52 protein-coding genes, 2 tRNA genes and 1 riboswitch (2 of these 55 running past the window's edge) are annotated in these 56,993 nt (G+C 70.3%); of the genes, 34 read left to right on the plus strand and 20 right to left on the minus strand.

All coding sequences use genetic code 11. The features are described 5' to 3' along the window. From AC067Z_RS22280 to nudC, 5 genes are all read left to right on the plus strand, one after another. A protein-coding gene (locus AC067Z_RS22280) for an ATP-dependent helicase (protein ID WP_478791317.1) crosses the window boundary here: on the plus strand, positions 1-1,756 show its 3' portion. 1,898 nt of this gene lie to the left of the window's left edge; 1,756 of the gene's 3,654 nt are visible here — the last part of the coding sequence; its start codon lies off the left edge, out of view; the stop codon is at positions 1,754-1,756. Between the two features lie 97 nt (positions 1,757-1,853). Further along, a complete protein-coding gene (locus AC067Z_RS22285; protein WP_478791318.1) occupies positions 1,854-2,810 on the plus strand; it encodes a hypothetical protein in 957 nt (318 codons plus the stop codon). 127 nt (positions 2,811-2,937) lie between these two features. Then, complete coding sequence (locus AC067Z_RS22290) at positions 2,938-6,405, plus strand: ATP-dependent helicase (protein ID WP_478791319.1); 3,468 nt, start codon at positions 2,938-2,940, stop codon at positions 6,403-6,405. A 10-nt stretch (positions 6,406-6,415) separates the two neighbouring features. After that, on the plus strand, positions 6,416-7,813 hold the full coding sequence (locus AC067Z_RS22295) for a dipeptidase (protein ID WP_478791320.1): 1,398 nt from the start codon (positions 6,416-6,418) through the stop codon (positions 7,811-7,813). 38 nt (positions 7,814-7,851) lie between these two features. Beyond that, positions 7,852-8,796 carry an NAD(+) diphosphatase gene (gene nudC / locus AC067Z_RS22300; RefSeq protein WP_478791321.1) on the plus strand — a complete coding sequence of 315 codons (945 nt, stop codon included), beginning with the start codon at positions 7,852-7,854 and terminating at the stop codon, positions 8,794-8,796. 91 nt (positions 8,797-8,887) lie between these two features. On the opposite strand, the gene AC067Z_RS22305 is transcribed toward nudC, so the two are convergent. Next, positions 8,888-9,145, minus strand: a complete 258-nt coding sequence (locus AC067Z_RS22305) for a glutaredoxin domain-containing protein (protein ID WP_478791322.1) — start codon at positions 9,143-9,145, stop codon at positions 8,888-8,890. A gap of 127 nt (positions 9,146-9,272) precedes the next feature. Here AC067Z_RS22305 and AC067Z_RS22310 point away from each other — a divergent pair, with 127 nt between their 5' ends. The 5 genes from AC067Z_RS22310 (at position 9,273) to AC067Z_RS22330 (ending at position 13,201) form a co-directional block, all read left to right on the plus strand. Continuing rightward, on the plus strand, positions 9,273-11,543 hold the full coding sequence (locus AC067Z_RS22310; RefSeq protein ID WP_478791323.1) for an ATP-dependent DNA helicase UvrD2: 2,271 nt from the start codon (positions 9,273-9,275) through the stop codon (positions 11,541-11,543). A gap of 163 nt (positions 11,544-11,706) precedes the next feature. Further along, positions 11,707-12,030, plus strand: coding sequence for a hypothetical protein (locus AC067Z_RS22315; protein WP_478791324.1), 324 nt, complete (start codon positions 11,707-11,709; stop codon positions 12,028-12,030). 170 nt (positions 12,031-12,200) lie between these two features. Next, a complete protein-coding gene (locus AC067Z_RS22320) occupies positions 12,201-12,569 on the plus strand; it encodes a WhiB family transcriptional regulator (RefSeq protein WP_478791325.1) in 369 nt (122 codons plus the stop codon). Further along, on the plus strand, positions 12,566-12,889 hold the full coding sequence (locus AC067Z_RS22325; RefSeq protein ID WP_478791326.1) for a hypothetical protein: 324 nt from the start codon (positions 12,566-12,568) through the stop codon (positions 12,887-12,889). The genes AC067Z_RS22320 and AC067Z_RS22325 overlap by 4 nt, the downstream gene beginning before the upstream one ends. A 96-nt stretch (positions 12,890-12,985) precedes the next feature. Then, positions 12,986-13,201 (plus strand): hypothetical protein, encoded by a 216-nt coding sequence (locus tag AC067Z_RS22330; RefSeq protein ID WP_478791327.1) that lies wholly within the window; start codon positions 12,986-12,988, stop codon positions 13,199-13,201. Positions 13,202-13,240: 39 nt separating this feature from the next. Here the strand turns inward: AC067Z_RS22330 and AC067Z_RS22335 are convergent, their stop codons facing one another. Together AC067Z_RS22335 and AC067Z_RS22340 are read right to left on the minus strand one after the other, a co-directional pair. Further along, positions 13,241-14,656 (minus strand): ABC1 kinase family protein, encoded by a 1,416-nt coding sequence (locus tag AC067Z_RS22335; RefSeq protein ID WP_478791328.1) that lies wholly within the window; start codon positions 14,654-14,656, stop codon positions 13,241-13,243. Continuing rightward, positions 14,649-15,869, minus strand: coding sequence for a ThiF family adenylyltransferase (locus tag AC067Z_RS22340; protein ID WP_478791329.1), 1,221 nt, complete (start codon positions 15,867-15,869; stop codon positions 14,649-14,651). The genes AC067Z_RS22335 and AC067Z_RS22340 overlap by 8 nt, the downstream gene beginning before the upstream one ends. 245 nt (positions 15,870-16,114) lie before the next feature. Here AC067Z_RS22340 and AC067Z_RS22345 point away from each other — a divergent pair, with 245 nt between their 5' ends. The 4 genes from AC067Z_RS22345 (at position 16,115) to AC067Z_RS22360 (ending at position 19,954) form a co-directional block, all read left to right on the plus strand. Next, positions 16,115-16,738: a M48 metallopeptidase family protein gene (locus AC067Z_RS22345; protein ID WP_478791330.1), complete on the plus strand. Its 624-nt coding sequence runs from the start codon at positions 16,115-16,117 to the stop codon at positions 16,736-16,738. Between the two features lie 133 nt (positions 16,739-16,871). Then, positions 16,872-18,485 carry a TerD family protein gene (locus AC067Z_RS22350; protein ID WP_478791331.1) on the plus strand — a complete coding sequence of 538 codons (1,614 nt, stop codon included), beginning with the start codon at positions 16,872-16,874 and terminating at the stop codon, positions 18,483-18,485. 13 nt (positions 18,486-18,498) lie between these two features. Then, on the plus strand, positions 18,499-19,179 hold the full coding sequence (locus tag AC067Z_RS22355) for an AIM24 family protein (RefSeq protein WP_478791332.1): 681 nt from the start codon (positions 18,499-18,501) through the stop codon (positions 19,177-19,179). Between the two features lie 19 nt (positions 19,180-19,198). Further along, positions 19,199-19,954 carry an AIM24 family protein gene (locus tag AC067Z_RS22360; protein ID WP_478791333.1) on the plus strand — a complete coding sequence of 252 codons (756 nt, stop codon included), beginning with the start codon at positions 19,199-19,201 and terminating at the stop codon, positions 19,952-19,954. A 102-nt stretch (positions 19,955-20,056) separates the two neighbouring features. Here the strand turns inward: AC067Z_RS22360 and AC067Z_RS22365 are convergent, their stop codons facing one another. Then, positions 20,057-20,587: an NUDIX hydrolase gene (locus AC067Z_RS22365; RefSeq protein WP_478791334.1), complete on the minus strand. Its 531-nt coding sequence runs from the start codon at positions 20,585-20,587 to the stop codon at positions 20,057-20,059. Then, positions 20,584-22,053, minus strand: coding sequence for a zinc-dependent metalloprotease (locus tag AC067Z_RS22370; protein WP_478791335.1), 1,470 nt, complete (start codon positions 22,051-22,053; stop codon positions 20,584-20,586). Before AC067Z_RS22370 ends, AC067Z_RS22365 begins: the two co-directional genes overlap by 4 nt. A gap of 216 nt (positions 22,054-22,269) precedes the next feature. On the opposite strand from AC067Z_RS22370, the gene AC067Z_RS22375 reads away from it, so the two are divergent. The 4 genes from AC067Z_RS22375 (at position 22,270) to AC067Z_RS22390 (ending at position 25,567) form a co-directional block, all read left to right on the plus strand. Further along, complete coding sequence (locus AC067Z_RS22375; protein ID WP_478791336.1) at positions 22,270-23,382, plus strand: SDR family oxidoreductase; 1,113 nt, start codon at positions 22,270-22,272, stop codon at positions 23,380-23,382. A gap of 121 nt (positions 23,383-23,503) precedes the next feature. After that, the gene (locus AC067Z_RS22380) at positions 23,504-23,962 is read left to right on the plus strand and encodes a molybdenum cofactor biosynthesis protein MoaE (RefSeq protein ID WP_478791337.1); all 459 of its coding nucleotides are present in this window, start codon (positions 23,504-23,506) and stop codon (positions 23,960-23,962) included. A gap of 252 nt (positions 23,963-24,214) precedes the next feature. After that, complete coding sequence (locus AC067Z_RS22385; RefSeq protein WP_478791338.1) at positions 24,215-24,391, plus strand: hypothetical protein; 177 nt, start codon at positions 24,215-24,217, stop codon at positions 24,389-24,391. Between the two features lie 84 nt (positions 24,392-24,475). After that, entirely contained in the window at positions 24,476-25,567 is a 1,092-nt protein-coding gene (locus AC067Z_RS22390) for a YlbL family protein (RefSeq protein WP_478791339.1), read from the plus strand. Positions 25,568-25,697: 130 nt separating this feature from the next. On the opposite strand, the gene AC067Z_RS22395 is transcribed toward AC067Z_RS22390, so the two are convergent. Continuing rightward, complete coding sequence (locus AC067Z_RS22395; RefSeq protein WP_478791340.1) at positions 25,698-26,267, minus strand: PPA1309 family protein; 570 nt, start codon at positions 26,265-26,267, stop codon at positions 25,698-25,700. A gap of 136 nt (positions 26,268-26,403) precedes the next feature. Between AC067Z_RS22395 and AC067Z_RS22400 the strand changes: the two genes are divergently transcribed. From AC067Z_RS22400 to AC067Z_RS22415, 4 genes are all read left to right on the plus strand, one after another. After that, entirely contained in the window at positions 26,404-29,280 is a 2,877-nt protein-coding gene (locus tag AC067Z_RS22400; RefSeq protein ID WP_478791458.1) for a UPF0182 family membrane protein, read from the plus strand. 41 nt (positions 29,281-29,321) lie between these two features. Beyond that, positions 29,322-29,395: transfer RNA gene (locus AC067Z_RS22405), tRNA-Met, on the plus strand. A 216-nt stretch (positions 29,396-29,611) separates the two neighbouring features. After that, complete coding sequence (locus AC067Z_RS22410; protein ID WP_478791341.1) at positions 29,612-31,603, plus strand: tetratricopeptide repeat protein; 1,992 nt, start codon at positions 29,612-29,614, stop codon at positions 31,601-31,603. A gap of 45 nt (positions 31,604-31,648) precedes the next feature. Beyond that, a tRNA-Met gene (locus tag AC067Z_RS22415) sits at positions 31,649-31,722 on the plus strand. Between the two features lie 192 nt (positions 31,723-31,914). On the opposite strand, the gene AC067Z_RS22420 is transcribed toward AC067Z_RS22415, so the two are convergent. Beyond that, entirely contained in the window at positions 31,915-32,331 is a 417-nt protein-coding gene (locus AC067Z_RS22420) for a Fur family transcriptional regulator (RefSeq protein ID WP_478791342.1), read from the minus strand. Between the two features lie 156 nt (positions 32,332-32,487). On the opposite strand from AC067Z_RS22420, the gene AC067Z_RS22425 reads away from it, so the two are divergent. After that, positions 32,488-33,954, plus strand: a complete 1,467-nt coding sequence (locus tag AC067Z_RS22425; RefSeq protein WP_478791343.1) for a catalase — start codon at positions 32,488-32,490, stop codon at positions 33,952-33,954. 101 nt (positions 33,955-34,055) lie between these two features. Here the strand turns inward: AC067Z_RS22425 and AC067Z_RS22430 are convergent, their stop codons facing one another. Both AC067Z_RS22430 and hisN read right to left on the minus strand, forming a co-directional pair. Beyond that, on the minus strand, positions 34,056-34,454 hold the full coding sequence (locus AC067Z_RS22430) for a CBS domain-containing protein (protein ID WP_478791344.1): 399 nt from the start codon (positions 34,452-34,454) through the stop codon (positions 34,056-34,058). A 182-nt stretch (positions 34,455-34,636) separates the two neighbouring features. Next, entirely contained in the window at positions 34,637-35,437 is an 801-nt protein-coding gene (gene hisN / locus AC067Z_RS22435; RefSeq protein ID WP_478791345.1) for a histidinol-phosphatase, read from the minus strand. A gap of 136 nt (positions 35,438-35,573) precedes the next feature. Here hisN and AC067Z_RS22440 point away from each other — a divergent pair, with 136 nt between their 5' ends. Next, the gene (locus AC067Z_RS22440) at positions 35,574-36,221 is read left to right on the plus strand and encodes a TetR/AcrR family transcriptional regulator (RefSeq protein WP_478791346.1); all 648 of its coding nucleotides are present in this window, start codon (positions 35,574-35,576) and stop codon (positions 36,219-36,221) included. On the opposite strand, the gene AC067Z_RS22445 is transcribed toward AC067Z_RS22440, so the two are convergent. The 4 genes from AC067Z_RS22445 to AC067Z_RS22460 form a co-directional block, all read right to left on the minus strand. Further along, positions 36,187-36,510, minus strand: a complete 324-nt coding sequence (locus AC067Z_RS22445; RefSeq protein ID WP_478791347.1) for a DMT family transporter — start codon at positions 36,508-36,510, stop codon at positions 36,187-36,189. The two genes, AC067Z_RS22440 and AC067Z_RS22445, sit on opposite strands and share 35 nt — an antisense overlap. Positions 36,511-36,604: 94 nt before the next feature. After that, positions 36,605-37,618: a ribosome small subunit-dependent GTPase A gene (gene rsgA, locus AC067Z_RS22450; protein WP_478791348.1), complete on the minus strand. Its 1,014-nt coding sequence runs from the start codon at positions 37,616-37,618 to the stop codon at positions 36,605-36,607. Positions 37,619-37,622: 4 nt separating this feature from the next. After that, a complete protein-coding gene (aroA, locus tag AC067Z_RS22455; RefSeq protein WP_478791349.1) occupies positions 37,623-38,960 on the minus strand; it encodes a 3-phosphoshikimate 1-carboxyvinyltransferase in 1,338 nt (445 codons plus the stop codon). A 40-nt stretch (positions 38,961-39,000) separates the two neighbouring features. After that, entirely contained in the window at positions 39,001-39,756 is a 756-nt protein-coding gene (locus AC067Z_RS22460; RefSeq protein ID WP_478791350.1) for a M50 family metallopeptidase, read from the minus strand. A gap of 50 nt (positions 39,757-39,806) precedes the next feature. Here AC067Z_RS22460 and AC067Z_RS22465 point away from each other — a divergent pair, with 50 nt between their 5' ends. The 7 genes from AC067Z_RS22465 to AC067Z_RS22495 all read left to right on the plus strand — a co-directional run bounded on the left by AC067Z_RS22465 (position 39,807) and on the right by AC067Z_RS22495 (position 46,552). Then, a complete protein-coding gene (locus tag AC067Z_RS22465; protein WP_478791351.1) occupies positions 39,807-40,622 on the plus strand; it encodes an SOS response-associated peptidase in 816 nt (271 codons plus the stop codon). Positions 40,623-40,684: 62 nt separating this feature from the next. Then, a complete protein-coding gene (locus tag AC067Z_RS22470) occupies positions 40,685-41,320 on the plus strand; it encodes an alpha/beta hydrolase family protein (RefSeq protein WP_478791352.1) in 636 nt (211 codons plus the stop codon). A gap of 248 nt (positions 41,321-41,568) precedes the next feature. Next, entirely contained in the window at positions 41,569-42,234 is a 666-nt protein-coding gene (locus tag AC067Z_RS22475) for a sigma-70 family RNA polymerase sigma factor (protein WP_478791353.1), read from the plus strand. Continuing rightward, positions 42,231-42,527, plus strand: coding sequence for a mycothiol system anti-sigma-R factor (rsrA, locus tag AC067Z_RS22480; RefSeq protein ID WP_478791354.1), 297 nt, complete (start codon positions 42,231-42,233; stop codon positions 42,525-42,527). Before AC067Z_RS22475 ends, rsrA begins: the two co-directional genes overlap by 4 nt. A 159-nt stretch (positions 42,528-42,686) precedes the next feature. Next, positions 42,687-44,069 (plus strand): HD-GYP domain-containing protein, encoded by a 1,383-nt coding sequence (locus tag AC067Z_RS22485; RefSeq protein WP_478791355.1) that lies wholly within the window; start codon positions 42,687-42,689, stop codon positions 44,067-44,069. Then, positions 44,066-45,436: an HD-GYP domain-containing protein gene (locus AC067Z_RS22490; protein WP_478791356.1), complete on the plus strand. Its 1,371-nt coding sequence runs from the start codon at positions 44,066-44,068 to the stop codon at positions 45,434-45,436. The genes AC067Z_RS22485 and AC067Z_RS22490 overlap by 4 nt, the downstream gene beginning before the upstream one ends. Positions 45,437-45,553: 117 nt before the next feature. Further along, on the plus strand, positions 45,554-46,552 hold the full coding sequence (locus tag AC067Z_RS22495; RefSeq protein ID WP_478791357.1) for a tetratricopeptide repeat protein: 999 nt from the start codon (positions 45,554-45,556) through the stop codon (positions 46,550-46,552). A 24-nt stretch (positions 46,553-46,576) separates the two neighbouring features. Here AC067Z_RS22495 and AC067Z_RS22500 read toward each other — a convergent pair whose 3' ends face one another. Beyond that, positions 46,577-46,885 carry a hypothetical protein gene (locus AC067Z_RS22500; protein WP_478791358.1) on the minus strand — a complete coding sequence of 103 codons (309 nt, stop codon included), beginning with the start codon at positions 46,883-46,885 and terminating at the stop codon, positions 46,577-46,579. A gap of 226 nt (positions 46,886-47,111) precedes the next feature. Here AC067Z_RS22500 and def point away from each other — a divergent pair, with 226 nt between their 5' ends. Both def and AC067Z_RS22510 read left to right on the plus strand, forming a co-directional pair. Next, positions 47,112-47,744, plus strand: a complete 633-nt coding sequence (def, locus tag AC067Z_RS22505; RefSeq protein ID WP_478791359.1) for a peptide deformylase — start codon at positions 47,112-47,114, stop codon at positions 47,742-47,744. A gap of 171 nt (positions 47,745-47,915) precedes the next feature. After that, positions 47,916-48,653, plus strand: coding sequence for a D-Ala-D-Ala carboxypeptidase family metallohydrolase (locus AC067Z_RS22510; RefSeq protein ID WP_478791360.1), 738 nt, complete (start codon positions 47,916-47,918; stop codon positions 48,651-48,653). A 64-nt stretch (positions 48,654-48,717) separates the two neighbouring features. Here the strand turns inward: AC067Z_RS22510 and AC067Z_RS22515 are convergent, their stop codons facing one another. From AC067Z_RS22515 to AC067Z_RS22540, 6 genes are all read right to left on the minus strand, one after another. Beyond that, positions 48,718-49,737: a ribonucleotide-diphosphate reductase subunit beta gene (locus tag AC067Z_RS22515; protein ID WP_478791361.1), complete on the minus strand. Its 1,020-nt coding sequence runs from the start codon at positions 49,735-49,737 to the stop codon at positions 48,718-48,720. Next, positions 49,737-52,094, minus strand: a complete 2,358-nt coding sequence (locus tag AC067Z_RS22520; protein WP_478791362.1) for a ribonucleoside-diphosphate reductase subunit alpha — start codon at positions 52,092-52,094, stop codon at positions 49,737-49,739. The genes AC067Z_RS22515 and AC067Z_RS22520 overlap by 1 nt, the downstream gene beginning before the upstream one ends. A gap of 138 nt (positions 52,095-52,232) precedes the next feature. After that, positions 52,233-52,358: riboswitch (cobalamin riboswitch) on the minus strand. A 53-nt stretch (positions 52,359-52,411) separates the two neighbouring features. Continuing rightward, positions 52,412-52,912, minus strand: a complete 501-nt coding sequence (locus tag AC067Z_RS22525) for a GNAT family N-acetyltransferase (RefSeq protein ID WP_478791363.1) — start codon at positions 52,910-52,912, stop codon at positions 52,412-52,414. Between the two features lie 83 nt (positions 52,913-52,995). Next, entirely contained in the window at positions 52,996-54,630 is a 1,635-nt protein-coding gene (mctP, locus tag AC067Z_RS22530) for a monocarboxylate uptake permease MctP (RefSeq protein WP_478791364.1), read from the minus strand. Further along, positions 54,627-54,908: a DUF3311 domain-containing protein gene (locus tag AC067Z_RS22535; RefSeq protein ID WP_478791365.1), complete on the minus strand. Its 282-nt coding sequence runs from the start codon at positions 54,906-54,908 to the stop codon at positions 54,627-54,629. The genes mctP and AC067Z_RS22535 overlap by 4 nt, the downstream gene beginning before the upstream one ends. A gap of 357 nt (positions 54,909-55,265) precedes the next feature. Beyond that, on the minus strand, positions 55,266-56,030 hold the full coding sequence (locus AC067Z_RS22540; protein ID WP_478791366.1) for a GntR family transcriptional regulator: 765 nt from the start codon (positions 56,028-56,030) through the stop codon (positions 55,266-55,268). A gap of 304 nt (positions 56,031-56,334) precedes the next feature. Here AC067Z_RS22540 and AC067Z_RS22545 point away from each other — a divergent pair, with 304 nt between their 5' ends. Then, a protein-coding gene (locus AC067Z_RS22545) for a sugar ABC transporter substrate-binding protein (protein ID WP_478791367.1) crosses the window boundary here: on the plus strand, positions 56,335-56,993 show its 5' portion. Its footprint extends 646 nt past the window's final position; 659 of the gene's 1,305 nt are visible here — the first part of the coding sequence; the start codon lies at positions 56,335-56,337; its stop codon lies beyond the right edge, outside the window.

Genomic DNA, 56,993 nt, shown 5'->3' on the forward strand with positions numbered 1-56,993 from the left:
GAACCGCGTGCCGCCGCCCTCCGACGTGCTCATCGCCCGCGCGCTCGCCGAGCCCGAGCGACTGGTCGCGCACGACCCGGCGTACGCCCGGGGCGCGCAGCGGCTCGGTGCCCTCCTGCGCAAGGCGCGCGAGCTCCTCGAAGGCGGCGGCACCGCCGAGGACGCGCTGTGGCTGCTGTGGGACGGCACGTCCTGGCCGCAGCGCCTGGAGCGCGCAGCGTTCCGGGGCGGGCCGGCCGGGCGCAACGCAGATCGCGACCTGGACGCCGTGTGCGCCCTGTTCGAGACCGCAGCTCGCGCGGAGGAGCGCACCGGCGGCCGGGGCGCGCTCAACTTCATCGAGGAGCTCGACGCCCAGGACATCGCCGCCGACACCCTCTCGCGGCGGCAGGTCCGCCCCGACGCCGTACGGCTCATGACCGCGCACCGCTCCAAGGGCCTGGAATGGAGCCTTGTCGTCGTCGCCGGCGTTCAGGAAGGGCTGTGGCCCGACCTGCGCCGCCGGGGCTCGCTGCTCGAGGCGGACCGCATCGGGCTGGACGGTCTCGCCGAGCCGCTGACCCCCGGCGCGCTTCTCACGGAGGAACGCCGCCTGTTCTACGTCGCCGCGACGCGCGCCCGCGACCGGCTCGTGGTCACCGCGGTCAAGGCCCCTGCCGACGACGGCGACCAGCCGTCCCGGTTCCTCACCGAACTGGGCGTGGAACCCCGGGATGTGACGGGCCGCCCCCGCCGCCCCCTGGCCGTCGCCCCGCTCGTCGCGGAGCTGCGTGCCACGACCGTGGACCCGGACGCCTCCCCGGAGCTGCGCGACGCCGCTGCCCGCCGCCTCGCCCGTCTCGCCGCGCTGACCGACGACGAGGGGCAGCCGCTCGTGCCGTCGGCGCATCCGTACCGCTGGTGGGGCATGCTCGACGCCACGCACAGCGCGAAGCCGCTGCGGGACCGCAATCAGCCGGTCGTTCTCTCCGGGAGCGCGCTGGACCAGCTCGCCAACACCTGTGCGCTCCAGTGGTTCCTGGGGCGCGAGGTGAAGGCGGATGCCCCGGCCACCGCGGCCCAGGGCTTCGGCAACGTCGTGCACGTGCTCGCCGACGAGGTGGCATCCGGCCGCAGCCCGGCCGACCTCGCCGTGCTGATGGAGCGTCTGGACTCCGTCTGGGACGCCCTCGTCTTCGACGCGCCCTGGAAGTCCCGCCAGGAGAAGGAGCACGCACGGGCGGCGCTCGAGCGGTTCCTGCGCTGGCATGTCACGGACCGCGGTGGCCGCGCCGCCGCGGCGACCGAGCACGACTTCGACGTGACGCTGGAGGCGGGGGAGTACGAGGTGCGCATCCGCGGCTCCATGGACCGTGTCGAGCAGGACGAGCAGGGCCGCGCCTACGTCGTCGACTTCAAGACCGGTAAGCAGTCGCCGACCAGGGACGAGGTCGCCCGCCATCCCCAGCTCGCCGTCTACCAGCTGGCGGTGCGCGAGGGCGCGGTCGACGAGGTCTTCGACGGCCGCCCCGAGCCAGGCGGTGCCGAACTCGTACAGCTGCGCCAGCCGGCCGCCAAGAAGGAGGGAGGCGACGCGCTGCCCAAGGTGCAGGCACAGGAGGCGCTCGCAGGGGAGTGGGTCGGTGATCTGCTCGCCACCGCGGCCGGTCGGGTGCTCGACGAACGCTTCACCCCTTCCACCGGCCAGCACTGCGGACACTGTGCGTTCAAGGCGTCGTGCAGCGCACAGCCGGAAGGCCGCCAAATAGTGGAATGATCGGCATTTTGCCGTAAATCACCATCGTTGCGTGCATCCAATGAGGGTCCACCGCAGTCGCATCGGCTGCGGCTGGCGGATCTTCGAGGAGTGATACATGGCGGCCAAGAGGAAGACCCCGGCCACGGCGGTGGTGTGCGCAAGTGTGGTCCTTGCACTCGCGGGCTGCTCCCACGACAGGGAGATCAAGGCCAAGGGTGCGGCGGGTGAAGGGCAGCAGCCCGCGGCCGCGAGGACCGGCGCGGCGGGCGATCCGTTCAAGGGCCTGAGCGCCGACCAGATCGCGGACAAGGCGCTGGCGGCGACGAAGCAGGCGACGTCGCTGCGGATGGCGGGGGCGATCGAGAGCGGCGGCTCACCGGTGTCGCTCGATCTCGCGATGACCGCCGAGGGGGACTGCACCGGCCGACTGGGCGTCAAGAACGGCCGCGCCGAGCTCCGCCGGGTCAGTAACGTCATGTACATGAAAGGGGACGACGCCTTCTGGCGCGCCTCCATGAGCGAGAGTGCCTCCGCCTCCCCGGGCGCCGGTGACGACACCGTCGTCGAGCTGCTGAAGGGCCGCTGGATCAAGATGCCCGACGACGCGGTCGAGGACATGCGTGGCCTGTGCGACCTCGACCGGATGCTCGCCGAACTGGACGAGAACAAGGCGGAGCGCACGGACATGACGCGGGGGAAGGACACCGAGATCGACGGAGTTCCGGCAGCGACTTTGGTGAAGAGGAAGGGCAAGCAGACGACGACCGTCCACGTCGCCGAGGAGGGCAAGCCGTACCTGCTGAGGGTCGTCAAGGCGGGCGGCGGCGAACCGGGCGCGATCGAACTCTCGGACCACAACAAACCGGTGAAGGTCCAGGCACCGCCCGCGGACGAGGTGTTCGACCTGGAGAAGCTGGCCGGTACGGCAGATCCCGGCGAGAGCACGGCGGGCATGGCAGCCGGCTCGGCGGGCGACGGAACCGACGCCGCCACGGAGTCGGGTACGGAAGCCGGAACCGAGTCCTCAGAGTCCGCCCGACCCGCCGACGGGGCGAACGGGTCGCCGCGGTGACCGGGTCCGTTCAGGACACCGGTTCCGGCCCCGGCGCGGACGGCGACACGAGCGGTTCCTGACCCGCACCGTCCGCCGGGGCCGAGGGGGGCCATCGCTGTCGGTGGTCCCCATTAGCCTCTCTGGGGTGACCGCACGCATCACCGACCCCGAGCAGCTCAAAGAGCTCCTCGGCATCCCCTTCACTCCGGAGCAGACGGCCTGCATCACCGCGCCGCCCGCCCCGCAGGTCATCGTGGCCGGAGCCGGTTCGGGGAAGACGACGGTCATGGCGGCACGGGTGGTGTGGCTCGTGGGCACCGGCCGGGTCGCCCCCGAGCAGGTCCTCGGTCTCACGTTCACCAACAAGGCGGCCGGCGAACTCGCCGAGCGAGTGCGCACCGCGCTCGTACGGGCGGGCGTGACGGATCCCGACGCCTTCGACCCGGGCAGTCCCTCCGGCGCCCCCGGCGGGGCGACGCCGCCGGGCGAGCCCAGGATCTCCACGTACCACGCGTTCGCCGGACAGCTGCTGACCGACCACGGCCTGCGCATAGGCCTCGAACCGACCGCGCGGCTGCTCGCCGACGCCACCCGCTACCAGCTCGCCGCGCGTGTGCTGCGCGAGGCGCCGGGGCCGTATCCCGCACTCACCCGGTCCTTCCCCTCCCTCGTCAGCGACCTCCTCGCCCTCGACGCCGAGCTCGCCGAGCACCTGGTGCGCCCCGAGCAGCTAGCGGCGTACGACGCTGAGCTCCTGCGCACCCTCGCGTCGGCGCGCCTGAGCAACGCCGATCTGCGCAAGGTCCCCGAGGCGGCCGCCGCCCGCCGGGAGCTGCTCGATCTGACCATCCGCTACCGCGCGGCGAAGCGGGAGCGCGATCTGCTCGACTTCGGCGACCAGATCGCGCTCTCCGCCGAGCTGGCACTCACCCGCCCCGAGGTCGGCTCGATCCTCAGGGACGAGTTCCGTGTCGTCCTGCTCGACGAGTACCAGGACACCTCCGTGGCCCAGCGCCTTCTGCTCTCGGGCCTGTTCGGGCATGGCACGGGCCATGCGGTCACCGCGGTCGGCGACCCGTGCCAGGCGATCTACGGATGGCGTGGCGCGTCCGTCGCCAATCTGGACGACTTCCCGCTCCACTTCCCGTTCTCCGACGGCACGCCCGCCACCCGCTTCTCGCTCAGCGAGAACCGCCGCAGCGGCGGCAGGCTGCTCCACCTCGCCAACGAGCTGGCGACCCCGCTGCGCGCCATGCACGAGGGCGTCGAGGCGCTCCGCCCCGCCCCAGGGGCGGAGCGCGACGGCAGCGTGCGCTGCGCCCTGCTGCCCACACACGCCGAGGAGATCGAGTGGCTCGCCGACTCGATCGCCCATCTGGTGCGCACGGGCAAGGAGCCCGGCGAGATCGCCGTCCTGTGCCGTACCGCCGGGGACTTCCCCGAGATCCAGGGCGCGCTGGTCGCCCGTGACATCCCGGTGGAAGTCGTCGGCCTCTCGGGCCTGCTGCATCTGCCCGAGGTCGCCGACCTGGTCGCGGTGTGCGAGGTGCTGCAGGACCCGGGCGCCAACGCCTCGCTCGTACGCCTCCTGACCGGCCCGCGCTGGCGCATCGGGGCCCGCGACCTGGCGCTGCTCGGACGCCGGGCACGGCTGCTGGTGCACCGCGCGGGCGGGGCGGACGACGATCCCGACCAGCGACTTGCCGCCGCGGTGGAGGGCATCGACCCGGCGGAGGTCGTCTCGCTGGCCGACGCACTGGACACGTTCCTGGAGCCGGGCGGCGGCGAGGACGACGGTCTGTCGTTCTCGGCCGACGCCAGGGTCCGGTTCGCCCGCCTCGCCGCCGAACTGCGTGACCTGCGGCGCTCGCTCGCCGACCCCCTGATGGACGTGCTGCACCGGGTGCTGTCCACCACAGGGCTCGAGGTCGAACTGTCCGCGTCCCCCCACGCCCTCGCCGCCCGCCGCCGCGAGACCCTCGCCAACTTCATGGACGTCGCCGCAGGCTTCGCCGCGCTCGACGGGGAGGCGACCCTGCTCGCCTTCCTCGGGTTCCTGCGGACGGCCGCGCAGTACGAAAAGGGTCTGGACAACGCCCTCCCGGGCGGCGAGAACACCGTCAAGGTCCTCACCGCGCACAAGTCCAAGGGCCTGGAATGGGATGTCGTCGCCGTCCCAGGTCTGGTCGCCAAGCACTTCCCCAACGACCAGGCACGCGAGGCCTGGACGTCCCAGTCGAAGGTGCTGCCGCATGCGCTGCGGGGCGACACCGACACCCTCCCGGACGTCGGGTCCTGGGACGCGAAGGGCCTCAGGTCCTTCAAGGAGTCGATGAAGGACCACCAGCACACGGAGGAACTGCGCCTCGGCTACGTGACCTTCACCCGCCCGCGCTCCCTCCTCCTCGGCTCCGCCCACTGGTGGGGCCCCAGCCAGAAGCGCCGCCGCGGACCGTCCGCGTTCCTCCAGGAGCTGTACGACCACTGCGTCCAGGGCCACGGCGAGATCGAGGTCTGGGCGGAGGAACCGGCGGAGGACGCGGAGAACCCGGCGCTGCACACCGCGACCGCCGATCTCGCGTGGCCGCTGCCTCTGGACGCGCTCTCCCTCACCCGCCGCCGGGCCGCCGCGGACACGGTCCTGGCACACCTGGCCTCGTTGACATCCGCGCCGCCGGAAGCGGAAGCGGATGTGGCAGCGAAACCGGAACCGGAGCCTGTCCCGGTGTCCTCGGACGACTGGGACTGGCCGACGGACCCCCCGCCGGACGAGGAGCCACCACCCCCCTTCGACGACCCCGGGCCCGCGACCCCGATCCCGTTTCCCCACCAGCAGACCGGCCCTGCCGAACCGCCGCCACCCGCGGAAGCGCCCGCGCCCCGCCGCGGAGCGGGGGACCTCACGCCCGAGGACGCGCGGACCATCGCTTCCTGGGACCGTGACCTCGACGCGCTCACCGGCGAGCTCCGCCGCACCCGCGCCGCCGTCCGCGACGTCCTGCTGCCACGCTCCCTCTCCGCCTCACAGCTGCTGCGTCTTGCCGCAGACCCCGACGGCTTCGCCCACGAACTCGCCCGCCCGATGCCCCGCGCGCCGCACCCGGCGGCGCGCCGCGGCACCCGCTTCCATGCCTGGGTGGAGTCGCGTTTCGAGGAGCTGCCGCTGCCCATGCTGGGGCCCGACGAGCTGCCCGGCGGCGCCGACGAGCACGACATCGCCGACGAGCAGGACCTCGCCGCGCTCAAGGAGGCGTTCGAGCGCACCGAGTTCGCCCGCCGCACCCCGTACCGCGTCGAGGCGGCCTTCCAGACCACCCTCGCGGGCCGCGTCGTCCGGGGCCGTATCGACGCCGTGTACCGGACGGGTGAGGAGACGTACGAGATCGTCGACTGGAAGACCGCCCGCCAGGGCACCGCCGACCCCCTCCAGCTCGCCGTCTATCGCGTCGCCTGGGCCGAGCAGCTGGGCCTACCGCTCGAAGCGGTGAGCGCCGCCTTCGTCTTCGTCCGCAGTGGGGAGACCGTCAGACCCGAGGCGCTGCCCGACCGTGCGGGGCTGGAGCGGATCCTGCTGGGTGGGACGGCCGACCGGCCGGGGACCGGTGCCCGTTAGGCTCGTGAGCATGAGCGACACCCCGGACAGCGCCGTCCGTACGTACATCGAGCAGCACCGCGCCGCTTTCGTCGACGACCTCGTCGCATGGCTGCGCATCCCGTCGGTTTCGGCGCAGCCCGAGCACGCCGACGACGTCCGGCGCAGCGCCGACTGGCTCGCGGCCGCACTCAAGGACACCGGCTTCCCCGTCACCGAGATCTGGCCGACGCCCGGCGCCCCCGCGGTCTTCGCCGAGTGGCCGTCCGGCGACACGCACGCGCCCACGGTGCTCGTCTACGGTCACCACGACGTCCAGCCCGCCACCCGCGAGGACGGCTGGCACACCGAACCCTTCGAGCCGAGCATCGTCAACGGCCGGCTCTACGCCAGGGGCGCGGCGGACGACAAGGGCCAGGTGTTCTTCCACACCCTGGGTGTCCGCGCCCATCTCGCCGCCGGCGGCCGCACCGCACCCGCCGTCAACCTCAAGCTGCTGATCGAGGGCGAGGAGGAGTCCGGCTCGCCGCACTTCCGCGCCCTCGTCGAGCAGCACGCGGACCGTCTCGCCGCCGACGTGGTGATCGTCTCCGACACCGGGATGTGGTCGGAGACAACGCCCACCGTCTGCACCGGGATGCGTGGCCTCGCCGACTGCGAGATCACGCTCCACGGTCCCGACCAGGACATCCACTCCGGTTCGTTCGGCGGCGCCGTCCCCAACCCGGCCACGGTCGCCGCCCGCCTCGTCGCCGCGCTGCACGACGAGGACGAGCACGTGACCGTGCCCGGCTTCTACGACGGGATCGTGCCGCTCACCGATGCCGAGCGCGAACTGTTCGCCGAACTCCCCTTCGACGAGGAGTCGTGGCTGCGCACCGCCAAATCCCACGGCACTCTGGGCGAAGCCGGATACTCCACCCTGGAACGCATCTGGGCCCGCCCGACCGCCGAGGTCAACGGCATCGCAGGCGGCTACCAGGGAGAGGGCGGCAAGACGATCGTCCCCTCGTCGGCGATGGTGAAGCTGTCGTTCCGTCTGGTCGCCGGACAGGAACCGGACAAGATCGAACGGGCCGTCGCCGACTGGGTCGCCGCCCGCATTCCCTCCGGCGTGCGCCACGAGATCGTCTTCGGTGCCGCCACCCGCCCCTGTCTGACCCCGCTCGACCACCCGGCCCTGCAGTCCGTCGTACGGGCCATGGCCCGCGCCTTCGACGGCGAGAAGATCCGCTTCACCCGCGAGGGAGGCTCCGGCCCGGCCGCGGACCTGCAGGACGTGCTCGCCGCTCCCGTCCTCTTTCTGGGCATCTCCGTGCCGTCCGACGGCTGGCACGCACCGAACGAGAAGGTCGAGCTGGACCTGCTCCTCAAGGGCGTGGAGGCGACCGCTCACCTGTGGGGCGACCTGGCCGAATCCCTTCGCTGAGCCGACAACCATCCACCCGGGGGAGTTGGAAGAACAACGTGAGCACCGACAGCTACGCCGCCGCAGACCGTCCCATCGCTCTCACCGCGCCGAGCGGCATCGACCGCGAAGCCCACAACCGTCTCGACGAGGCATGGCTCGCGGCGGCGTGGAGCCACCCCACGACGCGGGTCTTCGTCGTCTCCGGCGGTCAGGCATTGATCGACGACACCCCCGACGGCCGCACCGAACTGGTCATGACCCCGGCCTTCGAGGCTCCCGTCACCGAGACCCATCGCTACTTCCTCGGCACCGACGAGGACGGGGTGCGCTACTTCGCGCTCCAGAAGGACACACTGCCCGGACGCATGGACCAGTCAGCGCGCCCCGCGGGGCTGCGCGAGGCCGGACTGCTGCTGTCGCCGCGGGACGCGGGGCTGCTGGTGCACGCCGTCGCACTCGAGAACTGGCAGCGGCTCCACCGCTTCTGCTCGCGCTGCGGCGAGCGCACCGTGATTGCCGCCGCCGGTCACATCCGCCGCTGCCAGGCCTGCGGCGCCGAGCACTACCCGCGCACCGACCCGGCCGTGATCATGCTGGTCACGGACGAGAAGGACCGCGCGCTGCTGGGCCGCCAGGTGCACTGGCCCGAGGGGCGCTTCTCGACGCTCGCCGGCTTCGTGGAGCCGGGGGAGGCGATCGAACAGTCCGTTCGCCGGGAGGTACGCGAGGAGGTCGGCGTCACCGTCGGCGAGGTGCAGTACATCGCCAGCCAGCCGTGGCCGTTCCCGTCGAGCCTCATGCTCGGCTTCACCGCCCGCGCCACGTCGTCCGAGATCGAGGTGGACGGCGAGGAGATCCACGAGGCGCGCTGGTTCTCGCGGGACGAACTGCGAGCCGCCTTCGAGTCCGGGGAAGTGCTGCCGCCCTACGGCATCTCGATCGCCGCACGCCTCATCGAGCTCTGGTACGGCAAGCCGCTCCCGAGGCCGGGAGACGTCTGACGTCGGACCGGCGCCCCGCGCTGCGGGTGGGTCGTACAGAAGGCCCCGGGCTCGGAGCCCGGGGCCTTTCCTGTGTTCCGCGCTCGCGACCTCAGGCGCCGAGAGCCTGCTTGACCTGGGCGAGAGAGGGGTTGGTCATGACGACGTCCGCGCCACCGCCGACGGGAACGACCTGGACGGTCGGCACTGTCTGATTGCCACCATTGGCCTTCTCGACGAAGGCGGCCGACTCCGGGTCCAGCTCGATGTTGACCTCGGTGTAGGCGATGCCCTCGCGGTCCATCTGGCTCTTCAGCCGACGGCAGTATCCGCACCAGGTGGTGCTGTACATCGTCACAGTGCCCTGCATCGTCTCTAGGCTCCTCAGCTCGCGGGGTGCGTGTTCACCTCGGGCTAGAACGTATGCGACCCCGCCACGATTCCCGCACCCTCCGGGACGTCGGAACACGCATGCGTCCCGGGGCGTCGGGACACGCATGCGTCCCGGGGCGTCGGGACACGCATTCGTACGACCAATAGCGAACCCCTGTGGACAACCGCCGCACCCACCTCCGCCGACCTGGCAGCATGGCGGGGTGACAGCAGCAACGCACTCCTCTCTCTTCCCGCAGGTCCCAGAGTCGGCCGACGCGGTGCTCGACGGGCTCGACCCCGAGCAGCGCGAGGTGGCCACCGCCCTGCACGGTCCGGTGTGCGTGCTGGCCGGCGCCGGCACGGGCAAGACGCGTGCGATCACGCACCGCATCGCGTACGGAGTGCGCGCGGGCATACTCCAGCCCGCCAGTGTGCTCGCCGTCACCTTCACCAACCGCGCGGCCGGCGAGATGCGAGGCCGGCTGCGACAGCTCGGCGCGGGCGGTGTCCAGGCCCGCACCTTCCACTCCGCCGCGCTGCGCCAGCTGCAGTACTTCTGGCCGAAAGCAGTCGGTGGCGACCTGCCCCGGCTGCTCGAGCGCAAGATCCAGCTGGTGGCCGAAGCCGCGGCCCGCTGCCGCATCCGGCTCGACCGCAATGAGCTGCGGGACGTGACCAGCGAGATCGAGTGGGCCAAGGTCACCCAGACCGTGCCCGCCGACTATCCGGCGACGGTCGCCAAATCGCTGCGCGAGGCCCCTCGGGACCCGGCGGAAATCAGCCAGATCTACGGGATGTACGAACAGCTCAAGCGCGACCGCTCGGCGATCGACTTCGAGGACGTGCTGCTGCTCACCGTGGGCATCCTCCAGGATCGCCACGACATCGCCGACCACGTCCGCCGCCAGTACCAGCACTTCGTGGTCGACGAGTACCAGGACGTCAGTCCTCTGCAGCAGCGGCTCCTGGACCTGTGGCTCGGCGACCGCGACAGCCTCTGCGTCGTCGGCGACGCCAGCCAGACCATCTACTCCTTCACCGGCGCCACCCCCGACCACCTGCTGAACTTCCGCACCCGTCACCCCGGGGCCACCGTGGTCAAGCTGGTCCGCGACTACCGCTCCACCCCCCAGGTCGTCCATCTCGCCAACGGACTGCTCGGCCAGGCCCGCGGCCGTGCGGCCGAGCACCGCCTCGAACTGGTCTCGCAGCGCGACCCCGGCCCCGAGCCCGCCTACGTCGAGTACGGCGACGAGCCCGCCGAGGCCGAGGGCACCGCCCGGCGGATCCGCGACCTCATCGCGGACGGCGTCCCGGCCGGTGAGATCGCCGTGCTGTACCGGATCAACGCCCAGTCCGAGGTCTACGAGCAGGCCCTGGCCGACGCGGGCGTTCCGTACCAGCTGCGTGGCGCCGAGCGATTCTTCGAGCGCCAGGAGGTGCGGGAGGCCGGCATCGCCCTGCGCGGCGCCGCCCGCGCAGGGGGCAACGACTCCTTGCTCGACGACGCGGAGGACCTGCCTGCCCAGGTGCGTGCCGTGCTCTCCACCAAGGGCTGGACCACGGAGCCCCCTGCCGGATCGGGCGCGGTGCGCGACCGCTGGGAGTCGCTGGCGGCGCTCGTCCGTCTCGCCCAGGACTTCGCGCGGGCCAAGCCGTCGGCGACCCTGTCGGATCTGGTCGCCGAGCTGGACGAGCGTGCCGCCGCGCAGCACGCCCCCACCGTCCAGGGCGTCACCCTCGCGTCCCTGCACTCGGCCAAGGGCCTGGAGTGGGACGCGGTGTTCCTGGTCGGTCTCACCGAGGGCATGATGCCGATCACCTACGCCAAGACCGACGAGCAGGTGGAGGAGGAGCGTCGACTCCTCTACGTCGGCGTCACGCGCGCCCGGCTCCACCTGTGCCTCTCCTGGGCACTGTCCCGTTCCCCCGGCGGCCGCGCCTCGCGCCGCCCCAGCCGCTTCCTGAACGGGCTGCGCCCGGGCTCGGCAGCAGCCGGCGCCCGCACGGCCGGAGGCGCCGGCGGAATCGAGCGCGGCGGCAGCCGCCGCAAGCGGCGGGGGCCCGTGCTGTGCCGGGTCTGCGGCAAGACCCTCACCGATGCCGGCGAGATGAAGCTGATGCGCTGCGAGGACTGCCCCTCGGACATGGACGAGGCGCTGTACGAGCGGCTGCGCGAGTGGCGCTCGGACCGGGCGAAGGAGCTGGGGCAGCCCGCGTACTGCGTGTTCACCGACAAGACCCTGATGGCGATCGCGGAGTCCGTGCCGGACAGTGAGGGCGAGCTGGCCGGGATCTCCGGGGTCGGGGGACGCAAGCTCGAACGCTTCGGAGCGGATGTGCTGGCGATCTGCGCAGGTCAGGAGCCCGAGGCGGCCGCCGAGGACGACTGATACAAACTCGTCGAAAAAATAGTTTGCGCACGCCCATGCAAGCCCCATAGGTTCTTAACCACGAGAACAGCGGCTTCTCTGAAGCCCTGTCCTCGTGCTGTACTTATCCGAATACCGTGACCGGCCTGTCCGGTCCCCGAGACGCCGAGAGGAGGCGATTCCAGTGATCAGCATCAAGACCAGCTTCATCAGCACCGCCAAAATGACCGATCGCTCGGTCGCCTCCGCCTGCTCGCTCGGCTTCTCCTCGGCGTTCATCGGCACCGGTCTGTCCGGCATCTCTGCCGTGCTTCCCATGCCTGGTCTGGGCGGTCTCCCCGTCCTGGAGCGCAATGAGCGACCGACCAAGGCACTGGAAGCAGGAGTAGCAGCGGCAGAGGCTCGGACCTATGCCTTTGCGGCCAGTGCCGAGACCAAGCAGCAGACGACGCAGCACCACTCGAAGTGGGCCTTCCGCGGGCTCGAACCCTGGAGTGATCCAGCCTGATCCAGATCAGGCCGGCGCCTTCAGGGCCGCGGAACCCCACCAGGGATCCGCGGCCCTTCTGTTTTCCCCAAACGGGATCACAGGGCGAAGGGGCCTCGGGACCAGTAGCACCCGGTACCAGCAGCCAACCGGCCGACCGGCCGGCACAAACAGACGAGGAACAACACACCGTGCAACTCGAAGCGCACGCCCCGTCCGTACCGCCTTCCCAGCCGATCTCCCCGCCCGTTCCCACCGAGGATTCCGCCTTGACTCCCCTCACCGCGCTGACCGCGCTCGACGACGCCATCGAGAACCTCGGCGTACCCGTCCCCTGCCGTTCCTACGACCCGGAGGTCTTCTTCGCCGAGTCGCCGGCCGATGTCGAGTACGCCAAGTCCCTCTGCCGTACCTGCCCGCTGGTCGAGGCCTGCCTCGCCGGTGCCAAGGAGCGGCGTGAGCCGTGGGGCGTCTGGGGTGGCGAGCTGTTCGTCCAGGGTGTCGTCGTCGCTCGCAAGCGGCCGCGTGGCCGCCCGCGCAAGAACCCGGTCGCGGCATGACCGCCATCGGAACCATCGACCGACCCGTCACGCACGATCCCCAGAAGCAGGCCCCGATGTCCACTTCCACGAGCGAGCCGTCAGGCTCCGCCACCCCAGCTGTCACCACCATCGGCGCGACCGCCTCGCGCCAGAACAGGACCCGCGAGATGCAACTCATCCCAGAAGCCCTGGCACGTGCGCATATGCACGACCGCCTGCGTGAAGCCGAGGCGGAACGCCAGGCCGTGCGCCTGATCGCCGCCCAGCGCCTGCAGCGCCGCGCCGAGCGCGTGTCGATGCGTGCCCGTCGCGCGCTGGCCATGGCCGTCATGAACTGACAACACACGCTGTCCCCGCGGGGGCCGGTCCGAACGGACCGGCCCCCGCGGTGCGTTGCCCGCGCGGCCGGCTCCGGGCAGAGGTATCGTCGCGAGGTGGACCAGGACAGGACCTCTCGGCCCGGACAGCAGGGCGAGAAGCCGCAGGATGCCGAGAGCACCGAATGCGCCGGCTGCGGCGCGATCGCCGAGGGCACGCCACCGACCTGGACCTGCTCGGTGGAGAACGGCGTCCGTCAGTACCTGTGCCAGGAGTGCGCCCGCGCCAACATCAGGTCGATCGAAGGCAGGCTGGACTCGTCCTGGTGGTGAGTGCGGCCGCCGATCACCGGCTCGAGCGCCGGTAGGGCGTCAGGCCCCTGCCTCCACCGCCGCGTCCGCGTCTCCCGCTCCGTCGTGGCCCGCGTCCCCGTCGGCCCAGGTCTCCTCCTCCGATGCCAGGAAGCCGGGCAGCCACGCCTCCAGCTCCTCGCGCAGGCGCACGGACGCGTTCAGCTGACAGAGCACGCCGATCGTGCTCAGCGTCACGCGGTGTATCAGCAGATACGAGGGCGGCAGATTGAGCTGCTTGCCCAACTGGTGGGCGGGGGAGCGGATGTCCGCGATCCGGGCGGCCTGGGTGCGCATCCAGCCACGGGTGAACGTGAACTCGTCGACCTCGGCCGGCTCGATGATCGGAAGCAGGTAGTCGAGCACCGCGTCCGGGTCGAGATCGATGGTCTCCTTGACGAAGCCTTCCTCGCACAGCAGTTGATAGACCGCCTCCGCCTCGCCGTCCAGGGTCATGCGCAGGCATTCGCCGATGGTCGCCGGCAGACCGTCCTGCAGCCGGTCCACCGTGCCGAAGTCCAGCACGCCGAGCCTCAGGTCCCCGCTGCCCTCGCCGCTCTCGCCCGGCAGCAGCCGGAAGTTCCCGGGGTGCGGGTCGGCGTGCAGCAGACCCGTACGCGCGGGACCGGAGAAGAGGAACCGTGCCAGCAGTTGGCCCGCGCGGTCACGCTCCTCTTCCGTGCCGCCCGCGATCACTTCGGCGAGCGGTATTCCCTCGATCCACTCCGTCACCAGCACCTGGTCGCGTTGGTGGACCACATCCGGCACGACCACGTCAGGGTCGTCGGCGAACTCGGCCGCGTGCGCGCGCTGGGCATCGGCCTCCAGTTCGTAGTCCAGCTCTTCGGAGACCCTGTCGCGCAGTTCGGCGATCAGCGGCTTGATGTCCATGCCGGGGATCAGCGGCCCCAGCAGCTTGGCGAAGCGGCTCAGCTGGGTGAGGTCCGACAGCAGGGCGTCTCCCGCGCCCGGGTACTGCACTTTGACGGCGACTTCGCGTCCGTCGTGCCACACAGCGCGATGCACCTGGCCGATGGAGGCGGCGGCCGCGGGCTTGTCCTCGAAGCTGAGGAACAGCTCGCGCCATTCCTCACCGAGACGCTCCTCCAGCACGGAGTGAACGGTGCGCGTCGGCATCGGGGGCGCGGCGTCCTGAAGCCTGGTCAGCGCGGCGCGGTAGGGGCCGGCGACCTCCTCGGGGAGCGCGGACTCGAAGACGGACATCGCCTGCCCGAACTTCATCGCGCCTCCCTTCAGCTCGCCGAGGACCTTGAACAGCTGTTCCGCGGTGCGCTGTTGCAGCTCACGGGCCACGATCTCGGCGGACTTGCCGCCGATCCGTTTGCCGAGGCCCCAGGTGGCACGGCCGGCGAAGCCCAGAGGCAGCGCGGCCAACTTGGCGGTCCGGGTGACCGCCTTGCGGGGAAGATCAGACATACGCCCCTCCAAATCCCAGCCGGCCTGCCGCATGTGCCTTACGGCATTGCTCCGTTGACGGCAGTTGCCCGGTCATTGTCTCGTGTGTCGGATCCGAACCCGATGTGTGCCCCCTCTCAGTTCTCCCCGCGGCACCGCAAGGGCAGTCGGAGTGGGGCGTGATCCGTTCCGGCAGCCACTGCAGGGACGGGAGCGACACCTCCCAGCGGCAGTCGGTGCTCGCCGGCACGTGACCGTCGAGGTAGGACAGGGCATGGCAGGCGGCGAGCCCCGCAACCGTCGTCGCCAGGGCGACGTCGCAGGCGAGAGGCACCGCTCCGCGCCGCCCGCCGGACCGCCACTGGGCGAGCAGCATCGCCCCGGCCGGGTCCCGCTCCGTCCGGCCCTGCTCCAGACAGCCCGCGCACGCCGTGCTTCCGGGCACCACGAGCGGGCCGACCACGCCGGTGGCCTCGACAACTCCGGCGTACAGATGGGGAATCCCGCCGGCGATCCAGTCCTCGGCGAGCGGTGGCGCGGGTGCGTACGCGCCGAGTCCGTCGCGCGGTGTCACCACGACGAGGGACAGGCCAGGCTCGCTTCCGCCCGGATCCTTCATCTCACCGGCCCGTGGAGGGCGGTCGGGTGCGCAGCGGCGCACCAGTCGGCGCGCGGCCGTGTCGCGCCGCTCCCCGACCTCCTCGGCGGGCAGAGCACCGGGTGCCACGTCGCCCGGCTCCGTGCGGCCGCCGTCCATGACATCGACCCTGCCCACACCGGCAGCGGAGAGCGTCGCGGCAACCAGTGCCCCGACCCGGCCGGCGCCCCGCACCTGGACCCGTATGGCGCGCCGGGCGGCCAGGTGGCCCAACGCGCCGCCCGGTTCGGGATGAAGCAGGGACAGCGATGCCAGATCGGGACGCAACCGGTCGAGGGCGGCGCTCCTCCTGCGCAGTCCGTCGAGGCCCGGGCCCTCGGCCGTCGGGTCGTCGAGGAGCCCCGCGGCCGCCAGTCGGTCGATCAGCGCATCGGCCCTGCCGTCCGGCAGGCCCATGGCCCGGGCCTCCGAGCGCACCAGCTCGAGCCCGCGTGTGCCGTCGAGCAGCTCGATGAGCGAGCCGGTCGCGGTGTCCAGCGGTCCCACTGTCACGGCGTGTGCCGGTGTCACGCCGAATTGCACGGACCGGCGGTCCCGCCAAGCCCGCCGCAGGGCAGGCTTCATCATCGGATGCATATCCGCTCCCCGTTCCCCCGTGAGCATTTCGATCTTCGGTACCTGATGCGCCGAAGCCAGGTCGGACACCCGTCGCCGGGCGTTCTCCGAACCGTTGTCAGAATGACGGTTCGCGCGGAAGTGTGTGAAAAGTTGTCCACAGGCGCGGGGTATTAGTCGTTCAAATCGTGCAGCCATGGAGTGGATCAAGGGAGAACCGTTCACGGGACGGGACTTCCCACACTGACAGCGGGTAACGTCGGGGCGTGCCCGTCGACCCATCCCCGCGTGTCACCGGGGAGACCTCAGCGCGCGGCGCGGGAACCACGCAGCGAAGCGCGACACGTCCCCCGCACCGCGGGTCGGCCACGAGTGCGGTCGAGGTCCGCAGGAGTGCCCGGCGCAGCAGAACCGTCTCCGCATACCGCGAAGGCGACCGCACCATCGTGCTGATCCCTGCCCGGATGTCCGAGGCCGAGGAGCGGCGGTGGGTGGGCGTGATGCTGGACAAGCTCGCGGCTCAGGAGAGCAAACGGGTCCTGGGCGACGGCGAACTCTCCGAGCGGGCCCGGCGCTTGTCCGAACAGTACTTCGACGGTCGGGCAAAACCGGCATCCGTGCGGTGGGTGACAAATCAGAACACCCGCTGGGGGTCCTGCACTCCGGCCGAGGGCAGCATCCGGCTCTCGCACCGGCTGCAGGGCATGCCGGAGTACGTCGTCGACTATGTGCTCGTCCATGAGCTGGCCCATCTGCTGGTGCCGGGGCACGGGCCGCGCTTCTGGCGGCTGCTGGAGGCGTACCCCCGTACCGAACGGGCCCGCGGCTACCTCGAAGGGGTCGTCGCGGCCGATCGGCTGCCCCACCTGCCCGCCGCGCGCGAGGACTGATTCGTCGGCCTGGCACGGGGATCGGGTGTCGACGGTCCTGTACCGAATGTGTACCGGCTTGGCTCAATGTCGCTGCCAGCGGTTAGCCTGACGCGACGCATTCATATTTCGGGATGGGGGACGGTCGTAACGCATGGCCAGGGAATTCCAACGCGGCCACAAGGCCAAGATCAGTGATCTGACGCCGGGAACGGATCTGTACGTAGGTGTGCAGATCGCGGCTCCTGGACTGACCTTCGACATCAGCTGCTTCGGTCTCGATGCCAACGAGCAGCTCTCGGACGACCGGTACTTCATCTTCTTCAATCAGCCGAAGTCACCGGAAGAGTCCGTTCAGCTGCTCGGAGCGCAAGCCGGTGACACCGAGTCGTTCCGCGTCACCCTCGACCGCATCCCCGCGAACATCCACAAGCTCTCCTTCACCGCCACGATCGACGGCGCGGGGCAGATGTCGCAGATCGGTCCTGGGTACATCCGCATCGTCGCGGGCGGCGAAGAGGTCGTCCGGTACGCCTTCACCGGCTCGGAGTTCACCACCGAGCGCGCGGTGATGCTCGGCGACTTCTACCTCAAGGACGTGTGGCGCTTCGCCGCCGTCGGCCAGGGATTCGACGGCGGCCTCGACGCGCTGTTGAAGAACTTCGGCGGAGAGGTGGCGGAGGAGGAGTCCGCTCCGCAACAACAGCAGGGCGCCGCCCCCTCGTTCGCGCCGCCCCCGCAGGCTGCAGCTGCCGCGCCCGGCTTCGGCGCGCCTCAGGCACCGCAGGCGCCGCAGCCCGCACCGGGCTTCGGTGCCCCCGCTCCGGCCGCGGCGCACCAGGCGCCTGCCGCGAATCCGCAGATGCACGCCGCGCCCACCATGGCCGCCCCGATGGCGCCGCCGGCCGGCACCGTGCCGCCGCCGGCACCGTCGCCGTACGGCCAGCAGCCGCAGCAGCCGCAGTTCGGGCAGGTTCCCGGGCAGGTACCGCCGCCCGGAATGCCGTCGCCCTACGGACAGCAGGCGCCCACGCCTTACGGCCAGCAGCCCGGAATGACGCAGCCCGGAACGCCGCAGGGCATCCCCCAAGGCGCGCCGCAGACGGGCGCAGGCCTCCAGGCAGCCCTGCAGCCGTACAAGGAAGCGCCCACCGGCCAGCGCTGGACGCCGCAGAACCAGCAGCTGATGCGGGTCGACCTCACCATGGGCGGCACGCCCGTGCTCGCCCGCCAGGGCAGCATGGTCATGTACCAGGGCAAGGTCGACTTCAGCTACAAGGGCGCCGGTTTCGCCGGCCGGATCGTCGGCAATGCGACGGGCCAGGAAATGCAGCTGATGCGCTGCACCGGACGAGGCCAGATCTTCCTCGCCGAGAACGGCGCGCATCTGCACTCCATCGAGCTGCAGGGCGACGGGATCTGCGTCTCCGCGGAGAACGTCCTCGCCTTCGACGAGTCGCTGCAGCACGAGGTCCGCCGTATCGAGGGCCACGGCATCCCCGGCGGCGCTCTGTTCACGATGATGTTCCAGGGCACCGGCACTGTGGTCGTCAAGACCCAGGGTGTGCCCGTCGTCCTGCCCGTCACGCCCACGACCTTCGCCGACTGCAATGCCGTCGTCGCCTGGTCGGCGGCTTCGCAGGTCATCCTCTCCAGCCAGGTCCGGCTGCGCCGCAATGCCTACCCCGGACACAGCGGAGAGACCGTGAACCTCCAGTTCCGGGGAGCACCCGGCAACTTCATCGTCGTCCAGCCGTACGAGGTCTGAGGGAGCCCGAAGAATGAACCAGCAACTCGCGGGCTTCGCCCCGACCCCGATCGCGGCCCGGATGGAGAACCACGGCCGCACGATGCTCAAGGTCGCCATGGCCAGTGGCCAGGACCTCTACGCACGCACCGGCTCGATGGTCGCGTACGAAGGCTTCGTCCAGTACGAGCCGAACCCGCCCGCCGTCCGCCAGATCGCCGCCCAGTGGGTGACCGGTGAGGGCGCGCCCCTCATGAAGTGCGCCGGCGACGGCCTGCTCTACCTCGCCGACTACGGCGCGGATGTCGTGGTCATCAACCTCAACAACGACTCCCTCTCGGTCAACGGCACCAATGTGCTCGCCTTCGACGCCCACCTCCAGTGGGGCGTCGAAAAGGTGAAGGGCCTCGCCAAGTTCGCCGGCCAGGGCATGTGGAACGTCGAGATCGCGGGCACCGGCTGGGTCGCGCTGACCTCGCGCGGCACCCCGATCGTCGTCGACTGCGGGCGCGGTGACGACGAGACGTATGTCGACCCGGATGCGCTTGTCGCCTGGTCCCCGAATCTCAAGGTGAAGGGCAAGCGCAGCTTCAAGGCCTCCTCCCTCGTCGGGCGGGGCAGCGGCGAGGCGTACCAGATGGCCTTCTCCGGCCAGGGAATCGTCGTCGTCCAGCCGAGCGAGGACAGCACCGACCGCCTTCGGGTCCGGGGCTGAGGGGGAGCGAGAACACACCATGCAGAGTCCGCTTTTCAGCTACACCGAGCAGCAGTCCCAGGACCGGTACGTCGTGCAGAATCCGCAACTGCTGCGGGTCGCACTCTCCGGCCACGACGACGTCCTCGCCCGCAAGGGCGCGATGGTCGCCTACCAGGGGCTCGTCGACTTCGACGGCGAGTACCAGACCAGCACCCAGCGCCGGGCCCGCGCCAACACGGGCGAGGGCCTGGACCTGATGCGCTGCTCCGGCCAGGGCACCGTCTACTTCGCCAACCTCGCGCAGTACGTCCACGTCGTCGACGTGGACCAGGAGGGCATGACCGTCGACAGCGCCTATGTGCTGGCGCTGGACTCCTCGCTGCACACCGAGGTCATCGCGGTGGACAGCCAGTACGGCATCTCCGGATCCGGCAAGTACCAGCTCAACATCTCCGGCCGGGGCAAGGTCGCGCTGATGACCTCGGGCCAGCCGCTGATGATGCAGGTCACGCCGGACAAGTACGTCAACGTGGACGCCGACGCCATCGTGGCCTGGTCCTCCGCGCTGCGGGTGCAGATGCAGGCGCAGACGCACTCCTCGAACGTGCGCCGCCGCCGCGGCAACACCGGAGAGGGCTGGGAGCTGAGCTTCCTCGGCCAGGGTTTCGCCCTGGTCCAGCCCAGTGAGGTCATGCCGCCGCAGAACGCGGACCTCGGGCAGGGCGTGCGCGCACAGTTCGGAGCCGGCCAGCACGGCTCCCACGCGCAGAACCAGAACAACGCCTGGAACTAGGGCCGGACAGGCCTGATGGGCATGCGTAAGGGGCGGTCGCCATCCCCTGCCTTCGGCGGGGACACGCCAGGCCGACCGCCCCTTACGCGCACCTGCCAGGACCTAGAGGGTCGCCCGCGTACGCTCCAGCAGCCGTACGACGGAGGCGTCGGCCACGCCCGCGACCTCGTCGTACGGGAACCAGCGCAGATCCAGTGATTCGTCGCTGATCGCCTCGACCGCCCCTGCCGGGGCCAGCGCCGCGTACTGCACGTCCAGATGCCAGTGGCACGGTGCCGGAATCGCGTGCCGGTCCAGGGTGACCGGGCCACCGGGCAGCAGCGTCAGCCCGGGGATCCCGGACTCCTCCGTGGCCTCGCGCAGCGCAGCCGCGGCGAGCGTCGTGTCGCCCGGTTCGCAGTGGCCGCCCATCTGCAGCCACATGCCCAGCTTCTTGTGCAGCGTCAACAGCGCACGACCGCGTTCCGCGTCGACAACCAGCGCGCTGGCCGTCAGATGCCCGGCCGCGCAGGACTTCCACATGCCGTCCGGGTGTGCCGCCAGGTGGTCCAGATACGTCTGCCGCAGCTCTTCCTGCTCCCCGCGGGCGTCATAGCCCTTGAGCACGAGGACCGCGTCGTCGTGGAGGCTCACTTGTCGGTGTCGTCCTCGGCCGTCCCGGAATCCTTGTCCGTCCCGGAGCCCTTGTCCGTCCCGGCGTTCTCGGGCGTCTCCTTGTCGAGCCTCGGACCCTTGCCGCCGGCAGCTTCGCCGAGCATCTTGTCCAGCTCGGAGAAGTCCAGCTGCTCGCGGTGCACAAAGCCGTCCGGGTCGTCCAGGTCGGTCGCCGTCGGCAGCATGTCGGGGTGCTCCCACAAGGCGTCACGGCCGTCCACGCCGCGCGCGTCCGTGAGCGAGGCCCACAGTCGCGAGGCGTCCCGCAGCCTGCGCGGACGAAGCTGCAGACCGATCAGTGTCGCGAACGTCTGCTCCGCCGGCCCACCGGACGCCCTGCGCCTGCGCAGCGTCTCCCGCAGCGCGCTCGCCGACGTCAGCCGGGACGAGGCGGCCTCGTGGACCACCGCGTCCACCCAGCCCTCGACGAGCGCGAGCGCCGTTTCCAGACGCGCCAGCGCCGCCTTCTGCTCCGGGGTGTCCTCCGGCTGGAACATGCCCTGCTGCAGCGCCTCCTGCAACTGCTCGGGATGCGACGGATCGAACTGGCCGACCACGTCCTCCAGCTTCGTCGTGTCGACCTTGATCCCACGGGCGTAGCCCTCGACCGCACCGAACAGATGCGAGCGCAGCCACGGAACATGCGCGAAGAGCCGCTGGTGGGCGGCCTCCCGCAGAGCGAGGTACAGCCGCACCTCCTCCTTCGGCACGCCCAGGTCCTTGCCCAGCGCCTCCACGTTCAGCGGGAGCAGGGCGGCCTTTCCGGCCGGCCCCAGCGGCAGGCCGATGTCCGTCGAGCCCACGACCTCACCGGCCAGGACGCCGACGGCCTGGCCGATCTGCTGGCCGAACATCGCTCCGCCCATGGAGCGCATCATCCCGATCAGCGGGCCGGCCATGGCCTGCATCTCGTCGGGCAGCACATCGCCCATCGCAAGGCCGACGCGCTCGGCGACCGGGTCGACAAGCTGCTGCCATGCGGGGAGGGTCGCCTCGACCCACTCCGCACGGCTCCAGGCGACGGCTGTGCTCGCACCGGAGGGCAGCGAGGTCGCACCGTCGAGCCACAGGTCCGCCAGCCGCACGGCTTCCTCGACCGCCGTGCGGTCCACCGGGGAGACGCTCGCGTCCTTGGTGCCGTCCGGGGTGCCCTGGGAGACGGTCTGGCGTGCGATCTGCTTGGCCATGTCCCAGTTCACCGGGCCTCCCTCGTAGCTCAGCATCTGGCCGAGCTGCTGGAACGCCGCGCCGAGGTCGTTGGGATTAAGGGAGCCGAACATGGCGGCGAAGGGATTGTCACCGCCCTCGCCGAATCCGAACCCGAAGGGATTGGCCGGGGACCCACCGGAGCCCTGGCCACCTCCGGCGGGATTCTTCTTCTTGCCCTCGTCGCCGTTCTCCGGCTCCTCCGGCGGAAGGCCGAATCCGAATGGGGTGTCACTCACGGGTTTCCTCGGCTCGTAGGGCCGTCGGCTTTCCGCCGGCGGCGACTGCCCGACAACACCACCCAGCCTAAGCGGCCGGGGGGCCGTGCGGCTTCGACATCCGGGCCGCTTGTGGGCTCGGTGCTCCGCTTGCCCCCGGGCTGCGGCAGGATGGACGCCAGTTGGTGCGTATGCGTCATTCGCTTGCGTATTGAAGACAACCGCTGGAGACGCCTGGTGAGTTCCCCAGATCCGCAGGTTCGCGCAGCGCGAAACCACTCAACCCCGGCGGCGGGCCGTGGCCCCGTCGTGGCGGTCACCGGTGCCGCGACGGGCATCGGCGACCTGCTCACCAGGCGCCTTGCCGCGTCCGAGGAGATCAAACAGGTCATTGCCATCGACGAGCGCCGCGGCGAGGTGTCCGAGGCGCAGTGGCACATTCTCGATGTGCGGGACCCGGCCATCGCGGAGAAACTGCGCGGCGCCGATGTCGTCGTGCATCTCGCGCTCGATCTCGATCTGGAGTCCGACCCTGCCGCCCGCACCGCCTACAACGTGCGCGGCACCCAGACGGTGCTGACCGCGGCCGCTGCTGTGGGGGTCCACCGGGTCGTCCTGTGCACGTCCGCCATGGTCTACGGCGCACTCCCCGACAACGACATCCCTCTCTCCGAGGACGCCGAGCTGCGCGCCACGGCCGAGGCGACGGGCGTCGGCGACCTGCTGGAGATCGAACGGCTCGCCCGGCGCGCGCCGCGCGCGCACCCCGGGCTCAACGTCACGGTGGTCAGGCCCGCCGTCCTGGTCGGCGGCACCGACACTGCCCTGACGCGTTACTTCGAGTCGCCCAGGCTCCTCGTGGTCGCCGGCTCCAGGCCCACCTGGCAGTTCTGCCACGTCGACGACCTGGTCAGCGCCCTGGAGTACGCGGCACTGGAGAAGGTCGAGGGGGAGATGGCCGTCGGCTGTGACGGCTGGCTGGAGCAGGAGGAGGTTGAGGAGCTCAGCGGCATCCGCCGCATGGAGCTGCCCTCGGCGGTCGCGCTCGGCGCGGCGGCCCGCCTGCACCGGATCGGCCTCACGCCGTCGCCGGCCGGGGATCTCGCGTACACGATGCATCCCTGGGTGGTGAGCGTGAGCCGTCTGCACGACGCCGGCTGGCGCCCCCACTGGACCAACGAGGAGGTGCTGGCCGCGCTCCTGGAGGAGGTCGAGGGACGGCACACCGTCGCGGGCCGCAGGCTGGGGCGCAAGGACGCGACCGCCGCGGGTGCGGCCGGCGCCACGGTCGCGCTGCTGGGCACGGCGGCGCTGGTCCGGCGCGCCCGCAAGGCACGCCGGCGGATCTGACCGGTAGGCCGCCGAGGCCGTCGGGCCGTCCGGTCGTCTGTAGGAGGCTCCAAGGGGGGACACGGGCGAACCGTCGGAAGGGCTATTCCGCCTTGTCAGTGCCGTACGGCACGATGGCTGCATGGCACGCACGTACGACCACCCGGGCGAGCAGGCGGCGCAGGACCCCATCCGGCTGCTCGCGATCCGTGACACCCCGCTCTCCCTCGACGAGGTCTTCAGGGCCGTAGGCGACGATGCCGCGGGGGGCACAGCCCTGTTCGTGGGGACCGTGCGCAACCACGACAGCGGCACAGATGTCGCCAGGCTGGGTTACTCCTGCCACCCCTCGGCCGAGTCGGAGATGCGCCGCATCGCCGAGAAGGTGGTCGCGGAGTACCCCGTTCGGGCGCTGGCCGCGGTCCACCGTGTGGGTGACCTGGAGGTCGGGGATCTGGCGGTCGTCGTCGCCGTTTCGTGTCCGCACAGGGGCGAGGCGTTCGACGCGTGCCGGAAGCTGATCGACGACCTCAAGCACGAGGTCCCGATCTGGAAGCACCAGACCTTCTCGGACGGTACAGAAGAGTGGGTCGGCGCGTAGCGCTGTCGTCCGGGGGTGGTGGTCGGGCGACGGGTGGGCGGGTCGGCGCGTGGCGCTGTCGTTCCGGGCGGGCGGAAGTGTGCTGATGAGGTGTCAGCAGGGTCCGTTCGTGTCGATCTTGGACGATGAAACCCGGTCGGGGCCTATCCGCCCCGATTTGCGTAACCGACCCCCTGCCGTGAGCGTTGAACACGCAGATGGCTAATCTGCTGATCATTCGGTTGCGTTCGCTCATGGGGTAGGGAGGTCGCGATGGCAGTCCTGGCTTGGTTGCTGATTCCGCTTGTCGCTGCTGTCGGTGCTGCGATATGGGCGAGCTGGGCCTCGCGAAACCGCACGAGCGGGGACGTCGCCGAGCTTGCCGGCTATGCACGCTTCCGCGACGCCATGGAAAAGGCGGATTCCGCCGGGGACGCCGTTCGGCAGTGACGCCGGGCGTACGCGATCGCGGAACAGCCTCGTACGGACCGGCCCCGAAAGAGGTCGCACAGGCTCATCCCGTACTGTCGTTCCATGCCACGCCGCACTGCGACGATGCTCGCCTCCACCCTCGTCTTCATCGCGCTGCTCTGCGCAGGCGTGGTGTTCTTCAGGGTTCCGTACGCCGAGATGTCTCCCGGGCCCACCGTGAACACCCTGGGTTCCGCGGACGGCGAGCCGGTGCTGCAGATCACCGGGCGCAAGACCTTCCCCACGACCGGCAACCTCAACATGACCACCGTCAGGGTGACCGGCGCGGACTACCAGATGAATCTCCTCGAGGCGATGTACGGGTGGATCGCCCACGACAACGTGGTGGTCCCGCACGACACGCTCTATCCCGACGGGAAGACGGAAGAGCAGTCGACGCAGGAGAACGCCGAGGAGTTCAGCCAGTCCCAGGAGAGCGCCAAGGTCGCGGCGTTGCGTGAGCTGGAGATCCCCGTGAAGTCGCGGGTGGTCGTCTCCAGCGTCGTCAAGGGCTCACCGGCCGAGGGCAGGCTGCACGCAGGCGACGTCATCCGTGCCGTGGACGGCACCGAGATCAAGGAACCCGGCGATGTCGCCAAGCTCGTCGTGAAGCACAAGCCCGGCCAGGACGTCGTCTTCACCGTCGTCCCCACCAAGGAGGCTGCCGCGGCGGAGAAGGCGGGCAGGGAGCCACGCGGCACCGAGAAGGTCACGATCACCACGGTGAAGGCGGAGGACGACAAACGTGCGATCGTCGGGATCCAGGCCGGCATCGACCACACCTTCCCGTTCACGATCGACATTCACCTCGCCGACGTCGGCGGGCCGAGCGCCGGGCTGATGTTCTCGCTGGGCATCGTCGACAAGCTCACCGCCGAGAATCTGACCGGCGGGAAGTTCGTGGCCGGCACCGGAACGATCGACGAGAAGGGCAAGGTCGGCCCGATCGGCGGTATCGAGATGAAGCTCGTGGGCGCGCGCGACGCAGGCGCCGAGTACTTCCTCACGCCCGCCGACAACTGCGCGTCGGCCGCCTCCGACATCCCGGACGGGCTCACGCTGGTCAAGGTGGACACCATCGACGACGCCCGGAAGTCGCTCGACAAGATCCGCTCGGGCGACGCGACCGGGCTGCCGAGCTGCTCGGCAGGCTGAGGCAGCGAGCAGCGAGCAGCGAGCAGCGAGCAGCGAGCAGGGAACAGGGAGACGGCGCGAGGGCGCCGTCGTCGCACAGATGATCTGCGCGACGACGGCGCCCTCGCGCCCGTAGTGGGGTCCCGCCGGGTCAGTCCTCGAAGGTCGCGGCCAGGGCCTCGGCCAGGCCCGGCACAAGACCGGCACCCGTGAGCACTTCCTTCGCGGAGTCCTTCTCGCGCAGCCGCAGCGCCGACTCGCGGGCTCCGTCACGCAGAACCGCGACCGTCATGCGGACCTCCTGGCGGTCCGGGTGGGCGGCCACCCACTTGGTGAGCGCCGCGTCGTCAAGACCGTTCGGCACGGCGGTCTCCGCCGACGGCGGAAGCATCAGGCGCTCCACGGTCAGCGCGCAGCCGACGACGGCGTCGGGCCAGGCGATCGTGCCGAGGAACTCGTCCAGCGGGGTGCCGGCCGGGATCTCGTCCTGCTCGATCGGGGTGAGGGGGGCTCCCGCGGCGGCTTCGTCGAGGCCGAGCTGTGCGGCGAGGCCGGGCTCCTGGGCGCGGAGCTGGGCCGTGTCGACGAGTGCGAAGAGCCGCGCCGGCTGGTCCCAGCCGAGCCCGGCCGCATACTCGTCGATCTCGAGCACGGCCCGAGTGAGCGGGCCGGCCGCCGGAGGGGGCTGATTGTCGGGGGTGGAGGAAGAAACGTTGGACATGGCCAATATCCTGCCTCCTTCCTGCCCCGTGACGGGAACTAGGTAAAGCCTCAGTAAGTTGCATGAGTGGGCTCTACGATCGCGGGGCCCGTTTCACACGACCGCGAACTTCGAGGTGCGCACGTTGGCTTTCCAGATGCCGGACCGCGGCGGAGGCCCGACCGGGCCACGGATGAGAGTGGGCCGCCCGTCCCGGCGTGTCCGCACCCTGCTCATGACATTGGGCGTCCTGGCCGTCCTGGCCATGGTCTTTGTCATGTTCGCCGGGTTCTGGACCGACTGGCTCTGGTACCGCTCCGTCAACTACTCCTCCGTCTTCACCACCACGCTGTGGACCAAGATCGGACTGTTCGCCGTCTTCGGCCTGCTCATGGCCCTGGCGGTCGCGCTGAACATCTGGTTGGCGCACCGGCTGCGGCCGCCGCTCAGCGCGATGTCGCTGGAGCAGCAGAGCCTCGACCGGTACCGCATGAGTATCGCCCCGTACAAGAAGTGGGTGCTGCTCGCGGTCACCGCGCTCGTGGGGCTGATCGCCGGAGCATCGGCCACCAGCCAGTGGCGGACCTGGCTGATGTGGGTCAACGGCGTGCCCTTCGGCCAGAAGGACCCGCAGTTCAAGATGGACGTCGCGTTCTACGCGTTCGACCTGCCCTGGTACCGCTTCCTGCTGGGCTTCGGCTTCGCGGCCGTCGTGCTGTCGCTGATCGCCGCCGCTCTGACCCACTACCTGTACGGCGGGCTGCGGATCACCAGCCCCGGCGCGCGGGCGACGGGAGCCGCGACGGGCCATCTGTCGGTGCTGCTCGGAATCTTCGTGGCGCTCAAGGCGGTGGCGTACTGGCTCGACCGCTACGGGCTCGCGGTGAAGTCCAGCGACTTCAAGGCGACGAGCAACTGGACCGGTCTGCGGTACGTCGACGCCAACGCATATCTGCCCGCGAAGACGATCCTGTTCTGCATCGCGGTCATCTGTGCCCTGCTCTTCTTCGCGACCCTGTGGCGCCGCACCTGGCAGCTGCCGGTCATCGGCTTCGGGCTGATGGTGCTGTCGGCGATTCTGATCGGCGGGCTGTACCCGGCGATCGTCCAGAAGTTCCAGGTCCAGCCGAACGAGCAGGCCAAGGAAGCCGAGTACATCCGGAAGAACATCGAGGCGACCCGCAAGGCCTACGGGATCGACAGTGTGAAGCCGTCGGACTACACGGGCCGGGGCCAGGTCAAGAACGCCGAGAAGCAGCGCGACGACGCCGACTCGGCCGCCAGCTACCGCATCAACGATCCCAACATCGTGTCCCCCACGTTCCAGCAGCTGGAGCAGGAGCGGAAGTACTACCAGTTCCCGTCCACCCTGGACATCGACCGGTACAAGGGCCAGGACACGATCATCGGTCTGCGTGAGCTCAACCTCCAGGGCGTCGACAAGCGCAACTGGATCAACGACCACTTCACCTACACCCATGGCTACGGCGCCGTCGCGGCCAAGGGCACGAACACCGCCGCGGGCACGTCGGGCGCCCCGGAGTTCACCGAGTCCGGCCTGCCGTCCAAGGGCGCTCTCGGCGAATACGAGCAGCGGATCTACTACGGCGAGAAGACCACGCAGTACTCCATCGTCGGCGGGCCCCAGAAGGAGCTCGACTACGAGCAGGACGGCGGCGGCCAGATCACCACGAGCTACCGGGGCAAGGGCGGCATCGACCTGTCCAGCCCGCTCAACCGCGCCGCGTACTCCGTCGCCTTCAGCGAGCCCCAGATCCTGTACTCGGGAGCCATCGGCGAGGGCTCGCAGATCCTCTACAACCGCACGCCCAAGGAGCGCGTCGAGGCGGTCGCGCCGTGGCTGACCATCGACGGCGACGCCTATCCGGCCGTCGTGGGCAAGCGGATCCAGTGGGTCGTCGACGCGTACACCACCACCAACGGCTATCCCTACGCATCGCGTACGACGCTCGGGGACACCACGGCCGACTCGCTGACCGACCGCCAGCGTGCGGTTGTCGCCCAGCAGAACCAGGTCAACTACATCCGGAACTCGGTGAAGGCCACCGTCGACGCCTACGACGGCACGGTCAAGCTCTACGAGTGGGACGAGAACGACCCGGTCCTGAAGACGTGGAAGAAGGCCTTCCCCGGCACGGTCAAGGCGAAGGCGGACATTCCGGCTGAGCTGAAGGCCCATCTGCGGTATCCGCAGGACATGTTCAAGGTCCAGCGCGAGCTGCTGACGCTCTACCACGTCACCGAGCCGGCGCCGTTCTACAACGCGAGTGACGCCTGGCAGGTGCCGAACGACCCGACCAAGTCGGACAGCAACGCGGTTCCGCCGTACTACCTGTCCATGAAGCTGCCGGGTGAGAAGGCGCAGCAGTTCTCGCTGACGACGACGTTCACCCCCAGCGGGCGGCCGAATCTGCGGGCGTTCATGGCGGTCGACGCCGACGCCAACAGCAGTGACTACGGCAAGATCAGACTCATGCGGGTCACGGACGACAAGGTCGACGGACCGGAGCAGGTGCAGAGCCGACTCAACAGACATGATCCGATCGCCAACTTCGTCCGCGACCTCAAGGGCGCCGACTCGACGATCAAGTACGGCAATCTGCTGACGGTCCCGCTGGACAGCGGCTTCCTGTACGTCGAGCCGATCTACGCCCAGGGCCGTGGATCGGAGTACCCGCTGCTGAGCAAGGTGGCCGTGGTGTACGGCGAAAAGATCGGTTTCGCCAACGACTTGGGCGGCGCGCTGTCCCAGGTGTTCGGCGAGGGCGCCACGACTCCACCGCCTGCCGATCCCGACGAGCCGCCCACCGAGCCCACGGAGCCGCCCAAGACGGGTGACGCCGCGCTCCAGGACGCCATCGCCGACGCGCAGAAGGCGTACGCGGACGGCGAGGAGGCGATGAAGAAGGGCGACTGGACGGCCTACGGCAAGGCTCAGGAGGCGCTGCAGGACGCTCTGCAGCGGGCCGCCGACGCCGAGGCCAGGCTGAAGGAGCCGGAAAACGGCAGCTGACAGGGCCCACCCCGCGTCGTGGTACGGTTGGGACACAACGACGCGGGGTGGAGCAGCTCGGTAGCTCGCTGGGCTCATAACCCAGAGGTCGCAGGTTCAAATCCTGTCCCCGCTACTGGAAAGAAGAGGGCCCGGATCCTTTGAGGATCCGGGTCCTTCTTCGTGTTGCCCCGACACCTTCGGGGGGTTGTTGTGCGAACCGCGTGCCGCAGGGGGCGAGTTGGGGCCCGACGTGTTTGACTTATCTCTCTGTGGGCATGTCGACAAAACGCTGAAGTGACCTCACTGGCTGCGGTATACCAGGTGTACGCGGGTTGCAGGTGGTGCGACGATGGAATTTATGGGGGACAGGGCAACTCTGTTGGAGACAGGGCGGTTTGTGCAGCCGCACGCCGGAGACGTGGCGGACGCGATCCACGCGGTGGACGCCGTCGGCCGGCTGAGTAGCGCCGACAGCACTGACGGTGCCGACAACGTCGTCATCGCCGGTCCCTTCGGTGCGACGGACAACGCCGCCGGTGCCGATACCGAGGAGACCGCCGGCGCCGAGGCGCGCCACCGCAGCGCCGCGGACCGCGGTGACACCGCGTCGATGAGCGTGCTCGGTGCACTGCTGCTGCGCCGTGGGGACCTGGACGGTGCCGAGTCCTATCTGCGCGGCGCCACCGCCGACGGCGACCGCGCCGCCGCCAACAACCTGGGCGTCCTGCTGCACCAGCGCGGGTACGCCGACGAGGCGGCGGGCTGGTGGCGCATCGCCGCTGTGGCTGGTTCGGCCGCCGCGGCGCACGCGCTCGGCCGCCACTTCCGCGAGCGCGGCGACGAGCCGGCCGCGGAGTACTGGCTGCGACAGTCCGCCGAACAGGGCCATGCCCTCGGGGCGTACGCCCTCGCCGACCTCCTGGAGCACCGCAGCGAGACGGGCGCGGAGCGTTGGCTGCGCGCTGCCGCCGAACAGGGGCACCGTGAGGCGGCGTACCGACTGGCCCGCGCCCTGGAGCGTCGGGTGGCGGAGGAGGCCGGCAGGGCCGGGACCGCCGAAGGCCGGGTCCGCTCCGGCGACGCCGCCGGCCCGGTGCAGGCCGCGGACGGCGCGGACGGCGCGGCCGGCGAGCTGCTGGAAGAGGCGGCCCAGTGGTACCGGCAGGCCGCCGCTCGGGGGCATCGGCGTGCCGCGCTGCATCTTGGGGCGATCCTCGAGAAGCGCGGCGAGCTCAAGGAGGCCGGGCGCTGGTACCTCACGGCCGCCAAGGAAGGCGAGGCGCGGGCCGCCTGTGCTCTGGGCTTCCTGCTCCGTGACGCGGGCGACGAGGAGAGCGCCGCCGTGTGGTGGCTGCGCGCTGCGCAGGACGGTGACGGCAACGCGGCCAACGCCCTCGGTGCGCTGCACGCCGCCCGTGGCGAGCAGCAGACCGCCGAGCGGTGGTACCGCGCTGCCATGGACGCGGGCGACGTCAACGGCGCCTACAACCTGGGGCTGCTCTGCGCGTCCCAGGACCGCACGCCGCAGGCCGAGCAGTGGTACCGCCGTGCCGCATACGCGGGCCACCGGGAGGCCGCCAACGCCCTTGCCGTCCTGCTGCTGCAGGCCGGCGATGCCACCGGTGCCGAGCCCTGGTTCTCGAAGGCGGCCGAGGCAGGCAGCGTCGACGCGGCCTTCAACCTGGGCATCCTCCATGTCGGCCGTGACGACGACCGCACGGCCCTGGCCTGGTACGAGCGGGCAGCTGCCGCAGGCCACACGGAGGCCGCCCTGCAGGTCGGCATCGCCCGGCTCAGGGACGGGGACGAGCAGACAGCCGAGCAGCATCTGCGATGCGCGGCGGGCGGCGGCAGCGCCGAGGCCGCCTTCCGGCTGGCCACCCTGCTGGACTCGCGCGAGCCGCCGCCGGGGCCCCCGGCGCTCGGTGAGCCGATGGCGGACAAGAGCGAGTGCGAGGAGTGGTACGAGCGGGCCGCCCAGGAGGGGCACCGGCGCGCCCAGGTGCGCGTCGGCATGCTCGCCGCCGCACGCGGGGACATGGCGGACGCGGCCCGCTGGTACCGCGAGGCGGCGGAGGCCGGCAGCCGCAGCGGCGCGTTCAACCTCGGGCTGCTGCTCGCCCGTGAGGGCAGCGAGCGGGAGGCCGCCCTGTGGTGGACCCGTGCGGCCCGCGCCGGACACGGCAGGGCCGCGCTGCGCCTCGCGCTGCTCGCCGCCCGCAGGGGGGAGCTCGCGGAGGGGCAGCGCTGGTGCGCCAGGGCGGTCGAACTGGGACCGGACGAGGTGGCGGAGCGGGCGGCGAAACTGCGCGAGGCATTGATCCAGGAGCTGACCGCATAGGGATTTGCGCTGGTCGGCGGGGTACCGTAAGGTTGTGTTCACCGACGCGGGGTGGAGCAGCTCGGTAGCTCGCTGGGCTCATAACCCAGAGGTCGCAGGTTCAAATCCTGTCCCCGCTACTGAAACCGAAGGCCCGGATCCTCAAGGATCCGGGCCTTCGGTCATTTTCCGGCCACCCTCGCGGCTCGCCCCCGACAAACCCTCCGGCTCTCGTGGCTCGCCCCCGGCAGTCCCTCTGGCGGCGGGAACGCCGGCACCTGACGAAGTAGGGCCCCGACGATCACGTCGCGGCCCTACTCGGTGGTTTCGTCCTACGCGGCGGCGCAGTTCGGGCAGGTGCCGCGGTACGTCACCTCGACGTCGGAGACCGTGAAGCCGAAGCGTTCCGAGTCCGGCAGGTCTGCAAGGGGGTTGCCGGACGGATGCACGTCACGGATCGCGCCGCACCGTGCGCACACCAGGTGCTGGTGCGGGCGGTGGGCATTGGGGTCGTACCGCTTGGCGCGGCGGTCGGTCGACACCTCGAGCACCTCGCCGAGGCTCACCAGCTCGCCCAACGTGTTGTAGACGGTGGCCCGAGAGATCTCGGGCAGCCTCTCCACGGCGCGCGCATGCACCTCGTCGGCCGTCAGGTGGACATGCTCGCCGTCGAGGACCTCGGCCACGACGCGCCGCTGCGCAGTCATGCGCCAGCCGCGTCCGCGGAGTCGTTCCAACAGGTCACTCATAGGGCCAGCCTAACAGTGAAGGAACCCAGGTCGCGAACGGGTGTGATTTTGGATGCTCACTTGACTTGGACAATGTCCATTGTAGGATCCAGTACGAGGCAGGCCGGGGGCAGCGAGTGACTGGCAGCGCCGGATGAGACAACTGGGCAGACATTTATGCAGGAGGCGCACGTGACGCAGGGACCGCTCACCACGGAGGCCGGAGCGCCGGTCGCCGACAATCAGAACAGCGAGACCGCGGGAGCCGGCGGTCCGGTTCTCGTCCAGGACCAGCTGCTGCTCGAGAAGCTCGCGCACTTCAACCGTGAGCGCATCCCGGAGCGCGTCGTCCATGCCCGCGGCGCCGGCGCCTACGGCACCTTCACGCTCACCCGCGACGTCTCGCAGTGGACGCGCGCCCGGTTCCTGTCCGAGGTCGGCAAGCAGACCGAGACGTTCCTGCGCTTCTCCACCGTCGCGGGCAACCTCGGTGCGGCCGACGCGGTGCGCGACCCGCGCGGCTGGGCGCTGAAGTTCTACACCGAAGAGGGCAATTACGACCTCGTCGGCAACAACACCCCGGTGTTCTTCATCAAGGACGCCATCAAGTTCCCCGACTTCATCCACACCCAGAAGCGCGACCCGTACACGGGCAGCCAGGAGGCGGACAACGTCTGGGACTTCTGGGGTCTGTCGCCCGAGTCCACGCACCAGGTGACCTGGCTCTTCGGCGACCGTGGCATCCCCGCCTCGTACCGCCACATGAACGGCTACGGCTCGCACACGTACCAGTGGAACAACGAGGCGGGCGAGGTCTTCTGGGTCAAGTACCACTTCAAGACCGACCAGGGCATCAAGAACCTCACCCAGGACGAGGCCAACAAGCTCGCCGGTGAGGACCCCGACAGCCACCAGCGAGACCTGCGCGAGGCCATCGAGCGCGGTGACTTCCCGACCTGGACCGTGCAGGTGCAGATCATGCCGACGGCCGACGCGGCGAACTACCGCTTCAACCCGTTCGACCTCACCAAGGTGTGGCCGCACGAGGACTACCCGCCGATCGAGATCGGAAAGCTGGAGCTCAACCGCAACCCGGAGAACGTGTTCGCCGAGGTCGAGCAGTCCGTCTTCAGTCCCGCCCACTTCGTGCCGGGCATCGGTCCCTCCCCGGACAAGATGCTCCAGGGCCGTCTCTTCGCGTACGGCGACGCCCACCGCTACCGCGTCGGCATCAACGCCGACCACCTTCCGGTGAACCGCCCGCACGCCACCGAGGCGCGGACCAACAGCCGTGACGGCTTCCTCTACGACGGCCGCCACAAGGGTGCGAAGAACTACGAGCCCAACAGCTTCGGCGGCCCGTTCCAGACGGACCGGCCGCTGTGGGTGTCGGCCGCCGTCACCGGCGGCACCGGTAACCACGCGGCGTTGAACCACGCCGAGGACAGCGACTTCGTGCAGGCGGGCAACCTCTACCGTCTGATGTCCGAGGACGAGAAGGGCCGTCTGATCGACAATCTCGCCGGCTTCATCGCCAAGGTGTCGCGCGACGACATCGCAGAGCGCGCGATCAACAACTTCCGTCAGGCGGACGGCGACTTCGGCAAGCGGCTCGAGGTCGCGTTCCAGGCCCTGCGCGGCTGACACCGTTTGTCGTTGTGCGGAGGGCCGGATCCCTGTCCAGGGGGCCGGCCCTCCGTGTTTGTGTGCCCGAGCTGCGCTCGGTGCTCACGTGCGGTGCTCGGTCAGCCGACGACCGTGTCGGCGTGGCGCCGGGCGGGTGCCCAGCAGCGGATGATGTCGCGGACGGAGACGATGCCCACCGGGCCGCCGCCGTCCATCACGATCAGGTGGCGGAAGCCGCCGTGCGCCATTGCCTCGGCCGCCTCCTCCAGGGTCCAGGAGGGTGCGGCGAAAACGACGTCGGTGGTGGTGTGGGTCCCTGCGGTCTCGAGGTCGGGGTTCTGGTCGGAGCCGAGCGAGTTGAGGATGTCGCGCTCGGTGAGGATCCCGAGCCCGGAGTCGCCGTCGAGGACGACCGCCGCGCCGACGCGTCGCGCGGCCATCAGCCGGGCCGCCTGGCGGAGTGTGTGTGCGGGTCCGATGGTGAGGACCACCGTGCTCATGGCGTCACGGACGAGCATGGACGGAGCCACCTCCTTGGTGATCGGCCGCTGGAGAACCGATTCACAAGTTCACAAGTGGGGGGACTCTTAGAGTCGCAGCCCCGCACGCAGGCAGCAAGGGGGCGCACATGGCCCGTTGGGGCGGGTGCGAAAGCGGCTGGTCGCAGGGGGCGTACGCCCCCGGGGTGACCGTGGCCGGATCAGTACCGTTGGTTCAGATAGCCCAGCAGCTCGCGGTGGAGCAGCCCGTTGGAGGCCGCCGCGTTGCCGCTGTGCGGTCCGGGAGTGCCGTCGAGGCCGGTGAACGAACCGCCCGCCTCCTGGACCACGATCGCCGGAGCGGCCATGTCCCACAGGGAGAGCTCGGGCTCCGCGGCGATGTCCACCGAACCCTCGGCGACCATCATGTACGGCCAGAAGTCGCCGTAACCGCGGGTCCGCCAGCATGCCCGGGTCAGATCGAGGAAGCCGTCGAGCCGCCCCTGCTCTTCCCAGCCGCTCAGCGAGGAGTACGCGAACGACGCGTCCTGGATCCGCTCGACTTTCGACACATGCAGCCGCGTCGCCGAGGTCAGGCTGCGGCCCGTGTACGCGCCCGCGCCCTTGGCCGCCCACCAGCGCCGGCCCAGTGCCGGTGCCGACACCACACCCACCACCGGCTGGTAACCACCCTCGCCCGCCTCCATCAGCGAGACCAGCGTCGCCCACACCGGCACCCCGCGCACATAGTTCTTCGTGCCGTCGATCGGGTCGATCACCCAGCGGCGCGGACCCGTGCCCTCGATGCCGAACTCCTCGCCCAGGATGGCGTCGCGAGGGCGCGCACGCTTCAGATGCCCGCGGATCAGTTCCTCGGCCGCCTTGTCGGCCTCACTGACCGGTGTCATGTCCGGCTTCGTCTCGACCTTCAGGTCCAGTGCCTTGAACCGATCCATCGTGGTGGCGTCGGCGGCGTCCGCGAGGACATGGGCGAGGCGCAGATCATCGTGGTAGTCGGGCATGTTCGCCACTCTATCGGTGCAGGCTCGAACGCTCCCGGGCGGCAGTGACGGCCCACGGAGCCGCCTGCCGTGTCTATTGACAGTGCCGGCCGGCCCGTCAACCCTGTGCGCAAACCGCCCGGCCGGGGAGACGATGATGCCCGCAGCCCGTGAGTCACTGCTGAACGCCGCATTCGCGGCACTCGGCGAACTGCCCTGGTCCGGTGTGCGGATGGTCGACATCGCCGGTGCCGCCGGCGTCTCCCGCCAGACCCTCTACAACGAGTTCGGCAGCAAGGACGGACTCGCCCGCGCCCTCGCGCGGCGCGAGGCCGACACCTATCTGCGCGGTGTGGAGCGGCTGCTGGCCCAGCGCGTCGCAGCCGCCGACCGGCTCGTCTCCCTCGCTGAGTGGACCGTCGGCGAGGCGAGGGCGCGGCCCGTGCTGCGCGCTCTGCTCACCGGGTGCTGGGGTGAACGGCTGCCTGCACCACGGCCGGTGCGCGAGGGTGCTGTCCTGTCCGGGGTGCCGGCTCAGCGGCGGGCGGACGCCGGACTGCCCGCCCCTGCCGAACTGCTCACCGCCGTACGCGACAGGTCGCTCGCGGCCGTCGCCCATGCGCGCCGGGCGCGGGACGGGCGGACCACCGACGATCCGGCCGATCTGCCGCAGCGCTGCGAACTCGCCGTACGCCTGGCGCTGTCCTACGTCATCGCGCCGGTCGGCGAGGGCGTCGCCCAGCTGGTGCGGACGGCGGTCGGCGGCGGTGTCAGTGAGAGGAGCCCGAGAGCTGCAGGCCGATGACGCCGACGATCACCAGGGTGATCGAGATGATCTTGAGAGCGGACACCAGATCGTCGAGGAAGATCATGCCGTAGATGGCCGTGCCGGCCGCGCCGATCCCCGTCCACACGGCGTACGCCGGCCCCACGTCCAGCTTCTTCAGAGACAGCGTGAGCAGGCCGAAACTCCCCAGGGCGAACGCGGCGAAGGCGACCGTCGGCCACAGTCGGGTGAAGCCGTGCGACAGCTTGAGACAGACCGCAAAGCCTGTTTCGAGGAATCCGGCGACCACCACCAGCAGCCACGCCATTGGTCTTCGGCCTCCCGCGTCGTCGGTGACTGCTTGGTCTGACTTGGTGCGATTATGCACTTACCAAGTGTCGGGGAACGCAAACGCGGACAACTCAGTCGCCTTCGCGTCGCTCCCGCGTGGAGAGCAGCCGGCGCAGGGAGTACAGCCGCGCCTGATCCGCATGGCCCTCGGCCACCCAGTCGTCCAGCGCGCAGTCCGGCTCGTCGTGCGAGCAGGCCCGCGGGCAGCCCTCCGTACCCGGCACCAGATCCGGGAACGCGAGGATGACGCGGGACGGGTCGACGTGGTGCAGCCCGAAGGACCGCACACCCGGGGTGTCGATCACCCAGCCGCCCCGTTCGGACGCCAGCGGCAGGGCGAGTGCCGACGTCGTGGTGTGCCGGCCACGGCCGGTGACCGCGTTGACGTGCCCCGTGGAGCGCCGCATGTCCTTCGGTACCAGGGCGTTCACCAGCGTCGTCTTGCCGACGCCGGAGTGACCGACGAACGCCGTCGTCCGGCCGACCAGATACTCGCGGACCCGGTCGGCCGCCAGCCCGTCCACGAACTCCTCGCGGGTGGTGACCACATGGGGCACACCCAGCGCCCCGTACATCTCCAGCAGTTCGTCCGGCGTCGCCAGATCCGACTTGGTCAGCACCAGCAGCGGCGTCAGACCGCCGTCGTACGCCGCGACCAGACAGCGGTCGATCAGCCGGGGACGCGGCTCGGGATCGGCGAGCGCGGTGACGATCGCGAGCTGGTCCGCGTTGGCCACGACCACGCGCTCGAACGGATCGTCGTCGTCCGCCGTACGTCGCAGCACGGAGCGGCGCTCCTCGATCCGCACGATCCGCGCCAGCGTGTCCTTCGCGCCCGACAGATCACCGACGATGCCGACCCGGTCCCCGACGACCGCCGCCTTGCGGCCCAGTTCACGGGCCTTCATCGCCATGACCACACGGTCGTCGACCAGACATGTCAGCCGGCCGCGGTCCACCGTGAGGACCATGCCCTCCAGGGCATCCTCGTGCTTGGGGCGATTGGTGCTCCGGGGACGGTTGCCCTTGCGGTTCGGGCGGGACCGGATGTCGTCCTCGTCGGTGTGCTTGCCGTAGCGGCGCATGACCTCAGGCCCCGAGCATTTCGGCCCACATCTGCGGGAAGTCCGGCAACGTCTTGGCCGTGGTCGCCACGTTCTCGATCTGTACGTCCTTCACCGCGAGCCCGATGACCGAACCGGCCGTCGCCATCCGGTGGTCGTCGTAGGTGTGGAAGACACCGCCGTGCAGCGGACGCGGACGGATGTGCAGACCGTCCTCGGTCTCGGTGACATCGCCGCCGAGCTCGTTGATCTCCTTGGTGAGCGCCGCCAGCCGGTCCGTCTCGTGCAGCCGCAGATGCGCCACGCCCCGCAGGGTGGACGGCGAGTCGGCCAGCGCGGCGACCGCCGCGATGCCCGGCGTCAGCTCACCGACCTCGCCCAGGTCCACGTCGATGCCGTGGATGCGGCCGCTGCCGGTGAACACCAGTGCCGTACCGTCAGGCGTCGTCGTCAGCTCGCAGGAACCGCCCATCTCGGTGAAGATCTCGCGCAGCGCGTCACCGGGCTGGGTGGTGCGCTCGGGCCAGTCCGGGATGGTGACCCGGCCGCCCGTCACCAGCGCCGCCGCCATGAACGGCTGGGCGTTGGAGAGATCGGGCTCCACCGTCAGGTCGCGCCCCAGCAGTGCGCTGTGCGACACCCGCCACACATCGGGCTCCCCGCCCGTCTCCGGCTCGTCGACCTGCGCCCCGACCGCGCGCAGCATGTCGACGGTCATCCGGATGTGCGGCATGGAGGGCAGCCGGCCGCCGACGTGACGCACCTCGACACCCTGGTTGAAGCGGGGCGCCGACAGCAGCAGCGCGGACACGAACTGGGACGACGACGAGGCGTCGATCCGCACCGGACCGCCGTCCAGCGCGCCGCCGCCGTGGACCGTCATGGGCAGCGCCCCGCGGTCGTTGTCCTCGATGCGGGCACCGAGCGTGCGCAGCGCCCCGATCACCCCACCCAGCGGGCGCTCGTAGGACCGGGGGTCGCCGTCGAAACGGATCGGTCCGTCCGCGAGCGCGGCCACCGGAGGAAGGAACCGCATGACCGTGCCGGCGTTGCCGACATCGACGGTGGCGGGGCCGTGCAGACCGGAGGGGATCACGCGCCACGCCTCGCCCGCGCCGCCCGTGGTGCTGGACGAGACGGTCTCCTCGATACCGACGCCCATCGCCTGCAGGGCGGCGGACATCAGCAGGGTGTCGCGGGAGCGCAGCGGTCGGCGCAGCCAGCCCGGCTCGGCGGCCAGGGCTGCCAGCACCAGCGCCCGGTTGGTCACCGATTTCGAGCCGGGCACGGTGACCGTCGCTTCGACGGCTCCGGTCGCGAAGGGGGCGGGCCACAGGGCAGGGTGCACGGCGCTTTCGGTCATGGCCATCACTTTAGTGGCTCGACGCCCGGCGCCTTCGAGGTCAGAGGCCGAGCAGCCAGCGGCCGCCGCCGATGAGCGAACAGAACGCCACCAGGTGGAAGAACCCCAGCCACACCGCGGCGGGCACATGGGTGAGCCGGGCGAGCTGATCCGCGTCCGAGTCCGGCGCGCCGCCGTACCGGCGCTTGGACTGCAGCTCGAACACCGGCCGTACGCCGCCGAGGAGCATGAACCAGACCGCGGTGTACGCGAACGCCGACTGCACCTCGGGCTCCGTCAGCCACGACACCAGCAGGAACGCCGCGCCGGTGACCGTCACGGTCAGTACCCCGTACGCGTTGCGGACCATGACCAGAAGCACCAGCAGCAGCGCCGTCGCCACCCACAGCAGCAGCGTGATGTGGTGTGCGGCGAGCAGCCAGGCGCCGCCCAGGCCCAGCAGCGGGGTGGCGGTGTACCCGGCGGCGGCGGTCAGGATCATCCCGAGGCCGGTCGGTTTGCCGCGGCTCACGGTGAGCCCGCTGGTGTCCGAGTGGAGCCGGATGCTCTGCAGCGAGCGGCCGGTCAGCAGGGCGACCAGGCCGTGGCCGCCCTCGTGCGCGATGGTCACGGCGTTCCGGGAGACTCGCCACAGGGCGTTCGGTATGACGGCCGCGAGCGCCACCAGGCCGGTGACGACGACCAGCCAGACCTCGGGGGCGGCCTGCGTGCCGAACACGCGGTCCCACAGGTCGGCGAGCGGGGCACTGCCCAGGACCGTGACGGACGGCGCGGTGACCGGTTCGGTGGTGACCATTTCTCGGGCGGCTCCCTCGGGCGGCGTATGGAAGTGGCAGTCTGGCACTTATGTGCGGACGGTATGCAGCCAGTCGTAGGCCCGAGGATCTCGCGGGGATGTTCCAGGTCGAGAAGTGGGAGCCGGAGGAGGCCCTGGCACCCGACTGGAACGTGGCCCCGACCAAGGAGGTCTACGCGATCCTCGAACGCCCTGTTAAGGACGCCGATGACCGGCGCCCGGTTCGCCAGCTGAGGGCGCTGAAGTGGGGGCTCGTGCCGTCCTGGTCCAAGACGCCCGAGGGCGGCGCGCGGATGATCAACGCGCGTGCCGAGACGGTGCACGAGAAGCCGTCCTTCCGCCGCCCCTTCGTCTCGCGCCGCTGCATCCTGCCCGCCGACGGCTATTACGAGTGGGTGACCGCCGCGGGGGAGCGGGAGCTGGAGGTCGAGGGAAAGAAGAAGCGTGCCCGCAAGCAGCCGTACTTCGTGACCCCCGCGGACGGGTCGGTGTTCGCCATGGCGGGGCTGTACGAGTTCTGGCGCGACCGGACGCTGCCCGACGGCCACCCCCAGGCCTGGTGGGTGACCTGCTCGGTGATCACGACGGAGGCGGAGACGGGACCGCTCGGGGTCGCCCCTGCGGAGGGGCCGCAGTCGCTTTCGGACATCCACCCGCGGATGCCGCTGATGCTGACGCCCGACCGGTGGGACGCCTGGCTTGACCCGTCCCGCACCGACCTCGACGAACTGCAGACGATGCTGCAGCCGCCGCCGGAGGGTCTGATGCGGGCGTACGCGGTGACGACGGCGGTCAGCAATGTGCGCAACAACGGGCCGGAGCTGCTGGAGGAGCTGGCGGGGCCCGAGGAGGCGCTGCTGTTCTGACCGCTCCCCACACGCCGGGCGGGCCTGCGCGGCATTCGGTGCCGCCGCGCGAGAATGACCGGGTGGAGCGGAAAGAGATCGTCGCAGTCGAGGGCGGGGACGCCCGTATCACCTGGGTGCCCGGGAAGAGGCCGGGGCTCGTCCTGGCGCTCGGGCACGGCGCCGGCGGGGGGATCGAGGCCCGGGATCTGAGGGCGATCGCCGACACGCTGCCCGCGCACGGCGTCACCGTCGCGCTGGTCGAGCAGCCCTGGCGCGTCGCCGGGAAGAAGGTCGCCCCCGCGCCCCGCACGCTCGACACCGGCTGGCGCGGCCTCTGGCCCGCCCTTGCCAGGACCGGGCTGCCGGTCGTCGCCGGCGGCCGCAGCGCGGGCGCACGTGTCGCCTGCCGTACGGCCGTCGAACTCGGCGCCGTCGGGGTGCTCGCCCTGAGCTTCCCGCTGCACCCGCCCGGCCGCCCGGAGAAGTCCCGCGCGGACGAACTTCTCGGCGCGGGGGTCCCCACGCTGGTCGTCCAGGGCGGCAACGACCCGTTCGGGAAGCCCGGTGAGTTTCCCGACGGCGCCTACGAACTCGTGGAAGTCCCGTACGGGGATCACGGCTTCGCGGTGCCCAAGAGGGCAGGGATCGAGGCGGCCGAGACCCTGCGAACCATCACGGACGCTGTGACGCAGTGGACGGCCGGGCTCCGGGAATGAGACACCGCACAGCGCTGTTGTGCCGGGTGTCAGTACAGAGCATGGAGTAGGGAGTCCGCCGCATGGGTACGACCTTCTGCCCGACAGCCGAGCGCACCAGTGGGTTGGACTGGACGGTGCTGTCGCAGGGCAAGAGCGGGCCGGTTCCTGCAGCGGGCGGTGAGGATCGGCACGCCCCGTCGCAGCATGGTCGACTATTCTCCGATTCGAGCGGGTCCGCATTCGGCTCCGCCACAGCGTTGGAGGAGGTGGGTCCGGTCACTGGGACCGACGCAGGGACCGACGACGGCCGGGCGGAGCAGTCCGAGGAGACGGCCGCTGAGCGCAATGCCCGTTTCGAGCGGGACGCCCTCGACTACCTCGACCAGATGTACTCGGCCGCACTGCGCATGACGCGTAATCCGGCCGACGCCGAGGATCTCGTTCAGGAGACGTACGCCAAGGCGTACGGATCGTTCCACCAGTTCCGCGAGGGCACCAACCTCAAGGCATGGCTGTACCGCATTCTCACCAACACGTTCATCAACTCCTACCGCAAGAAGCAGCGCGAACCCCAGCGCAGCGCCGCGGAGGAGATCGAGGACTGGCAGCTCGCGCGCGCCGAGTCGCACATGTCGACGGGGCTGCGCTCCGCGGAGTCCCAGGCACTCGACCACCTGCCGGACTCGGACGTGAAGGAAGCGCTGCAGGCCATCCCCGAGGAGTTCCGGATCGCGGTCTATCTTGCCGACGTAGAGGGCTTTGCGTACAAGGAGATCGCGGACATCATGGGTACACCCATCGGGACGGTGATGTCCCGCCTGCACCGGGGTCGCCGCCAACTGCGCGGCATGCTCGAGGACTACGCCCGCGACCGCGGGCTCGTCCCGGCCGGTGCGGGGGAGTCGAACGAAGCGAAAGGTTCGGGCTCATGAGCTGCGGAGAGCCGCACGAGACGGACTGCTCAGAGGTCCTGGACCACCTCTACGAGTTCCTCGACCACGAGATGCCCGACAGTGACTGCACCAAGTTCGAGGTGCACTTCGAGGAGTGCTCCCCGTGCCTGGAGAAGTACGGCCTGGAGCAGGCCGTGAAGAAGCTGGTCAAACGGTGCTGCGGGCATGACGACGTGCCCAGCGACCTGCGGGCCAAGGTGATGGGGCGGATCGACCTCATCCGCTCGGGCCAGGCCGTCCCCGACAAGGACGTGGCGACCGCACAGGAGTGACCGGGCCGGTCGCGGACCGGTGGACATCACGAGAGGCACGCCGCACGACGCGGCGTGCCTCTCGTGATGTTCACCCATACGTGCGAACGGTTCGCGTACCGCCGCTCCTCGCCCCGCATCTCGCTAGCGTTGCGCGGGAATTGAGGAGGGGGCTGGGCAGTGACGGCCATACCGAAGGCGGCGCGTGCCGTCATCGCGAGCGCCGTCCTGTGCGCCGCGGCCTGCGCGGCTCCGGCCGTGACGGACCCCACGGCGCCCTGGACCGCGGTGCTGCTGCTCGCCGTGCTGTACGCGGCGTGCGAGCTGCCCGCCCGCTGCCGCCATCTCGGCCGGTCGGTGCCCGTCGGCGCCGGTTCCTTCTTCCCTGTACTGCTCGCCGCGGCGTTTCTGCTGCCGCCGCCCGCAGCCGCGCTCGTCGCCGTCCCCGGCGCGCTGCTGGGCAAGGCGGACCGGCCGGCTGCCGGGGCACGGCGCGTCTGGCGCGCCGCGCAGCTGGCACTCGCGACGTTCGCGGCGGCCTGGACGTATCTCCTCCTCGGCGGTGAACGTGTCCTGACCGCCCCGGACTTCCCCTATGTACTCGTCCCGGCAGTCGCCGCCGCGCTCGCGTTCTGCCTGGTGGTCACCGTCCTCGACCGAGGCATCCGCGCGACGGCGCTGGGGGTGGCGCCCACTCCCGGCGGGCGTCGGCCGGAGGCGCTGCCGCTCAAGGCGCTGCGCGCGGTGCTGCCCGCGTCGCCCGTGCCGCACTGCGTGCACGGACTCGCCGGACTGATGATGGCTGTCCTGTGGCGCAGTCCCTACGGGCCGGTGTCCGCGCTGTTCGTGCTGCTGCCCATGTACATCTCCTGCTGGATCTTCGCCCAGTACCACCGTGAGCACGCCGCGCACCAGGCGACGATCCGGGCGCTCGTCCAGGCCGTCGACATCAAGGACCGCTACACCCGCGGCCACAGCGAACGCGTCGGACGCGCCTCCGTGCTCATCGCGCGCGAGCTGAGCATGGCGGCAGGGCGGCTGGAACTGCTCCGGTTCGCCGGGATCCTGCACGACGTCGGCAAGCTCGGTGTGCCGACGCGGGTGCTGCGCAAGGACGGCCCGCTGACACCGGAGGAGCGCCGGGTGATCGAGCTGCACCCCGAGTACGGGCACGAGATGGTGCGCGGCATCGGATTCCTGGGGGAGGCCAGGGCGGCGATCCTGCACCACCACGAGCGGCTGGACGGCAGCGGCTACCCGTACGGGCTCGTCGGCAACCAGATCCCGGAGTTCGCGCGGGTGGTCGCGGTCGCCGACGCCTTCGACGCCATGACCTCGACGCGGTCCTACCGGCGGGCGCGCCCGGTCGCTGCGGCGCTGACGGAACTGGAGCGCTGTGCGGGCACACAGTTCGACCCGCGCATGGTGGCCGCGCTCGTGAGCGCGCTGGAGCGGGAGGGCTGGGAGACGGCCGTGACCTCGGACGAGACCGTCGGTGGTGCTCCGGCGGTTCCGCCGCGCCGCGGTGCCGTGCGGCGGCAGCGCCAGGTGCGGGCCGGATGAAAGCGGCGCGGCCGCTCGGCGCCGCGGACGGCTGCCGCCCGGTGCGGAGGCGCGGCATCGGTGGCGTCCGACGTGGGCGGCGCGGCCCCGGGGCCGTCGTCATCGCCGTGTATACGGCCGCCGTCGGTATCACGGCGGCCGCCCTCGGCTGGGTCGCCTGGCACGGCCCCGCACAGCCCGGCCACGCTCTGGCCTTCGGCCTTTTCATCGCCGTCGGCGAGCTGGCACGGTGGGGCGCCGTGCCGCGCGGGGGCGCACCTTCCCTGCTCGAGGAGTCAGGGGGGAGGGAGCCCGCGCCGCTCGGTGCCGCGGGAGCCCTCGCCTACGCCCTGCTCGGCGAGTGCGCCGGGCACCCCACCGGTCACGGCGTGCTCCAGGTCGTGGCCGTCGTCGTCGCGGGCGCGCTCGTCGGCTCGGTGCCGCATGTCGCACGCGGGCACGGACCGGCCCTCGACCATGTGGTCCGGCGGGTGCTGACCGTGGGCTTCGCCGCAGCCTGCTTCCAACCGCTGTACAACTCCGGTGAGTTGGGCCGCCGCATCGGGCACGGTCCCTCCTACGCCCTCTTCCTGGTGCTGCTGCTGGTACTCACCGCCCTGTGCGACGCGGTGCTCGCCGCCGCGCTGCGGCGCGCCCGTACCGGCTACCCCTTCGCGCCGCTGCTGCGCGACGAGCTGCGCGCCCTGCCCGGCATAGGGTCCGCCGTCTGCGCGACCGGTGCCGTGATGGCGCTCGCGGTGGCTGTCGCCGGGCTGTGGGCGCTGCCGGTGTTCTGCGTACCGCTGCTGCTGACACAGCTGTCGTTCAACAGGTACGCGGCGGTCCGGACGACCTACCGGCAGACGATCGCCTCCCTCGCCCGCGCCACCGAGATCGCCGGCTGCACCCCGCCCGGCCACGCCCGCAGGGTGGCCGCGCTGAGCACGGCCGTGGGCCGTGAGATGCGGCTCTCCGGCTCCGATCTGGCAGTGCTGGAACATGCGGCTCTGATGCACGACATCGGCCAGCTGTCCCTGGTCGACCCGGTCCCCGACGGCGCCACCGCCCTGCTGCCGGTCGAGGAGCAGCGCCGTATCGCCCTGCTCGGCGGGGCCGTCGTCCGCCAGACCGGGGTGCCCGCGGAGGTCGCCGCGGTGGTGGAGCAGCAGGCCGACCCCTACCGGGAACAATCGATCCCCGCGCGGATCGTCCGTGCCGTGAACGCATACGAGGACCTGACGGGGGGAAGCGAAGGCAGTGCGGGAGAGGCGCTCACCGCACTGGAACAACTGAGGCTCGGCACCGGTCATGACTACGAGCCGGCGGTCGTCGAATCGCTCGCCAGAGTCCTCGGCCGAGGCGGTCTGGCCCCGGTGCCACCGGGGTAACCCATGGGTAATGAGCGCGCCTGTGACCGGGCATGGTTGGATGCGAAAGAAGGCACAGAAGCTGGCACACAGGCATGCGTCCGGGGCAGTGACCCGAGCGACCGGCAGGCGGGAATCGTGAGGATCTTCGGGAAGGTACGGCATCGGCCCTCCGCCTCGTGGCGGCAGGCCACCGACCGCGCGTTCACGCTGATCGGCGACGGCCGGTACGAGGACGCGGGGGCGCTGCTGACCAGGGCGGCGGATCTCGAGCCCTGGCTCTCGGAGTCCTGGTTCAATCTGGCCCTGCTGCACAAGTTCCGGCACGACTGGGAGCAGGCGCGGGCCGCCGGTCTGCGGGCGGTCGCCCTGCTGGACAAGGAGACCGGCGCTCCCGACTGGTGGAACGTCGGCATCGCCGCCACCGCCCTGCAGGACTGGCCGCTGGCCCGCCGGGCCTGGCAGGCGTACGGGCTCAAGGTCCCCGGGAGCCCCTCCCGGGCCGGAGGGGCCGCGTCGAACGGCGAGCCGGTCGGGATGGACCTCGGCAGCGCGGCCGTGCGGCTGTCGCCCGAGGGCGAGGCCGAGGTGGTGTGGGGCCGCAGGCTCGACCCGGCCCGCATAGAAGTGCTGTCCGTTCCGCTGCCGTCCTCGGGGCGGCGCTGGGGCGAGGTCGTACTGCACGACGGTGTGCCGCACGGGGAGCGGACCACCAGCGCCGGGCCCTCCTACCCCGTCTTCGACGAGATCGAACTGTGGGCGCCGTCGCCCGTCCCCACCTGGGTGGTGCTGCTCGAGGCGGCGACCGAATCCGATCGGGACGCGCTGGAGCGCCTTGCCGCGGACGCCGGTTTCGCCGCCGAGGACTGGTCGTCCTCGGTGCGGCTGCTGTGCCGGGCCTGTTCCGAGGGGCGGATGCCGAGCGCCGAGGGCGAGGGCGAACATCTCGACCCGCACGACCACAGCGAGCCGGGCCATCCGGGCCCGCTGGGCCACCGCACCGCCGGTGATCTCTGGTCGCCGGAGCGTGAATGCGGGATAGCAGCGCCCGCCGGTCTCGTGCGGGGACTGCTGGACGGCTGGGTCGCCGACAGCCCGGACTCCCGTGAGTGGCGGGACCTCGAGGAAGTCTGCTGACGTCTGCCCGTGGACGCTGTGCCGTCAGGTTGTCGGGACGAGACCTCCGCGCACGGCCCCGTCGTAGAGCCGTTGGTGCCACTCGTTGGCCTCGGGTGCCGACTGGGCGGTCAGAACCGGGTTCGGGCCGGTCTCGATGAGGTGCAGGAGCGTCCAGGCGACGCCGTAGCAGTCGTCCGGGCCGAAGCAGGAGACCAGTGCCCTGGCCTCCTTGGCCGTGACCGGCTTGGATATCGCACCCAGCTGCTGAACGCGTCTGTCGATCTCCTCTTCGTCGGCGTCCCGGTCGGGAAGCGGGCCATCGGCGACGAACGTCTGCACTTCCGGTCTCATGTCCGGGTCATCGACGACTGCCTCCGCCTGGGACAAGCCGTCTTCGGCAGGTCACGCCGCGGCTGCCCAGGTTGCGCAGGGTGCAGGCGATGCCGGTGAAGGCCGGGAAGTGTCCCCGAGCTCATCGATCCTGGGGACCGCCGCCGACAACGGATTAGTCTGTACGGACACAGCGTGACCGGGCATCGGGTCAGGCTTCGGGTACTGAGAAGGGCGTACGGCTGACATGGCGTCGCAGCAGGAGACGGACCAGCAGGTCAACGATGGTTTCGTCGTCGACACGGAGAACTGCGAGGAGCGGGAGCAGGCGTATCGCGAGCGTGGCACCTCCCGTCCGATCACGGTCGTGGGCAACCCGGTGCTCCACAAGGAGTGCAAGGACGTCACCGAGTTCGACGACAAGCTCGCCGCGCTGATCGACGACATGTTCGCCAGCCAGAAGACGGCGGAGGGTGTCGGCCTCGCCGCGAACCAGATCGGTGTGGACCTGAAGGTCTTCGTCTACGACTGCCCGGACGACGACGGCGTGCGGCACACCGGTGTGGTCTGCAACCCGGTCCTGGAGGAGCTGGCGCCGGAGCAGCGCCACCTCGACGACTCCAACGAGGGCTGCCTCTCCGTGCCGACCGCCTACGCCTCGCTGGCCCGCCCCGACTACGCGGTGGTGAGCGGACAGGACGCCCAGGGCAACCCGATCAAGGTGCGGGGCACGGGGTACTTCGCCCGCTGCCTGCAGCACGAGACGGACCACCTGTACGGGTACCTGTACATCGACCGGCTCTCGAAGCGTGACCGCAAGGACGCGTTGAAGCAGATGGCCGAGGGCACCCCGCGCTACGAGGTCGTCCCCAACGACTGATCCCGTCCGACGGTACGGGGCCCCGCTCGCGCCGAGCGGGGCCCTTTCTCGTCACCCGGGCGTCATTGGGCCGACAAATGACGGCAGTCCAGGGGCGGTTGACGCGCGTCGACCGGCCCGTCAGTCTCTGCGGAGAACCGCTCTCACACCCTCTCACCGCAGGGAGACCCGATGCTGAGACGTACGGTACGACTGCTGCTTTCCCTTGTCATGCTCATGGTTGCAGGGCTGACGGGGGTCGTGGCAACGGCCGGTTCCGCCCAGGCCGACGACTGCTACACCTGGTCGCGCACCCTGTCCCAGGGCGCGTCCGGCGCCGATGTCACCCAGCTCCAGATCCGGGTCGCCGGCTACCCGGGCTCCGGAGGTGTCCTCGCCGTCGACGGTTCCTACGGCCCCGCCACCGTCGCCGCCGTCAAACGCTTCCAGTCGGCCTACGGACTCGCCTCCGACGGCGTCGCGGGACCGGCCACCTTCAGCAAGATCTACGCACTCCAGGACAGCGACTGCACACCCGTCCACTTCAGCTACGCCGAACTCAACGACTGCAACTCCACCTGGGCGGGCGGCGCGGTGAGCGCGGCGACCGCCAAGTCCAACGCCCTGCGCACCATGTGGAAGCTGGAGGCGCTGCGGCACGCACTCGGCGACCAGCCCGTCACCGTGACCAGCGGCTTCCGCTCGCACGCCTGCAACGACGCGGTCGGCGGGGCGACGAGCAGCCGCCATCTGTACGGAGACGCCGCCGACCTCGGCGCCGGCCCGCACTCGCTGTGCAAGCTCGCCCAACAGGCCCGCAACCACGGCTTCAACGGAATCCTCGGCCCCGGCTACCCGGGCCACAGCGACCACACCCACGTCGACCACCGCGCCAGCCGCTTCTGGTCGGCGTCCAGCTGCGGCATCTGAATGCCGGAGCGGCCCGCATCTCCCCCCGTGAGAGATGCGGGCCGCACCGGTGCCACGCGCCGGATCAGAAGTCGTCGTCGAAGGCGACCGAGCCCTCCACCGCCACCTGGTAGGCGGACGGGCGGCGCTCGAAGAAGTTCGTCAGCTCCTGAACGCCCTGCAGCTCCATGAAGGAGAACGGGTTCTCCGAGCCGTAGACCGGGGCGAAGCCGAGGCGGGCCAGGCGCTGGTCGGCGACGCACTGCAGGTACTCGCGCATCGACTCGGTGTTCATGCCCGGCAGCCCGTCGCCGCACAGGTCGCGGCCGAACTGGAGCTCCGCCTCGACGGCCTCCTTCAGCATGTCGGTGACCTGCTGACGGAGTTCGTCGTCGAAGAGGTCGGGCTCCTCCTTGCGGACGGTGTCGACGACCTCGAAGGCGAAGTTCATGTGCATCGTCTCGTCCCGGAACACCCAGTTGGTGCCCGTGGCGAGACCGTGCAGCAGACCGCGCGAACGGAACCAGTAGACGTAGGCGAACGCGCCGTAGAAGAACAGGCCCTCGATGCAGGCGGCGAAGCAGATCAGGTTCAGCAGGAAGCGGCGGCGGTCCGCCTGCGTCTCCAGCCGCTCGATCTTCTCGACCGAGTCCATCCACCTGAAGCAGAACTGGGCCTTCTCGCGGATGGAGGGGATCTCCTCGACCGCGTCGAACGCGGCCGCGCGGTCCTCCGGGTCGGGGAGGTAGGTGTCGAGCAGCGTCAGATAGAACTGGACGTGCACGGCCTCCTCGAAGAGCTGACGGCTCAAGTAGAGCCGCGCCTCGGGGGAGTTGATGTGCTTGTAGAGCGTCAGCACCAGGTTGTTGGAGACGATCGAGTCGCCCGTCGCGAAGAACGCGACCAGCCGGCCGATCATGTGCTGCTCGCCGGGCGTGAGCTTGGCGAGGTCGGCGACGTCGGAGTGGAGGTCGACCTCCTCGACGGTCCAGGTGTTCTTGATCGCGTCGCGGTAGCGCTCGTAGAAGTCCGGGTAGCGCATCGGACGCAGGGTCAGCTCGAAGCCCGGGTCCAGCAGGTTCTTCTCGGTGTTCGGGGTGGTCATTACTGGCAGGCCTCGCAGGACTCGGGGTTTTCGAGAGAGCAGGCGATCGCGTCGGCGTCGGGCGGGGTTGCCTGCTGCACGGGGATGGTCGCCTGCGACTGGGCGGCGCGGGCGATCCGGGTCGCCGGGCGGGAGCGCAGGTAGTATGTCGTCTTCAGGCCCTGCTTCCAGGCGTACGCGTACATCGAGCTGAGCTTCCCGATGGTCGGCGTCTCCAGGAACAGGTTCAGCGACTGCGACTGGTCCAGGAACGGCGTGCGGGCGGCGGCCATGTCGATCAGGCCGCGCTGCGGGATCTCCCAGGCCGTGCGGTACAGCGCGCGGACGTCGGCCGGGATCCAGTTGAAGCCCTGCACCGAGCCGCTGGACTCGCGCAGCGCCTCACGAGTCTGCGCGTCCCATACGCCCAGCTGCTTCAGCTCCTCCACCAGATAGGCGTTGACCTGGAGGAACTCGCCGCTGAGCGTCTCGCGCTTGAACAGGTTGGACACCTGCGGCTCGATGCACTCGTACACGCCCGCGATCGAGGCGATGGTGGCGGTCGGTGCGATCGCGAGCAGGAGGGAGTTGCGCATCCCGCTCTTCGCCACCCGCGCGCGCAGGGTGTCCCAGCGCTCCGGCCAGTTGAGCTCGACGTTGTAGTGGTCGGGGTGCAGCACGCCACGGGCCGCGCGCGTCTTCGACCAGGCGGGCAGGGGACCGTTGCGTTCGGCGAGGTCGCAGGACGCCTCGTAGGCCGCCAGCATGATCCGCTCGGCGATCCGCGTCGACAGGGCCTTCGCCTCCGCCGAGTCGAACGGCAGTCGCAGCTTGAAGAAGACGTCCTGGAGGCCCATGGCGCCCAGACCCACCGGGCGCCACCGGGAGTTGGAGAGACCCGCCTGCTCGGTCGGGTAGAAGTTGATGTCGACGACCCGGTCGAGGAAGGTGACGGCGGTGCGGACGGCGGCGTCCAAGCGCTCCCAGTCGATGCCGTCGCCGCTGACGAAGGCACCCAGGTTGACCGAACCGAGGTTGCACACGGCCGTCTCGCCGTCGTTCGTGACCTCCAGGATCTCGGTGCACAGGTTCGAGGAGTGCACGACCGAGCCCGGCTCGGCGGTCTGGTTGGCGGTGCGGTTGGAGGCGTCCTTGAAGGTCATCCAGCCGTTGCCGGTCTGGGCCAGAGTCCGCATCATCCGGCCGTACAGGTCACGTGCCGGGATGGTCTTGCGTGCGAGCCCCTGGGCCTCGGCCTTGCGATAGGCCGCGTCGAACTCATCGCCCCACAGGTCGACCAGCTCGGGCACATCCGCGGGCGAGAAGAGCGACCAGTCGCCGTCGGTCTCGACACGGCGCATGAACTCGTCGGGGATCCAGTGCGCGAGGTTCAGGTTGTGCGTACGCCGGGCGTCCTCACCGGTGTTGTCGCGCAGCTCCAGGAACTCCTCGATGTCCGCGTGCCAGGTCTCCAGATAGATCGCGGCGGCGCCCTTGCGCCGACCGCCCTGGTTCACCGCGGCGACCGATGCGTCCAGGGTCTTCAGGAACGGGACGATGCCGTTGGAGTGCCCGTTGGTGCCCCGGATCAGCGAACCGCGGGCGCGGATACGGGAGTACGAGAGCCCGATGCCCCCCGCGTGCTTGGACAGGCGCGCGACCTGGTGGTACCGGTCGTAGATCGAGTCGAGCTCGTCGAGCGGCGAGTCCAGCAGATAGCAGGACGACATCTGCGGGTGGCGGGTGCCGGAGTTGAAGAGGGTGGGGGAGGACGGGAGGTAGTCGAGGCGGCTCATCAGCCCGTACAGCGCGGCGACCTCGTCCAGGGCGCGCACCGAATCGTCCTCGGCGAGGCCGGCGGCGACGCGCAGCATGAAGTGCTGCGGCGTCTCGATCACCTGGCGGGTGATCGGGTGGCGCAGCAGATAGCGGCTGTAGAGGGTGCGCAGCCCGAAGTAGCCGAACCGGTCGTCCGCGGCGGGGTCGATCAGCGCGTCGAGCCGGTCCGCGTGCAGCGCCACGAACGCCGCCGTACGGTCGGCGATCAGACCCTCGCGGTGCCCGACCGCGACGGACGCGGAGAACGACACAGCGCCCTCGCCCGCCGCCTCGTCGGCGATCGTGCGGGTCAGCAGCCGGGCGGCGAGCCGGGAGTAGGCCGGGTCCTCGGAGATCAGGCCCGCGGCGGCGTCGGTGGCGAGAGAGCGCAGTTCCGCGTCGTCCGACCCGGCGTGCCGGCCGCGCAGAGCGGCGGCGGCGACCCTGCCGGGGTCGGTGTCGGGCAGATCGGCCGTGAGGTCCGTCAGGGCCCGCAGCAGGACTGTGCCGGGTCCGTCCTGTTCGGTCGCTGAAGCCGGATCGGCTGGCGCGATGGTCACGTGGTGCTCTCCCTCGCTCGGCTTGGGCCGGCGGGGGGAGTGGCGCCAGGCAGGCGTGGGTCCGCTGAGGAACGGCACGGCGCGTGGCGTCCACCGGCCCAACCGCGAGGCCCGGACGTCTCGGCATCCGGATCGGTCGAGCCGGATGCACCGTCGGCAGGTCCTCGGACTTGTCGGATACGGCAAAGCGCACCGAATCACACCGTTGCGGGACAGTTCCGGATTCCCACCGGATTCCCCTGCGGCGACAGCGAGATGAGCATACATGTGGGGGGCGCGCCTTGCGTCACCCCCCACATGTTGTGTCGCGGGCCGGCCTACAGGTCCAGCGCGTACGTCAGCAGGGTGAAGCCGGGCAGCGGCTCCCAGTCCCGTTCGGGGGTGCGGACGAAGCCCAGGCGCCCGTAGAGCCGGTGTGCCGCATGCATCACCTCGTCCGTCGACAGCACGAGCCGCACGCACCCCGGGACCTCCCGTGCCCGGTCGATGCACCGGCGCACCAGAGCCTCGCCGGTGCCCCGGCCGCGTCCCCGCTCGGCGACGACCAGCATCCGGAACTCGGCCTCTCCGGGCCCGGCGATGTTCGCCCACGGCCCGCCTCCGGGGACGAACGCGACGCCACCGAGGAGGGTGTCCGCCGCGTCGACGGCGACGTACACCTCCGATGCGGCTGCCCGTCCGGCGACATCGCGCAGAGCGGGCAGATACGGGTCGTCGGCACCGTAGGCCAGCAGTCCGTCGTCCACATACGTCCGCGCCGTGAGCTCGCCGAGTTCCTCGTACTGCTCGGGTTCGATTCTCCTGATGGTGATGTCCATGCCCGGCAGTGTGCAGCAGAGCACGGCGAAGGGCCGCTGCATTTCCCGGACGGGAAACGCAGCGGCCCTCGGTGTGCGGTGGGTCAGTGACCGCCGGGGGAACCCGCCGTGGCCGGCGGGAGCTCGACCTTGACACCCGGGTCGCCCGCGTCCGCCGTGTAGTCGGACGGGCTCGTCTCGTCGACGCCGTCGGGGGCGTTGACCGCCCGCAGGACGAAGGTGAGGACGACCGTGACGACGACGTTCAGCACGAAGGCGGTGAGACCGATGTAGCCGATCTCGCCGATGCTGGGGATCTCCTTCAACGAGCCGCCGAAGTGCTTCTGCGTCGGGCTCGCGACACCGTACGCGGCGACCGTGCCGTAGATCATGCCGACCGCCCAGCCCGCCAGCAGCGCCCAGCGGTGGAACCAGCGCGTGAACAGACCGCCGACCAGCGCCGGGAAGGTCTGCAGGATCCAGATGCCGCCCAGCAGCTGGAAGTTGATGGCCACGGTCTTGTCCATGGTGAGGACGAAGACCAGCGCGCCCACCTTCACCAGCAGCGAGACGAGCTTGGAGACCTTGGTCTCCTGCGCCGGGGTCGCGTCGGGCTTCAGGAAGTCCTTGTAGATGTTCCTGGTGAACAGGTTGGCCGCGGCGATGGACATGATGGCCGCAGGCACCAGTGCGCCGATGCCGATCGCCGCGAAGGCCACGCCCGCGAACCAGTCCGGGAACATGTTCTCGAACAGCTGCGGGATCGCCAGCTGGCCGTTGGTCACGTTCACGCCTGCGGCGATCGCCATGAAGCCGAGCAGCGCCAGCAGACCCAGCATCAGGGAGTAGAGCGGCAGGATGGTGGTGTTGCGGCGGATCACCTCGCGGCTGCGCGAGGAGAGCGTCGCCGTGATCGAGTGCGGGTACATGAACAGCGCCAGCGCCGAGCCGAGCGCCAGCGTGGCGTAGCCCCACTGGCCGAGGTCACCGGGCACCAGCGCGCCGACCGGCTTGTCCGTCGCCGGGTTGATCTTCTCGAACTTGTCGCCCGCCGCCGCGAAGATCGCGTCGAACCCGCCCAGCTTGATGGGGATGTAGATGATCGCCACCGCGATGACGATGTAGATCAGCGTGTCCTTGACGAAGGCGATCAGCGCAGGCGCGCGCAGGCCGGAGGAGTACGTGTAGGCCGCGAGCACACCGAAGGCGATCAGCAGCGGCAGGTCCTTCACGAACCAGTTGGTGGTCTCGCCGCCGCCGACGCCCATGACGTCGAGCACGGCCTGGATGCCGACCAGCTGGAGCGCGATGTACGGCATCGTGGCGAGGATGCCGGTGACGGCGACCGCGAGGGACAGGCTCTTGGAGCCGAAGCGTCCGCGGACGAAGTCCGAGGTGGTGACGTATCCGTGCTTGTGCGACACCGACCACAGCCGCGGCAGGAAGGTGAAGATGAGCGGATAGACGAGGATCGTGTACGGCACGGCGAAGAAGCCGGCCGCTCCCGCCGCGTAGATGGCCGCCGGGACCGCGACGAAGGTGTAAGCGGTGTAGAGGTCGCCGCCGAGCAGGAACCAGGTCACCCAGGTGCCGAACGAGCGGCCGCCCAGGCCCCATTCGTCGAGGCTGTTCTCGTTGTCCGCCTTGCGCCAGCGCGCGGCGAGGAAGCCCATGACCGTGACGGCCAGGAAGAAGAAGATGAAGACGCCGAGTGCGACGCCGTTCACGTCGTTGTTCATCGGGACGCACCCCCCTTGCGGGCGCGCTGGTCACGCCGCCACAGCACGTAGGCCAGCATCGTGAGCACTGTCGAGATGAACACCCACGCCATCTGGTACCAGTAGAAGAACGGCATGCCGATAAATGTCGGGTCGACCTTCGCGTAGGAGTCGACCCAGAGCATCGCCACGAAGGGTGCGAAGAGACAGAGGGCGATGATGACGCGCACCGGTGTGATGACCGGTTGTTTCGCTTCGGGCGCTTCCGGCGCTTCTGGCGCCTCGGGCACTGCGGACATGCGGCTCCGTCCCCTCACTGGACACCTGTGTAATGCGCAGGAAATCTAGGCGAGTCGTTCGAGCCTCGTCACCCCCCGTCCGCATATCGGTACGGCAACGACTTCACGCCGGGGTGGGCAAAACGTGCCATGGCGCCGCAACGGGTTGCGGCGCCATGGCGATTGGGGATCGAGTTCAGCCGTTCGGGCGCTGGAGCCTCGCCACGCTGCGAGTCTCCGGGGGCAACCCCCGGACCCCCGGCCGGGCTCCGGTGCGGGCCGGTTGCTCAGCCGTTCGGGCGCTGGAGCCTCGCCACGCTGCGAGTCTCCGGGGGCAACCCCCGGACCGCCGGCCGGGCTCCGGTGCGGGCCGGTTGCTCAGCCGTTCGGGCGCTGGAGCCTCGCCACGAACTTGTACCGGTCGCCGCGGTACACCGAGCGCACCCACTCCACCGGTTCGCCCTGCGCATCCAGTGAGTGGCGCGACAGCATCAGCATCGGCAGGCCCACGTCGGTCCCCAGCAGGCCCGCCTCGCGGGGCGTGGCCAGTGAGGTCTCGATCGTCTCCTCGGCCTCCGCCAGGTGGACGTCGTACACCTCTGCGAGGGCGGTGTAGAGCGAGGTGTACTTGACGAGCGAGCGGCGCAGCGCGGGGAAGCGCTTGGCGGAGAGGTGCGTGGTCTCGATCGCCATGGGCTCGCCGCTGGCAAGCCGGAGCCGCTCGATGCGCAGCACGCGGCCGCCGGCCGAGATGTCGAGCAGCCCGGCGAGCGTGTCGTCGGCTGTGACGTAACCGATGTCCAGCAACTGGGACGTGGGCTCCAGGCCCTGTGCCCGCATGTCCTCGGTGTACGAGGTGAGCTGCAGCGCCTGCGACACCTTCGGCTTGGCGACGAACGTGCCCTTGCCCTGGATGCGCTCCAGCCGGCCCTCGACGACCAGCTCCTGCAGTGCCTGGCGCACGGTGGTGCGCGAGGTGTCGAACTCGGCCGCCAGCGTGCGCTCCGGCGGCACCGGGGTGCCGGGCGGCAGGGTCTCCGTCATGTCGAGCAAGTGACGCTTGAGCCGGTAGTACTTGGGCACGCGTGCGGTGCGGGTGCCTGCCCCGCCCTCGGCCTCGGTGCCGCCCCCGTCCGTGGTCATGGCCCGCCTTCCCGACTGCTGCGCTCCTGCCGTCACCGGCTCCTCCGTCTGTAGCGGCTCACATGGTGGCACGGACCGCTCAAGGGTCGTCGCCCTCCCTCAGGTGTCGGTCCGATAACGGACGCGACTGCCCTTCTTATACACCCTTGACACCCCTAAAGGTCTAGGCCAAGCTCCCGGTACTGGTCTAAACCATTAAAGATCAGGTCCCAGCCCCAGGGCAGAATCTGGCGCACGTCCGTCAAGTGCTGCGCGACTCCCGGGTGGTGGGGGGGTAACTCTTGCATCCCTTGAGGAGGGTGGCGTGAAGCGCAAGCTCATTTCAGCGGTGGGTGTGGCGGCCATGATGGTCTCGGTCGCAGCGTGCGGCTCGGACGGCGGCAGCGAATCGGCGAAGAACCCGAAGGATCGCAAGGAGACGCTGACCGTCTGGCTGATGGTCGACGCCCAGTCGACGTGGCCCGAGCTGGTCAAGGACGTCAACGCCCAGTTCAACGCCAAGTACCCGGGTGTCAAGGTCAACGTCCAGTACCAGCAGTGGGCCGACAAGGCCAAGAAGCTGGACACCGCCCTGGGCGGCGACAAGTTCCCCGACGTCGTGGAGCTCGGCAACACCGAGACCATGCAGTACATCCTCAACGGGGCGCTCGCCGAGATCGACCCCAAGAAGTACGACAACTCCGACACCTGGATCCAGGGCCTCAAGGACACGTGCAGCTACGAGGGCAAGCAGTTCTGCGTGCCTTACTACGCGGGTGCCCGTGTCGCCATCTACAACACCGAGATGCTCAAGAAGGGCGCGGGCATCGACAAGCTGCCCGAGACCGAGACCGAGCTCCTTTCGGCCATGGACAAGGTCTCGGCCGAGTACAGCAAGAAGGACAAGCGCTTCTCGTCCCTCTACCTGCCCGGCCGCTACTGGTACGCCGCCATGTCGTACGTCGCCGCGTACGGCGGCAAGAT

This window comes from Streptomyces sp. NPDC043812, assembly GCF_056436245.1.

Coding starts and splice junctions, on each gene's coding strand:
- AC067Z_RS22285 (WP_478791318.1), top strand. CDS start 1,854: ATGGCGGCCAAGAGGAAGACCCCGGCCACGGCGGTGGTGTGCGCAAGT.
- AC067Z_RS22295 (WP_478791320.1), top strand. CDS start 6,416: ATGAGCGACACCCCGGACAGCGCCGTCCGTACGTACATCGAGCAGCAC.
- AC067Z_RS22305 (WP_478791322.1), bottom strand. CDS start 9,145: ATGCAGGGCACTGTGACGATGTACAGCACCACCTGGTGCGGATACTGC.
- AC067Z_RS22310 (WP_478791323.1), top strand. CDS start 9,273: ATGCGTCCCGGGGCGTCGGGACACGCATTCGTACGACCAATAGCGAAC.
- AC067Z_RS22325 (WP_478791326.1), top strand. CDS start 12,566: ATGACCGCCATCGGAACCATCGACCGACCCGTCACGCACGATCCCCAG.
- AC067Z_RS22335 (WP_478791328.1), bottom strand. CDS start 14,656: ATGTCTGATCTTCCCCGCAAGGCGGTCACCCGGACCGCCAAGTTGGCC.
- AC067Z_RS22340 (WP_478791329.1), bottom strand. CDS start 15,869: ATGCATCCGATGATGAAGCCTGCCCTGCGGCGGGCTTGGCGGGACCGC.
- AC067Z_RS22350 (WP_478791331.1), top strand. CDS start 16,872: ATGGCCAGGGAATTCCAACGCGGCCACAAGGCCAAGATCAGTGATCTG.
- AC067Z_RS22355 (WP_478791332.1), top strand. CDS start 18,499: ATGAACCAGCAACTCGCGGGCTTCGCCCCGACCCCGATCGCGGCCCGG.
- AC067Z_RS22360 (WP_478791333.1), top strand. CDS start 19,199: ATGCAGAGTCCGCTTTTCAGCTACACCGAGCAGCAGTCCCAGGACCGG.
- AC067Z_RS22380 (WP_478791337.1), top strand. CDS start 23,504: ATGGCACGCACGTACGACCACCCGGGCGAGCAGGCGGCGCAGGACCCC.
- AC067Z_RS22385 (WP_478791338.1), top strand. CDS start 24,215: ATGGCAGTCCTGGCTTGGTTGCTGATTCCGCTTGTCGCTGCTGTCGGT.
- AC067Z_RS22390 (WP_478791339.1), top strand. CDS start 24,476: ATGCCACGCCGCACTGCGACGATGCTCGCCTCCACCCTCGTCTTCATC.
- AC067Z_RS22395 (WP_478791340.1), bottom strand. CDS start 26,267: ATGTCCAACGTTTCTTCCTCCACCCCCGACAATCAGCCCCCTCCGGCG.
- AC067Z_RS22400 (WP_478791458.1), top strand. CDS start 26,404: ATGCCGGACCGCGGCGGAGGCCCGACCGGGCCACGGATGAGAGTGGGC.
- AC067Z_RS22410 (WP_478791341.1), top strand. CDS start 29,612: ATGGAATTTATGGGGGACAGGGCAACTCTGTTGGAGACAGGGCGGTTT.
- AC067Z_RS22420 (WP_478791342.1), bottom strand. CDS start 32,331: ATGAGTGACCTGTTGGAACGACTCCGCGGACGCGGCTGGCGCATGACT.
- AC067Z_RS22425 (WP_478791343.1), top strand. CDS start 32,488: ATGCAGGAGGCGCACGTGACGCAGGGACCGCTCACCACGGAGGCCGGA.
- AC067Z_RS22430 (WP_478791344.1), bottom strand. CDS start 34,454: ATGCTCGTCCGTGACGCCATGAGCACGGTGGTCCTCACCATCGGACCC.
- hisN (WP_478791345.1), bottom strand. CDS start 35,437: ATGCCCGACTACCACGATGATCTGCGCCTCGCCCATGTCCTCGCGGAC.
- AC067Z_RS22440 (WP_478791346.1), top strand. CDS start 35,574: ATGCCCGCAGCCCGTGAGTCACTGCTGAACGCCGCATTCGCGGCACTC.
- AC067Z_RS22445 (WP_478791347.1), bottom strand. CDS start 36,510: ATGGCGTGGCTGCTGGTGGTGGTCGCCGGATTCCTCGAAACAGGCTTT.
- rsgA (WP_478791348.1), bottom strand. CDS start 37,618: ATGCGCCGCTACGGCAAGCACACCGACGAGGACGACATCCGGTCCCGC.
- aroA (WP_478791349.1), bottom strand. CDS start 38,960: ATGACCGAAAGCGCCGTGCACCCTGCCCTGTGGCCCGCCCCCTTCGCG.
- AC067Z_RS22460 (WP_478791350.1), bottom strand. CDS start 39,756: ATGGTCACCACCGAACCGGTCACCGCGCCGTCCGTCACGGTCCTGGGC.
- AC067Z_RS22465 (WP_478791351.1), top strand. CDS start 39,807: ATGTGCGGACGGTATGCAGCCAGTCGTAGGCCCGAGGATCTCGCGGGG.
- rsrA (WP_478791354.1), top strand. CDS start 42,231: ATGAGCTGCGGAGAGCCGCACGAGACGGACTGCTCAGAGGTCCTGGAC.
- AC067Z_RS22490 (WP_478791356.1), top strand. CDS start 44,066: ATGAAAGCGGCGCGGCCGCTCGGCGCCGCGGACGGCTGCCGCCCGGTG.
- AC067Z_RS22500 (WP_478791358.1), bottom strand. CDS start 46,885: ATGAGACCGGAAGTGCAGACGTTCGTCGCCGATGGCCCGCTTCCCGAC.
- def (WP_478791359.1), top strand. CDS start 47,112: ATGGCGTCGCAGCAGGAGACGGACCAGCAGGTCAACGATGGTTTCGTC.
- AC067Z_RS22510 (WP_478791360.1), top strand. CDS start 47,916: ATGCTGAGACGTACGGTACGACTGCTGCTTTCCCTTGTCATGCTCATG.
- AC067Z_RS22515 (WP_478791361.1), bottom strand. CDS start 49,737: ATGACCACCCCGAACACCGAGAAGAACCTGCTGGACCCGGGCTTCGAG.
- AC067Z_RS22525 (WP_478791363.1), bottom strand. CDS start 52,912: ATGGACATCACCATCAGGAGAATCGAACCCGAGCAGTACGAGGAACTC.
- mctP (WP_478791364.1), bottom strand. CDS start 54,630: ATGAACAACGACGTGAACGGCGTCGCACTCGGCGTCTTCATCTTCTTC.
- AC067Z_RS22535 (WP_478791365.1), bottom strand. CDS start 54,908: ATGTCCGCAGTGCCCGAGGCGCCAGAAGCGCCGGAAGCGCCCGAAGCG.
- AC067Z_RS22540 (WP_478791366.1), bottom strand. CDS start 56,030: ATGACCACGGACGGGGGCGGCACCGAGGCCGAGGGCGGGGCAGGCACC.